Origin of the sequence: Brevundimonas sp. TWP3-1-2b1, assembly GCF_049896165.1 — a bacterium.
Classification (GTDB): Bacteria; Pseudomonadota; Alphaproteobacteria; order Caulobacterales; family Caulobacteraceae; genus Brevundimonas; species Brevundimonas subvibrioides_B.
Genome location: NZ_JAFCTT010000001.1, coordinates 283853 through 340390 on the forward strand (window position 1 = coordinate 283853; position 56538 = coordinate 340390).

The following is a 56538-nucleotide window of genomic DNA, read 5'->3' on the forward strand; positions in this document are numbered from 1 at the left end:
CTTCAGGACACCGTCGTCGCCATCGACAAGGGATTGCCCGCCTTCCCGAAGGACAAGGGCGAACAGGTCATGGCCATCCGCGCCGTCCTCGTCGCCTCCGGCCGCCCGATGGACGCCGCCGCCGTCTCCCGCGCCTTCAAGCGCGGCGGCAAGGGCATCGAACAGCGCGTCGTCCAGGCCCTCAACACCCTGGTCCGCTACGCCGAGATCACCCCCCTGCCCAACGGGACGTTCGCGGCGAAACGGGCGGCATAGTCCCCCTCTCCCACAGGGAGAGGGGCCTCATGCTACTCTGTGGGGGTGACAAGGAACCGGACGGCCGCGACGGCAAAGATTGATCACCTCATCCCTGAATAGCGGACGGACAGCGCCGACAGCGCCCTCGCCGCGCGGATCAGGACTTCCGCCTCCCCGGCTCGCCCTTCGGACAACAGCCAGGCCGCGCGGGCGCCGGCGCGTTCGATCGCTTCGCGAACCTTGACCGGTCGCTCGTTCGGCTCGAACGGCAGGTTCAGGGCGTCCGGCAAGGGGCCGATAGCCGGGCGCGGGCCGTCGGGGGCGCCGCGGATGGGCTTGAGGTCGTAGCGGCGCGCCATGGCGTGACGGGTCCAGCCTTCGCGGCTGGCCTTCTTGCGGATATTGGCCAGGCTCACGTCGAAACGACGGGCCACCGACGGGGCCGGTTCGCCCGCCAGATAGGCCTCCCGCACCATGGTCCAGGTCTCCGGGCCGCGATATTTGCGAAGTCTGAAGTGGTGCATGACGGCGGTCTTTGCACACCGCCACGTCAGTTTCGGCCGTATCTGCGTCCCGCCTGTCCCGCTGTTTGCAGGAATGGCGTCCCCGAATTCTCCCCGAGGTCCCGGTTCGGAGATTGAGGGTGCAAAGACGGCTTTCCCTCTCCCGGCGGGAGAGGGCTTGAGCGCCTGAGAGCCGTCAGGCGATCAGACTTGCGCAAAAGGGTGAGGGGTTGGCGGGTCCGTCGGCGTGAGCCGTCGCACGGACACGGCTAGCGCCGACTTCGACGTCGGCCCCTCACCCTTTCGGCTTCACGCATCGCTATCGCTCTGCGAGCCTCAAGCCCTCTCCCACCGGGAGAGGGAGAAGAAAAGGGCCGCCTCCTTGCGGAAGCGGCCCTCTGTCTTCGTCGGCGGTGTCCCGCCTCAGCTGTCGAGGAAGCTGCGCAGCTTCCGCGACCGGCTCGGGTGCTTCAGCTTCCTCAGCGCCTTGGCCTCGATCTGGCGGATGCGTTCGCGGGTGACCGAGAACTGCTGACCGACCTCTTCCAGGGTGTGGTCGGTGTTCATGCCGATGCCGAAGCGCATGCGCAGGACGCGCTCCTCGCGCGGCGTCAGGGACGCCAGCACGCGGGTCGTGGTTTCGCGCAGGTTCGACTGGATGGCCGCGTCGATGGGCAGGATGGCGTTCTTGTCCTCGATGAAGTCGCCCAGGTGGCTGTCTTCCTCGTCGCCGATCGGCGTTTCGAGGCTGATCGGCTCCTTGGCGATCTTCAGGACCTTGCGGACCTTCTCCAGCGGCATGGCCAGCTTCTCGGCCAGTTCCTCCGGGGTCGGCTCGCGGCCGATCTCGTGCAGCATCTGGCGGCTGGTGCGGACGATCTTGTTGATCGTCTCGATCATATGCACCGGGATGCGGATGGTCCGCGCCTGGTCGGCGATCGAGCGGGTGATGGCCTGACGGATCCACCAGGTGGCATAGGTGCTGAACTTGTAGCCGCGGCGGTACTCGAACTTGTCGACCGCCTTCATCAGGCCGATGTTGCCCTCCTGGATCAGGTCCAGGAACTGCAGGCCGCGGTTGGTGTACTTTTTCGCGATGGAGATGACGAGGCGCAGGTTCGCCTCGACCATTTCCTTCTTGGCCTGACGGGCCTCGCGCTCGCCCTTCTGGACCGTGTGGACGATGCGGCGATAGTCGTCGATCGGCAGGCCGGCCTCTGTCGCCACGGCGGCGACGTCGCCCCGGATGGTGGCGATCTGGGTCGACTGGTCGTCACTGAACTTGGTCCAGCGAACACCCATCGACTTGACCGTTTCCGACCAGTTGGGGTCGAGTTCGCGGGTGAAATAGGACTTGAGGAACTCGGGGCGCGAGATGCCGTAGCTGTCGGCCAGGCGCAGCAGCCGGCCTTCCAGACCGATCAGCCGCTTGTTGATCGCATAGAGCTGCTCGACCAGGGCCTCGATACGGTTGTTGTTCAGCTTCAGCGTCTTGAGTCGGCCCGAGATGGCCGCCGACAAGGTGTCATAGGCCTTGCGGTCCTTGACGCTGAGGTCCTCGCCCTTGAGCCGGGTGTCGACCAGCTTCTCCTGCAGTTTGCGGAAGGCGTCGAAGTCCGAGGCGATGGCGTCCAGGGTCTCCATGACGCCGTCGCGCAGCTCCGCCTCCAGCGCCGAGATCGACATCCCGCCGCCGTCGTCGAAGTCTTCGTCCTCCTCGTCCTGCTCGGCCTTCTCGGCCTCGGCAGCGGCGTCCGAGCCCGGTTCCAGCTCGGGCTTGGGCGGGACCGGCTGACCCGGGATCGGGGGCTGGGGCTGGTTGTGCGGCAGGGATGAGGGGTTGAGCACGCCATAGGTGGCGTCCAGGTCGATGACCTCGCGCAGCAGGATGCGGTTGTTGGCCAGTTCGTCGCGCCAGACCATGATGGCCTCGAACGTCAGGGCGCTCTCGCACAGGCCCGAGATCATGGCGTCGCGCCCGGCCTCGATCCGCTTGGCGATGGCGATCTCGCCCTCGCGCGACAGCAGCTCGACCGAGCCCATCTCGCGCAGATACATGCGGACAGGGTCATCAGTACGGTCATAGGTCGGCTTGGCATCGCCTTCGGTGACCGAAGTCTCGGCGCGCTCGGCGACTTCGCCGCCCGTCGCCTCGGCGGCGTCTTCCTCCGCCTCGACAACATTGACGCCCATCTCGGACAGCATCGCGAGCGTATCTTCAATGGCGTCCGGCGTGACTTCTTCCGACGGCAGGACCTTGTTCAGCTCCTCCATCGTCACATAGCCACGCGCCTTGGCCTGCTTGATGAACTTCTTGACGCCGGCATCCGTGAGATCGAGCAAAGGTCCGTCGGTGGATGTGGACTCAGGCGGTTCCTGCGTATCAGTCATTCAGTTCAATTCTCCGCGCCGTCAGGACCCCGCCGGCCCGTCGGCAAAAATGCAACATTCGCTCTGAAATAGAACGCATGCGGCCCGAGTTCGTTACGAACCAGCCTCATCGTCCCAGATCATTCCGGTCTTGATGGCTCGTCGCAATGCGTCGCGTTCCGCCTTCAGACGACTGAAGGCGGATGCGTCGAAAGCGTGATCCGCCCCCGACTTCGCTGACGCCAGCGCCGCGTCCAGTCCCGCAACGCGGGTCAGGGCGTCGAAGCCTTGCGACCACCGGACCCTTGCTTCGGCGAGGGGCGCATTTGCGGCCAGGAAAGGCGCGCCGGACTTTGCCGCCGCCTTCTCGACCTCGCGCACTAAAGCATCGTGTCCGGAGGTCGCGAGATGGCGACGCAAGGCCGCGCTGTCAAGCGTTTGGCCACCAAACCGCAGCCGGACAAGTTCCTGCGCTAGCCCATCCAGCGCCGGATCGCCGAAGCCATGCGAGGCGATCGCCTCCAGATGGTCGTCCATCCGCTCCGGATCCTCGATGGCGCCATGGGCGAGGGCCGCTGCGATCGGCTCGATCGATCGGGTCAGGGCGTGCATCGCCGAGGCGCCCTCCGCCGTCTGGCCGAGTTTCGGCGGCGCACCCGGCTTCCAGCGTCCACCCGGTTGTTGGGCGCGTGGCTGGGGCGCCGACCGACCGGGGAACAGGGCATCGAAGCGGTCGAACAGCTCGCGGCGATACTGTTCGGCCAGATCCTTGTCCTGGATCGCCGCCGCCGCCGTGCGCAGCCGCCCTTTCAGCCCGGCGCGGCGCTCGGGCGTATCCAGCGGTTCAGCCTCGGCCTCGCGGCGAAACAAGACCTCGGCGAAGGTCCGCGTCTCGGTCATGGCCTGACGCAGGGCCGGCGCGCCCTTGTCTCTCAGGATGTCGTCCGGGTCCTGCCCGCCTTCCAGCAGGGCGAAACGGAACGATCGACCCGGCTTCAGCAGCGGCAGGGCGCGTTCGATGGCGCGATAAGCGGCCCTCTGCCCCGCCCCGTCTCCGTCGAAACACAGGACCGGCTCCGACGACACCCTCCACAGCAGGGCCATCTGGTCCTCGGTCAGGGCCGTGCCCATCGGCGCCACGGCCGGCAGGCCCGCGCGCTGGCAGGCGATGACGTCCATATAACCCTCGACCACAATCACTGCCTGGGTCGATTTCGACTCCGCGCCGAGGATGCGCCGGGCCTCGGGGAGGCCGTACAGGGTCGCTCCCTTGTGGAAGAGCGGGCTCTCCGGCCCGTTCAGATATTTGGCCCGGTCGTCGGGGTTCATCGCCCGGCCGCCGAAGCTGACCAGACGTCCACGCGCGTCGAGGATGGGGAACATCAGCCGGTCGCGGAACCGGTCATAGGGATTGCCGCCGCCCTCCGGCGCGATCAGCATCCCCATCTCGACCAGATCGCCCGGCCTCGCCCCGCGCTGGACCAGCGCGGCCTTCAGCCCCTCGCGGTCGTTCGGCGCATAGCCGAGGCCGAACCGCTCCCACTGATCCTCCGGCAGGCCGCGCTTGTCGAGATAGTCCCGCGCCGCCTTGCCGGTCGACCGACGCAGGTTCGCCGCGAACCATTTCTGGGCCAGGTCCATCCAGTCGGACAGGCCCTGCTTCCTGGCCTCGCGCTCGGCGGCCTGCGGATCCTCGGCCGGCATCTGCATCCCGGCCTCGGCGGCCAGCCGCTCGACCGCTTCGGGGAAGCTCAGCCGCTCGGTCTCCTGCAGGAAGGAGATCACGTCGCCATGCTTGCCCGACGAGAAGTCGTGGAAGAAACCCTTGTCGTCGTTGACGAAGAACGACGGCGACTTCTCCTTGGAGAAGGGCGACAGCCCCACCCATTCGCGTCCCTGACGCTTGAGCTTCACCGACCGGCCGATCACGTCGGACGGGCGAAGGCGGGCCTTCAGTTCCTCAAGGAAGCGGTCATCGAAACGCACCGCTCCGTATACCGCGCTCTACGCCGCAGCGGAGGCATTAACCGGGCGTTAACTAACAAGGCTAAACCGAGACCATAGGCTTCTGTTTTTTCAGGACATTTTTTGGTCCGAATGCGGAACTATCCACAGAAGTCAGGGTTAATCCACTGTTCCCTCCGGCGCAGAAGCACCGACCTACTCTTCAAGCCAGAGCCGCTCCATGTTCATCGCCATCGCCCAACCGGCAGTCGAGCCCATCGGACCCGATCCTGTCGCCGTCCCCTATGCCCCTACGGTTCGCACCCTGAAACCGCGTGCGCTCCACGCCCTCCTGCTGGCCAATGCCGCCCAGCGACGTCTGAGGGGTCTGGAGCGGAAGCGGGCCGATCGGCCGGAAGACGCCGCCTACTGGCTGCACGCCGCCCCGGTCGCGGTGAAGAAGGCCTGCGCGCTCCGCGAAGAACGCAGCTTCGCGCCGCTTCCCTAGGGTCTATCTCCAGGCAGCGCCCGAGATCGCGCCCTGCCGCCCGATCTCATAGACCGCGCTCATGGACTCGAGGCTGAAGTCCAGGGCCGAGGCCTCGGAGTCGTCCGGCAGGGCAGCGTAGCGGAAGAACAGGTCGTTCCGGTCCGCGAAAGCGTGGTTGCCCGCCAGGGTCGTCACCAGCGAAGCGCGCAGCAGGATGTCGATGCTGCGGCCCAGCACGCCCTGGGGTGTGTCCTTGGTGATCCCGAAGCTGGGATTGGTTCGCCCGTTCACCACCACATAGAAGCGCGCGCCGCGCAGAGTGTCGGACGGCTCCTCGAACGACCACAGGGTCTCCGGCACCGCCAGGAAGGGCGCTGCCACCCCGCCGTCCACATGCATCTCCTCAAAACGAAGACCGGCGTTGTCTGACTGGATCAGAACGGGCGGAAAGGCGCCGGGAATGCTGGCTGAGGCCACCAGCACGCTGCGAAACAGCTCCAGCGCCTGGGGCGTGCCTTGCGTCGCAATGGCGCCCAGGTCCCAGCTGACGCCGCGTTGGGAGTCGAGGTCCGTGGTCGCAACCAGCAAGACCCGACCCTTGGCGTATTCCGCCGCGACTGCGCGCAGGACATCCTCGGTCACGAACCGCTCGACCAAGGATCGAAGAGGCGCCGATTTGTAGATGCCGGACCCGATCAGAGCGCCCAGTCCCCGGGATTGCAGCAGACCGGCCGCCGCTCCGCCGGTATAGGCTTCGGCCAGTTCGTCGTCGTAGTCGGGGCCGAGGAAGACGAAGGGCGCGGCCAGCGCCCCGGTCGAGACGCCGGTGACAACCTCAAAGTCCGGCCGCTCGCCCGTCTCGCTCCAGCCCTTCATCAGGCCTGCGGTGAATGCGCCGTTAGATCCGCCGCCCGACAGGGCGATGAAGTCCAGCCGCCCATCCGCTCCGACCGGCACCCCTTCGCGGAACGCCTGCTGGAAGATCGCCGCGCGGTCTTCGGCGTCGAGATAGACGCGGATCGGATGGTTCGGGGCCGAGATCAGCCCCATCGGCCGCGCGCCTGCGCGGTCCTGGAGGTCAAATGACGACCGGGCCCCGCTGGCGCAGGCGCCGAGCATCAGCATGAGGGCGAGGAGGGTCAGGCGAACCGGCATGGCCCTCAACCTATCACGTCAGCGCAGTTCGGGCAGACGCCGCATCAGGGAATCGCGCAGACGACGGCCGCGCTCGGCCACGCCCTTGGGGCGGACCCGCTCGCGCACCTCCAGCCCCCGGCCCCAGCGGCCGCGGGTCGCCTCGGCCAGATGGGGGTGGCGATCGTGCTGATGGACAATGGCGCTGACCGAACCATCGGGGTTGACCACCTCGCCGTTCGCAAACGTAAGGGTCTCGCCGGGCGTCAGGCCGATGGTGGCGACGCGGCCGAAGTTCTCGCGGACCTCGGCCTCCACCAGCCCCATATGCACCGCGATATTGCAGGCGGCCTGGTCCGTACCAAAGGCCCCGCCGATCTCCGAGCGCGGGATGGCCGCCAGCATCAGAACCATACGGCAGAACCGGGCAACCTCCCGGCGCGGCCCCATGACCGTGCCGACACAGATCGCGGGGGCCGACGCCAGATCCTGGGCCATCCGGTCTCCGGCCAGGGCTCGCAGATATTTCATGTTGAAGGCGTGATCGCCCAGCACGTCACCCTCGACGAAGACCTCCAGCCCCGTCGGCGCCGGCGCAAATGGCGGTCGCTGGAACAGGACGTCGCGCACGTCGGTCAGCAGGACGTTCCGCACCTCGGGCCTATCCGCCAGATAGCGATCGAAGGCCGCGAACCGGGCGATGACCGCGTGGGGCTCCCAGCCCTCGACCATGTCCGCCGGCAGGGCATGGACCCCGTGCTCTTCCAGCAGGGCGATCACATCGGATCGGTCGTCGACGACCAGGGCGACCTCGCCATCAAACACAGCGCGTAGCGAGCGCACGAACGGGGCGATGTCATGGGAGTCGTAGCCGGTCGCGTAGCCCAACACGAGATCACCCGGAGCCGCCGAGACGGTTCGGGATCCTCCCCTATCCTTGCCCAGCGCGACGGCGAGCCAGCCCAGATAGGCCGAGGTCGCCGCGTGAATGGCCATTCTAGGCCTTCATCAGGTCGTTGAACCGGTCGAACAGATACAGGCTGTCCGTCGGTCCCGGTGAGGCTTCCGGGTGGTGCTGGACGCTGAACACCGGACGGCCCTTCAGCTGGATGCCGCAGTTGGTGCCGTCGAACAGGCTGACGTGGGTCTCCTCGACTGCGTCTGGCAGGCTGTCGCGGTCGACGGTGAAGCCGTGGTTCATCGACACGATCTCGACCTTGCCGGTCGTCAGATCCTTCACCGGATGATTCGCGCCGTGGTGGCCCTGGTCCATCTTCACGGTCCTGGCGCCGAGCGCGAGGGCCAGCATCTGGTGACCGAGGCAAATGCCGAAGACCGGCTTGCCGCTCTCGACCAGCTTCCTGATCTCGGGCACGGCGTACTCGCCGGTCGCCGCCGGATCGCCCGGGCCGTTCGACAGGACGACGCCGTCCGGCGAGCGGGCCAGAATCTCCTCGGCCGTCGTCGTGGCGGGGACCACGGTGATTTTCGCGCCGGTCGAGGCCAGCGCCCGCAGGATGTTTCGCTTCACGCCGTAGTCGACGACGACGACGGTCTTGCGCCCCTCGGTCTTCGGGTGCCCGTCCGGCCATTCCCACAGGCCCTCGTCCCATTCGAACGCCTGAAGCGTCGAGGCGGGCCTGGCGAGGTCGAGGCCGACGAGGCCGGTCCAGGCCTTCGCCTGCGCCACGAGGGCGTCCAGATCGAATTGCCCGTCCGGATCGTGGGCGATCACCGCGTGGGGGGCGCCGTGGTCGCGGATGCGCTGGGTCAGGGCGCGGGTGTCGATACCCGCCAGGCCCACGACGCCGCGCCGCTTCATCCAGACATCGAAGCTCGAGTCCGAGCGCCAGTTGGCCGGATCGGTCGGCAGGTCGCGGAAGATCGCGCCTCGTGCCGAGGTGTCCGACCCGCCGCCCATCTGTTCGATGTCCTCCACGTTCGTGCCGGTGTTGCCGACGTGCGGGAAGGTGAAGGCCAGGATCTGGCTCATGTAGGACGGGTCGGTCAGGATCTCCTGATACCCGGTCATCGCCGTGTTGAAGACCACCTCGCCGAGCGCCGAGCCGGTCGCGCCGACCCCCACGCCCTGGAAGATCGTGCCGTCTGCGAGAGCGAGGACGCCAGTGGCGCCGGGGAGAAGCTTGTCGGTCATGCGCGCCTCATAGCACCGAATCCCGGCGCTCAAACGGCGGCGTGACTAAAGGGGCGGGGCGGGCGGGTCAATCGCCACCGGATGGCGGCGGCGCACCCACAACCAGCCGATGCTCACCAGGATGAAGAAGCCGATGGTGGGCTTCAGGTAGGGACCGGCTGCGGCGGCGACCGCGAACACCGAGAAGACCAGTGCGAAAACCGCCAGCAGCCTCCAACCCATCGACGGCGCGGCTCGGAACAGACCCACGGCGCAGACGGCGTAGATGCTCAGCGTCAGCACCGATGTCACCCCCACCAGCACCCCGAACTGTTCGCCCAGCGTCGGCTGGACCGTGATCAGGGCCAGAACGCTCATCACCCCGCCGTTGATGATCGGGTTGGACATCGGCAGGTTGCCGTCACCACCGAACCAGCGCGGCAGATAGCCCTTCTCGGCCGCGCGCCGGGCGGTCTCGCCGCCCATCATGGTCCAGCCGGCGACCGTGCCCGCCACCTTGATGATGGCGCAAATCGCGACGACGCCCGCCAGCGAAGCCCCCAGCACCCGCGCCGCAAGATCGGCGTAGGGGCTGGTCGATCCCGCCAGGTCGGCCGCCGGGATCACCCCGAACACAGCCAGGCAGGCAGCGACATAGACGATAAAGGCCAGCACTACCCCGGCCACGCTGGCGCGGCCGACATCGCGCGCCGGATCCTTGACAAGCCGCGACAGGGCCGCCGCGCTCTCGACGCCCAGAAAGGCCCAGAAGATCACCGCCAGCGACGCCGGTACGGTCGCGGTCAGCGGCCGGCCGTCGGGGCTCCACGATGCCGCAAAGACCGCCGGATCGAACGCCATCACCCCGGCCACGACCGCCAGCACGATCGGGACAAGGCCAATCATCAGCGCCAGGGCGCCGAACCGCGCCGCCGCCCTGGCGCCGACGATGTAGGCCAGCGTCGCCAGCCAGACGAAGCCGAGGTTGGCCAGGGCGCCCGGAACCGGCTGCTTGAGGACGGGGAAGAAGAAGGCCAGATAGCCGGTCCCCGCCACGGCCACCGCCACATTGCCGGCCACGCAGGCGGCCCAGTAGGCGAGCGCTGCCTGATAACCAAAGAACCGGCCCATGCCGCGTTCGGCCAGATCGCTCAAGCCATCTGCCGTCGGCTGGAACCGCCCTAGCCCCGAGAACATCCACGCCAGGGTCAGGGCCCCGATCCCGCAGACGACCCAGCCGATGATACTCGAGCTTCCGATCGGCGCGAGCGTGGCGGGCAGAAGATAAAGGCCCGACCCGATCATGTTCCCGGCTACTACCAGGGCGGCCAGGCCCCAGCCCAGCCTGCGCGTCTCGATCATCGATAGACCTCCCCGATGCGGCGCTGGAACCAGCCGACCGCTCCCTCATGCACCGCGCTCAACACACCGGTCTCATAGGCGCCTGCCGTCAGGTTCCTCTGCACGGCCTCGCAGATGGCCGCGTCCTCGGCGGTCAGCCGGTCCGATGCGACCAGCGCCTCGTCCAGCGCCCCCTCCCCGCCGTCGTTGAGGAACAGATAGTCCAGCCGCGTCCGACCCGGCCCGACCGGCGTCATCCGCTCGATCATCGCCCCGTCGCGATAGACATTGATCCCGAGGTTGGGCCACAGCCAGCCCCAGACCCCGGCCTGGGGTCCGTCGTTCACCCCGACCGCCTCCTGGATCACCAGATCGCCCTCGACCCGGACGCGGTATTCCGCCGGGCCCAGTTCGTCGGCGAGGACGGGATGGACCGAACCGATGTGATAGCCCTCCAGATAGTTCTCGGCATAGACCTTCCAGTCGCAGTCCAGGACATGGGTGCGGCGCGCGGCCGGGCGGGCGATGTCAAACCCCCGTGCCGCCAGCAACGTCTCGAGCGGCGCGACGGTCTGGCCCAGGGGCGCAACGTCGGGGTCCAGCGTCACGAACACCAGTCCGCGCCAGGTCTCCAGCCTCAGGCCCAACAGGCCGAATTCGCGGGGATCGAACCCCTCGGCGGCGCCGAACCCCGTCGCCGCCCTCAGCCGACCCTCAAGCGAGTAGCGCCAGCCGTGGTAGCCGCACACCAGTTCGCGCCCGCAATTCCCTGCGACGCCGCTGACCAACGGCCCGGCCCGGTGGCGGCAGACATTGTGGAAGGCCCGCAGCGCGCCGTCCGCTCCTCGCACCATCAGCAACCGATGCCCTGCGACGTCGGTGGCGATCCAGTCGCCGGCGTCCGGCGCCTCGGCCTCATGAGCGAGGAACAGCCACGTGTGTCCGAACAGGCCCGTGCGCTCGCGCAGCCACGCGTCGGGACATCCGTAAAGCCGTGCCGGAAGAGTGACCTGCATGGCCCGACAAGGCCCCGGCGACCCGCCGTCGTCAAGCGGCTCGACTGTCCGCAGGCTAGGCCGGGATTCGTGCACCGTCCCACGCGAAGACGCCGCCGCTGTCCGCAGGAGTCAGGCCGTCAAGGACGGCCAACAGATATCCCGCAGAGACAGCGGGGGTGAACAGTGCTTCCGGCGACACCCCTTTTTGGAACGGTTCGCTCAGCCCCGTACTCACCGTCCCGGGATGCAGCCCCGCCACAATCGCATGGGGATGAGAGCGCGCCATCTCGATCGCGAGGTTGCGAACGATCATGTTCAGCGCCGCCTTGGACGCACGATAGCTGTGCCAGCCGCCCAGACGATTGTCGCCGATCGATCCGACCCGTGCCGACAGGGCGGCGAACACAGCGCGCCGGTCGCGGGGCAGCAACGGCAGGAAATGCTTGGCGACGAGCGCCGGGCCGACGGTGTTGACGCGGTAGTCTCGCAGCAGGTGCTCCGCCGTCATCGCCCTGAAGGATCGTTCGGGCGCCTCGCCGTGGTGCAGGACGCCGGTGGCTACGAAAATCAGAACCGGAGCCGGTCCGTCTGCGATTCGCCCGGCGGCGGCGGCGATGCTGGCCTCGTCTTCCAGATCCAGTCCCGTGACCGAGCGGGACAGGCGGTGAATCGTGGCGAAACGTCCCGACGCCGCCAGCCCGTCGGCCACGGCCGCCCCGATGCCGCCCGATGCACCGACGACAACAGCGGAAGCGACGTCTGGACCGAGAGCCTGCATGGGTCCGATCAACGCCCTCCAGGGGAGAAGAACAAGCCGGCATCACGTCGCGGCCTTGCGCTCTCATATACTTTGTTATACAAAGTTCTTTGCTTATAGAGACCCAATGATGTCGCCCTCAATCCCATCCGCCTTGCTCGCCGCGCTGTTACTCACGTGTGGCAGCGCGGCCTCCGCCGTGGCCCAAACCCTGGCCACTGCAGCTGTAGCCACTGTCCCGCCGACCCAGGAGGTGCGCAGGGCGGATCTGGTCGCCGACTATTTCGCCGCCAGCCCTGCCACAGCCTCGCGCGGCGCCGTCATCGTACTGGGCGGCTCGGAAGGCGGGCTGGGCGGCTCAGGCCGGATGGCCCGCAGGCTTGCGGCCGACGGCTTCGACGCCGTCGCCGTCTCCTATTTCGGAGAGCCGGGTCAGACCGAGACCCTGGACCTGATCCCGATCGAGCCGGTCGATCGGGCGCTGGCCTGGCTGAACGCCCGTCCGGGCACACCCGAGCCGGTCGCCATCGTCGGCGTGTCCAAGGGGGGCGAGCTGGCCCTGCTGGTCGCCAGCCGGAACCCGGCCATCGCCGCAGTCGTCGCGGCCGTACCGTCGAACGTGGTCTGGGCCGGGATCGACCGGACCGGCGGCGCGGTGGGCTCGTCCTGGACCGCCGGGGGTCAGCCCTTGCCGCATGTCCCCTACGACTTCAGCAAGGGATTCACCGGCATTTTCAACCTTTATCGCGACAGCCTCCCCGCCGCATCACCGGAGGCCGAGATCCCGGTCGAACGGATCGCCGGGCCGATCCTTCTGGTCTCGGGCGAAGCCGACACACTGTGGCCCTCGACCGAGATGGCCAATCGCGTCGAAGCCCGGCTACGTTCGCATGGCTTCGCCCATCCCGTTGAGCACCTCGCCTATCCGGACGCGGGCCACGCCGTCTTCGGCGCGCCGGTCCGCGCCGATGCGCCAGGACTTCAGAACGTCACCGCCGTAGGCGGCACGGTGGAGGGTCTGATCGCGGCCCGCGCCGACGTCTGGCCGCGCACCCTGACCTTCCTGAAAACAGCCCTTGCGGAAGCGGAATAGCCGCCCGCGAACCGTCAGGCCGCGCGACTGCCTTCCGGCGGCTCGCCATGGGCATTGGCCTCCGGCTGACCCTTCTGCGCGTAGAAGACGATCAGAATGATGGTCCCGATCAAGGGAATCAGGCCCAACAGGACCCACCAGCCCGTCTTGCCGGTATCGTGCAGCCGCCGGATCGCCACCGCCAGCATCGGGATGAAGGAACCGAGCACGAAAATCCCCGTCAGGGGGCCGGAGGAGGAAAACTCGAACTCGCCATCGCCCATCACCGCTCGACCGGTTCCGAACAGCATGCCATCGGCGATCCCGAGGATCACGCAGGCGATGATGTAGAACAGGACGAAATACCAGAACTCCTTGCGGTCCGACCGACCGGTGAACTGGGCGTATTTCTTGTAAGGCTGGATGAAGTCGTTCATGCGTCTCTCCCCTCGCTGAAGGCTCTCGCATATCACGAATCGGCGAAATTGATATCGGCTCGACCATGACCATCACCACAGTCGGGCTCGATGCCGACGACACCCTCTGGCACAACGAGACCATCTTCCGCCTTACCCAGGCGCGGTTCCTCGATCTGCTGGGCGACCACGACAACGCGCTCATCGAGGCGCGCCTGGCCGAGGTGGAGCGCCGGAACCTGAGGCTCTACGGCTACGGCATCAAGGGCTTCACCCTGTCCATGATCGAGACGGCGATGGAGCTGTGCGAGGGTGAGCCTCCGCCGGGCGTCCTGCGCGAAATCCTCGCCGCCGGCCGCGAGATGATCGCCCATCCGGTCGAGACCCTGCCGGGCGTCGACGAGGCCCTGCACCGGCTGTCCGAACAGTATCGCCTTGTGCTGGTCACCAAGGGCGACCTGCTGGACCAGGAGCGCAAGCTGGCGGCGTCCGGCCTCGGCGATCTGTTCGCGGCCGTGGAGATCGTCTCGGAGAAGGATCGGGGCACCTATGACCGCGTATTTGCCCGCCATGGCACGGGCGCCCACGAGGCGGTCATGGCCGGCAATTCGGTCAAGTCGGACGTCATCCCGGCCATTGAGGCCGGGGCCTTCGCCGTCCACATCCCCTATCACGTCACCTGGGCGCACGAGATCGCCGAGCCGCCGGTCGATCACCCGCGCTTCGGCCTGCTGGATAGCATTAGCGAATTGCCAGGCTGGATTGCGTCTCAGCGCGTCCGAACGCAGCAGCGCTGAGTAAGTTCCATTCTCTCGGCACCAGAAGGAAGAAAAACACCATTGCGTTGAACTCTGTTAGTATAACAGCGAAATAGTGTCCTATTTTTTACGGTAACGCTTGACGCGGATACTGCCTGACGGTTTCTGACACGCTCAAAAGCGCACGCCCTTGGGGGCGAAAAGCGCGTGTTCAGTGAGAGTCTTCGATGTCCGTCTTGCGTTCCCGCCTTCTTGCCACCTCGATAATCTCCGGAGCACTCGCTCTGGCCGGCCCTGTTTTCGCCCAGTCCGCGCCTCCTTCCACCATACCGACCGCTGACGAGCGTCAAGACACCCTGGCGCCCGTCGATGTCACCGCCCGACAACAGGACGACTCTGCTCAGCTGGACGAAATCGTCGTCACGGGCTCACGCATTCGTCGTGATCCAGTCAATGCTCCAACTCCTCTGATCCAGGTGTCGCGCGAGCAGTTGCTGACCACGGGCCAGGCGACGGTCATCGACTTCCTGGCAACCATCCCGGCCCTGTCGAATTCGCAGGTCCCGTCCGACACCACGGGTGTGTTGGGCATCGGCGGCCTGTCGTTTGCAAACCTGCGCTCGCTTGGCGCGGGCCGCACCCTCACCTTGGTCGATGGCCGCCGTCACGTCGGCTCGGCCGGCGGCACCCTGTCGGTCGATGTCGACACCATCCCCCGTCTGTTGATACAGACCGTCGAGATCATCACCGGCGGCGCCTCCTCGGTGTATGGCGCCGACGCGGTCTCGGGCGTTCTGAACTTCGTACTGCGAAAAGACTTCGAAGGTCTGGAGATCGACGCGAACTATGGTCAGATCAACCAGGACGGCGAGGCATCCCAGCGCATCTCCGCCCTGTTGGGTCACAACTTCTTCGACGACCGCCTGAACGTCTACGCCTTCGCCGAGTACGAGCAACTGGACGCCGTCGACTCGCTGGACATCGACTGGTTACGCGACTCAACCGCCCTGCTCGGCGTCGATGCCGACCCGGCCGCATCCCGCTTCGACGGTCAACGCGATAACGAGTTGTTCCGTGGCTACGTGACCCTTCAGCGCCCGCGCTGGGGTCAGACGACCCTGGCCAACAATCAGCAGGCCTCGGCGCTTAACGATCCGGACGTGCCGTTCGCGAACTGCGCCGCCGCCACCAGCACCACCTGCTATTCGGTTCAGCCCGGCCTGACCTATGTGTTCGACGGCCCGGCGGCGCGCCTGGCCAACTTCGGCACACGCATCGGCAATACCGGGGCCAACCGTCCGAACAACATCGGCGGCGACGGCGACAACCCGGCGAGCTTCAGCACGATCACCCGGGTTCCGCAGTCCGAGTCCCAGCGTTACCAGGTCGGCGCCACCTTCGACGTGAGCAGCAGCATCACGGCGACCGCCGAAGCGAAATACATCACCGAGGATACCGAGTTCTCGTCACAGCCGGACTTCTACGACTTCATTCTGGGCGACGGCCTGCCGAACACCTTTTACGGCGGTCCGACGACGGCGAACCAGATCGGTTCGAACTACAACTTCTTCAATCTCCAAGGTCTGCGGATCGCGGACAACGCCTTCATCCCCGGCAACCTGCGTCAGGCGATCTACGCCAATCGCATTACGACCTACGCTCCGCCGACCGCCGACTCCGCCAGCGTGGCGACGGGCACAGTGGCGGCGCCTTACGCGCGCCACACCCTGTTCGGCGAGGACCGTGACCAGATCTCGACGCGTGAACTGCAACGTTACGTCATCGGGCTGGAGGGCAACTACGATCAGGTCAGCTTCGTCAAGAACCTGAACTGGACCCTGTCCTACACCTATGGTCAGGTTGAGGTCGAAGAGACCGAGACGGGCACTGACGCCCTGCGAGTCAACCTCGCGGCCGATGCAGTTCGCGACACCGCAGGCGTCCTCGGTACGCCCGGCGCCGTCGTCTGCCGCTCGCGTCTGTTGGATGCCCGCAGTCTACCGTTGGACGACTACTTCCTGCCCTTCAACGACCTGCACGACAGCCAGGTCGGTCGCGATGCCGTCGCTCAGTGCCAGCCGCTGAACATCTTCGGCGTCGGCAACCAGAGCCAGGCCGCCCGCGACTACATCAATGCCTCGGTCAACTACACCGAGCGCAACGAACAGGAAGACTTCATCGGCTCGGTCTCCGGCCAGCTTTGGGACTTCTGGGGCGCCGGCGCCATCGGCATCGCCTTGGGCTATGAGCATCGCCGCGAATACACCGAAGCCGTGGGCCGCGACGCCTCGGCGGCCGGCCGCGCCCTGTTCCTTAACGGCGGACCAGACTTTCCAGGGTCGGAATATCAGAGTGATGAGTACTTCGGAGAGCTGTCCCTGCCGTTGTTCCTCGACTCGTTCCTGGGTGAATATGCGGAGCTGAGCGGATCCTACCGGGCCTTTGACTACACCACCGCCGGCACAGGCGACGTCTACGGCGTCAACCTCGTCTATCGTCCGATCGCCGACGTCACCTTCAAGACCAGCTTCAACACCTCGTTCAGGGCACCCGATCTGAGCGAAAATTTTGGGCCATTGGGCGAGACCTTCGCCAACGGCTTCGTCGATCCCTGCGCCACAGCCAGCATCATCGTTCAGAACGCTGACATCCGGGCCAACCGCGTCGCCAACTGTACCGCCCTGGCCCAACAGCAAGGTCGGACCTTCGACTTCAACGGCGTCACGGCGACCAACACCGACGATTTCAACCCGATCTACTCCGGCGGGGTTTCGGGCCTCACGGGCGGCAACCCGCTCCTGACGCCCGAAGAATCTGAATCATTCACCTTCTCGGTCGCGCTCCAGCCCCGGTTCATCCCCAACTTCAGCCTGGTGCTCGACTACTATGAGATCGAGCTGGACCAGGTCATCGCCTTCGTGTCGGCCCAGACGGCGGCCAACAACTGCGTCAGCGGCCCCGGTCTGAACAGCACCGCCTGCGCCAGCATCTTCCGCAACAATCCTGACATCCCGTTCGGCCTGGGCGCCCCGGCCAACGACCCGATCGGCGGCTTCATCGAAGGGGCCGGCAACTACGCCGCCCTGACCACGCGTGGTCTCGATTTCACGGCCCGCTACGGCTACGACTTCGACGAGATGATGGGCCGCGCCTGGGGTCGCCTGGATTATTCGATCGCCGGCTCGTGGCTGCTGGAGCAGGAGAACTTCCTGGACCCGGCGGTGCCGACGAACTTCACGTCGGACCGGGGCAACCTGTTCTATCCTAACGTCCGCTTCACCTCGTCGCTGACCTACACGCCCAACGACATCTGGAGCGTGAACTGGACGGCCGACTGGCAGTCCGCGAACAACATCCAGCGCAACCGTGACTTCGTGCTGAATGCAGACAACCGCGACACTCAGTACAACGACACCGGCAACTTCGTGCGGAACGACTTCACCGTCCGCTACAAGGTGCGCGAGGACACGACGGTGCGCTTCGGCGTGGTCAACGCCTTCGACGAAGAGCAAAGCCCGGCTCTGGGCCAGACGCTCTATTCCAACTTCGACCCCTACGGCCGTCGCTTCTTCGTGGGCGTGAACTTCCGCCCGTTCTAAATCCATGAGCAGGCCAGACTGACAGGGCGGCCCCACAAGGGGCCGCCCTTTTTTCGTTGCCCCTCCGGCCCCCCGTCTTTAGACGGGCCGCTTAACCGACAACCCGAACGAAACCGGCCCGCCGAACAGCGCCGCCGGCCGTTCGCGCGCGAGCGAGAGACGACCCTGCACGACGACCTCATCAGCCACGAAGACCGGGATGCGATGATCCGCGCGTCCTTGATGACTCATGGCGATACCGGGATCACCCCTCGCCACACTTTGTTCTACTTCAACGGCGAAGGCGAACACGACGACCTGAACGAGGTCGCCCGTCGCGCCGGCTTCCTGACCCGGGGGCAGGGCGACTCGACCGTTCTCGAAACGACCATGGCGGTGGACGAAGCCAGCTTCGTCCCCGTCTCGTCGATGATGCAATCCTGGGCCGCAGCCTTCCAGCTCGACTACGACGGCTGGGAATGCGCGGTCGTGACGAACTAAGACCAGAGCGCCATGCCAAAACGTACAGACTTGAAATCCATATTGATTATTGGAGCAGGCCCGATTGTCATCGGGCAGGCGTGCGAGTTTGACTACTCGGGGGTGCAGGCGTGCAAGGCGCTGAAGGCCGAGGGATACAGGGTCATCCTGGTCAACTCGAACCCGGCGACGATCATGACCGACCCGGACATGGCGGACGCGACCTATATCGAGCCGATCACGCCGGAGTTCGTCGAGCGGATCATCGCCAGGGAACGGCCCGACGCCCTGTTGCCGACGATGGGGGGGCAGACGGCCCTGAACACGGCGCTGGCGCTGGACGCCAACGGGGTGCTGGAGAAGTACGGCGTCGAGATGATCGGGGCGAAAGCCGATGTCATTGACCGGGCCGAGGACCGCCAGAAATTCCGCAACGCCATGGACAAGCTGGGCCTGGAATCACCGAAGTCCAAGGCCGCCCACAACATGGAAGAGGCGCTGGAGGGGCTGGAGTTCGTCGGCCTGCCCGCCGTCATCCGCCCGTCCTTCACCCTCGCCGGCACCGGCGGCGGCATCGCCTTCAACCGCGAGGAGTTCGAGGAGATCGTCCTGCGCGGCCTCGACCTGTCGCCCACCACCGAGGTGCTGATCGAGGAGTCGGTGCTGGGCTGGAAGGAGTATGAGATGGAGGTGGTCCGCGACAAGGCGGACAACTGCATCATCATCTGCTCCATCGAGAACATCGACCCGATGGGCGTGCACACGGGCGACTCGATCACCGTCGCCCCTGCCCTGACGCTGACGGACAAGGAGTACCAGCGCATGCGCACGGGCTCGATCAATGTCCTGCGCGAGATCGGCGTCGAGACCGGCGGATCGAACGTGCAGTGGGCGATCAATCCGGCCGACGGCCGGATGGTGGTGATCGAGATGAACCCGCGCGTGTCGCGCTCCTCCGCTCTCGCCTCCAAGGCCACCGGCTTCCCCATCGCCAAGGTCGCCGCCCGTCTGGCCGTGGGGTACACGCTGGACGAACTGACCAACGACATCACCATGGTGACGCCGGCCTCGTTCGAGCCGTCGATCGACTATGTCGTGACCAAGATCCCGCGCTTCGCCTTCGAGAAATATCCGGGGTCGGAGCCCCTGCTGGGCACGTCGATGAAGTCGGTCGGCGAGGTCATGGCCATCGGCCGGACCTTCCAGGAATCCATGCAGAAGGCCCTGCGAGGCCTCGAGACCGGCCTCAGCGGCTTCGACGAGATCGAGATCGAAGGCGTTACTCCGACTCTTGGCGGCCCCGCCGACGACGCCTCCATCCGGGCTGCCGTGGTGCGGGCGCTGGGCATGCCCACGCCCGACCGCATCCTCGTCATCGCGCAAGCTTTCCGCCACGGCCTGTCGGTCGAGGAGGTCAACGCCGCCTGTTCGTACGAGCCGTGGTTCCTGCGCCAGATCGCCGACATCGTACGGGAAGAGGGACACATCAAAGTGCGCGGCCTTCCCGGCATGCCTTCCCCCTATTCCGTGCACCCCGGCGAAGGCCGGGGTCCAGAGGGAAGCCTCGAGGGTCAGGACAGTGTTCGCGATCTGGATCCCGGCCTTCGCCGGGATGCACGGAGTGAAAATGCTGTGCGGGAAGACGATGCAACCGCCTTCCGCCGCCTGAAGTCCAAGGGCTTCTCCGACGCCCGCCTGGCCCAGCTGACGGGCTCGACGGAACGCGAGGTTCGCCACCTGCGCCGGTCGCTGAACGTGCGTCCCGTGTTCAAGCGGATCGACACCTGCGCGGCCGAGTTCGCCTCGGCCACCGCCTATATGTATTCGACCTATGAGACCGGCGCCCTGGGCCAGATTCCGAAGTGCGAATCCGAGCCAACCGACAGAAAAAAGGCGATAATTCTGGGCGGCGGGCCGAACCGGATCGGGCAAGGAATTGAGTTCGATTACTGCTGCTGTCACGCGGCGTTCGCCTTCGCGGACCTCGGAGTCGAGAGCATCATGGTCAACTGCAACCCGGAGACGGTGTCGACCGACTACGACACCTCCGATCGGCTCTACTTCGAGCCCCTGACGGCCGAGGACGTTCTGGAGCTGATCGAGGTCGAGCGCTCCAACGGAAACCTGATCGGCGTCGTCGTCCAGTTCGGCGGCCAGACGCCGCTGAAACTGGCCCACGCCCTGCACGAGGACGGCATCCCGATCCTGGGCACGTCGCTGGACTCCATCGATCTGGCCGAGGACCGCGAGCGGTTCCAGGTCATGCTGAACGACATCGGCCTGATGCAGCCGCCCAACGGCCTGGCCCGCAGCGCCGAAGAGGCCGCGCAGAAGGCGGAAGAGGTCGGCTATCCGGTCGTCCTGCGCCCCTCCTATGTGCTGGGCGGCCGCGGCATGATGATCGTCCACGACCGCGAGCAGCTGGACCGTTATGTTGGCGAGGCCATGCGGGTGTCGGGCAACGACCCCGTCCTGATCGACCACTATCTGAACCGCGCCACCGAGGTGGACGTCGACGCCCTGTGCGACGACGAGACGGTCTTCGTGGCCGGGGTCCTGGAACACATCGAGGAAGCGGGCGTCCACTCGGGCGACAGCGCCTGTTCGATGCCGCCGTGGTCGCTGAAGCCCGAGACGGTCGCCGAGCTGAAGCGCCAGACCGAGGCCATGGCGCGCGCCCTCAAGGTGCGCGGCCTGATGAATGTGCAGTTCGCGATCGAGGAGCCGCACAGCGACAACCCGCGCATCTTCGTGCTGGAAGTGAACCCGCGCGCGTCGCGCACGGCGCCCTTCGTGGCCAAGACCATCGGCCTGCCCGTCGCCGCCATTGCCGCCAAGGTGATGGCCGGGGTGCCGCTGAAATCCTTCGGGCTGAAGGACGTCCCCTACGACCATATCGCGGTCAAGGAGGCGGTCTTCCCGTTCGCCCGCTTCGCCGGGGTCGACACCATCCTGGGCCCCGAAATGCGGTCGACCGGCGAGGTCATGGGCCTGGACTTCAAGCGTCCGGGCGAGACCGACATGGCCCCGGCCTTTGCACGCGCCTTCGCCAAGTCCCAGATCGGCGGCGGCACCATCCTGCCGACGGCCGGCTGCGCCTTCGTCTCGGTCAAGGACGACGACAAGCCGTTCATCGTCGAGGCGGTGAAACTGCTGCTGAGCCAGGGTTTCGAGGTCATCGCCACCGGCGGCACCCATACCTATCTGGAGGCCCTGGGCCTGAAGGTCGGCTATGTGAAGAAGGTGCTGGAAGGCCGTCCGAACATCGTTGACGCGATCAAGAACGGCGACGTCCAGCTGGTCATCAACACCACCGAGGGCAAGCAGTCGCTGCAGGACAGCTTCAGCCTGCGTCGGTCGGCCCTGATGACCAAGGTGCCCTACTATACGACCTCGGCGGGGGCCCTGGCGGCGGCCCAGGCGATCGGCGCGATCCAGGCGGACACGCTGGATGTACGGCCGATCCAGGACTACGCGCACTGATGTCGCTGAGCCGGGTCGACCTGTTTCTGGTCCTTCTGGCGCTCGGCAATCTGCATGCGTTCGCCCGGTTCTGGCTGGACAAGCGGGCGGCCGGAGCGGGAGCCCGGCGAACGCCCGAACGCGTCCTGCTGGGCGCCGCCTTGTTTGGCGGTTTTGGCGCATGGCTCGGCCAGCATGTGCTGCGTCACAAGACCCGCAAGGAACCGTTCAGAACGCAGCTCGGCCTGACAATTCTCCTGCATCTGGCGGGGGTTGCCGGGGTGGTCTGGTGGTTGCTCGGCGTGGGAACGCCGTCCTGGCCGACAGGCGGATTGCCGTGACTGCGGCCCGCGACCAGTTCCCGACGATTTCGAACAGTCATTGACCGCAGAAACCGGCCAGTTCGACCAGACTGGCTATGCCATTTTCCTGCACATTGCGCCGACTGCGCAATCGAAGGACGGGCTACAGGGCGCGGGCCTGGAGCCGGGCCTTCCAAAGCGCGGCGCGCCGTTTCAGCTCCCCGTCGCGCTCCAGACTGGAGAGGTCGGTCGAAAGCCGATCGAGCTCCTCGAACCTGAAGCCGTCCTCGCCATGCACGCGCCACGCCGACTGAAGCCCGGGGTCGGGATAGCCGCCGACCCTGAGCGAGAACCACAGCCCGTTCCGGTGCGTCTCGACATGAAGACTGCGCCCCACCCAGACTTCGCCTGTGGCGCTGCATATGACGGCGAACACGCCCGCGACGGTCTTGCGCTCCTTGTAGGCCGCGATCAGGGCGTTGCGATCCGATTGGGTCATGACGACCTCCTTTTCTACCCGGGTATATATACGCCGATTATTTTACCCGGGTAAATAAGAATTGATACTGGGCTTGCCTGCGACCGTTTTCGACGCAGGCGCATGCCAGGCTGTGCGGATGGAACACCATCGTCTGCGCAAATATCGCGGGCCGGAGACCTGGGCGCGGGTCCGGCAGGCCTATATCGCCGGGGAGTCGGCGCCGTCGCTGGCCCGTCGGTTCGACGTCGGCCTGGCCAACCTGCGGCGGCGGGCGATGGCCGAGGGCTGGACGCGAAAGACCTATGCCCGTCAGATCGACCTGCAGCCGATCCGGGGCGGGGCGGATGAGCCGGATGGAGGTCTGGAGAGGCTGGTCGAGGCCGGGGAGATCCCACCCGTCGATGCCCACGTCGCCCTTGCCGAGGCGGTGCGCCGCGCGGCCTGGCTGCTGAGCCGGGGCAAGACCGCAGAAGCGACCGCCCTACTCCGCGCGGCGACCGTCCTCGACAAGCTGCGCTGGCGGGCGGACTACGGCAAGACGGGCAATGGTACGCGCGACTAGATTCCCGCCGCCGCCTCCGGATCCGCTGCGGCGTCCCGCCCCTCGACGATCCGCGCGGCCGCCAGGTCGGCCGTCACATTGCCGACGGTGCGGAAGATGTCGGGCACGACCTCGACCGCCGGCAGCAGGGGCAGGACCTCCAGCGGCACGTCCATGGCCAGGCAGATCGGGGCGATGGAGGCGAAGAAGCTGACCTGTCCGGGCAGGCCGACCGTGCCGATGCTGACGGCCAGGGCGGCGAGGCCTCCAGCCAGCATGGTGGCGGTGGTGATCTCCGTCCCCGTCAGCTTCGCGACATAGATGACGACGGCCAGGTTCGCGACCGGGCTGGTGATGCGGAAAACGGCCACCGCCAGCGGCAGGACCAGACCCGCGGTCGCCGTCGAGACGCCGAGGCGGTCAATGGCGCGCTCGACCATGATCGGCAGGCAGGCGAGCGACGACTGGGTCGAGAAGGCCACCACCTGGGCCGGCGCGGCGCCTTGCGCAAAGCGGCCGAGACCGATCCGGCCGACGACCACGGCCACGACATAGGTCAGGAGGATCAGGCCGATCAGGCTGAGACAGACCAGGGCGATATAGTGGCCCAGCACCCCGGCGGCGCCGAGGCCGGCGCGCAGCCCCACGCCGAGGGCCAGGGCGAAGACGCCCAGCGGCGCCACGGCCAGCACCCACTGGACGATGACGATCATGGTCTGGGCGACCGCCTCGAAGAACAGGGCGACGGGCTGGCGCAGACGGGCGTCGAGCCGGGTGGTGGCGAAGCCGAAGGCGATGGCGAAGACCACGATGGCCAGGATGGCGTCGTCGGCCGCGGCCCGGATCGGGTTGGCGGGGGCGAGACTGGTCAGGAAGGCGCCGAAGCCGCCGCCTCCGACGTTCTCGGCGACCTCGCGCGCGGCCTCGGGCGGGGCGCCGGCGAGGAGGGCGGCGGCCCCGTCCGCGCCGATGGGCCACAGGGCATGCAGTCCCAGCGACGAGGCGAAGGCATAGACCGTGGCCCCGAGCAGCAGCAGGGCGAAGACGATCACCGCCTTGAGCGCCAGCCGGCCGGTCGCCGCCGCGTCGGCGATGGAGGCGATGCCGGTCACCAGCAGGCTGAAGACCAGGGGGACGATCGTCATCCTCAGGGCGTTGAGCCACAGCTGGCCCAGGGCGTCGATCACCGCCACCGTCCCGGTCCCGCCGGGGATGCCCCAGGCCTGGGCTGCGGCGCCCGCCGCCAGGCCTCCGACCAGTGCGACCATCACCCAGAGGCTGAGGGAGGTGAAGATAGCAGCCGTACGGGATCGGGTCATGACAGGGAGGCTAGCACCGGCGTCACGGGACGCCAGCGCGAACCTTCACCGGGGTGTGCTAGGGTTCGTCATGCCTCCCCGCATCGTCCTCGCCACCGCCGGATCACTCGGCGACCTGCATCCGTTCATCGCCCTCGGGCTGGCGTTGAAGGCGCGGGGGTTCGAGCCGGAGATCGCTTCCTCGCCACAGCATGGCGACAAGATCCGGGCCGAGGGCCTGACCTTCCACGCCATCGGCCCGAGCATCGCCGAGCTCGAGGTCATGATGGGGATGACGGAGGTGGAGATCACCGAGGCGGTGACGCGATCCAGCGGCTTCCTGTTCGAGAAGATGCTGCTGCCGCATCTGGAGCGCGGGGCCCGGCAGTTGCTGGCCGTGGCTCAAGGCGCGGTCGCGATTGTCGGATCGACCTTCGCCGCCGGGGCGGCCATGGCGGCGGATGTTCTCGGCGTCCCCTTCGTTCCGGTCGCGTTGCAGCCGGCCATCGTCTTCTCGGCCTTTGACCCGCCCGCCCTGCCGAACGCGCCGTGGCTGGCGCCGGTCTCAGGCGGGTGGCGGCTGGCGCTGAACCGGCTGACTCTCGCGGGCGCGCGGGCCAGGGGGGCGGCCTGGACCGGGCCCGCGGATCGGGTTCGGCAGAGGATGGGTCTGGAGCCGCAGCGGGCCAGTCTGTTGCTCGACGGACTGAAGAACCGGCCGCTGGCGCTGGGGCTTTATTCACCGCTGCTGGGCCTGCCGCAGGCCGACGCGCCGCCTGCGTTCACCGTGACCGGCCATGCCAGCTACGACAGCGAGACCGGCGGGCCGACGCCCTTGTCGCCGGCGCTGGAGACCTTCCTCGCCGCCGGGCCGGAGCCCATTGTCTTCACCCTGGGGAGCGCGGCGGTGATCATCCCCGGACGCTTCTATGTCGAGAGCCTGAAGGCGGCCCGGATTCTGGGGCGGCGGGCTGTGCTGCTGGTGGGGCCAAAAGGCGATGTCGGCGTCGCCGACGGGCCGGACGCGATCGCTGTGGCCTATGCGCCGTTCTCGAAACTGTTCCCTCGCGCCGCGGCCATCGTGCACCAGGGCGGGGTCGGGACGACACAGCAGGCCCTGCGCGCGGGTCGACCGCAGCTGGTCGTGCCGTTCCTCGGGGACCAGTTCGACAATGCGGCGCGGGTGGTGCGGCTCGGGTGCGGGGCGACACTGGGGCGCAAGCGCTATACGGCGGAGCGGGTCGCGGGGACGCTGGACCGGTTGCTGGCGGATCCGACGGGGGTGGAGACGGCGAGGCGGCTGGGGGTTCTGGCGTCGCGCGAGGATGGGGCGGCGGTGGCGGCGGAGCGGATTGTGGAAATGCTCTCCCTCTCCCGGAGGGAGAGGGCTTGAGCGCCCGAGAGCGCAGCGATCGGACTTGCGCGAAAGGGTGAGGGTCGTGCCTCACCGGTTTGCACCCGCCCCCTCACCCTTCCGGCTGGCGCATCGCTGCGCTCTGCGAGCCTCAAGCCCTCTCCCGCCTGGAGAGGGTCTCCGTAATTTGGTCCGCCGCGCGGTCGAGGTCGGCGTCCAGCACCTCGGTCATCTCCACCCGCCCGATCACGGGCCGGTCGCGCCGCGCGGACATGCGGCGGTAGGCGGGGTCGTAGTGTTCCTCGACCAGGGCGGCGGCGAGTTCGACCGTGCGGCCCTCCCGCGCCATCGCCTTCCAGTCCGCGATCGTCTCCTTCGAATGATGGGGCGGGAGGCGGCCGAGGGCGGTCTCCAGGGCGGCGGCGTCGGCGGCGATATCGGCATAGATCCGTGCGGAGAATCTGGCGCGCGCCTCGACGGGCGCGGTCAGTTCGATCACCGGGGCGCGGCCCATGGCCGACCACAGGGCGGGCGGGATTGTGCGGGCGCCGATGCGGCTGGACTCGGCCTCGACGACCACCGGGCGCGTCGGGTCGAGGGTCCCCAGCGCCTCGAACAGACGGCTCTCGAACAGCTTCTGCGACGGCTGGGGACGGCCGGTCGCGCCGAACAGGGAGCCGCGATGCTCCGCCAGGCCCTCCAGGTCGATCGCCTGCACGCCGCGTTCGGCGAGGCGTGGCAGCAGAGCGGTCTTGCCGGAGCCGGTGCCGCCGTCGAGCAGGATGACGGACCATGCGGCCTCGCCATACAGGACCGCCTGGACCGTGCGCCGCCAGGTCATGTAGCCACCGTCGAGCACGGTCACCGGCCAGCCGATCTGGTCCATCACGGCGACCATGGCCCCCGACCTCTGGCCCCCGCGCCAGCAGTGGATCAGGGGGCGGAAGCTCCCGTCGCGATGCTTCAGCGCCCCGTCGAGATGGGCGGCGATGTTGCGGGCGACCTTCGCCGCGCCGATCCGGCGGGCGAGGAATTTGGACTGCTGGACATAGATGGTCCCGACCTCGGCCCGTTCGGCGTCATCGAGGACCGGCAGGTTGATGGCGCCGGGGATGTGGTCCTCGGCGAACTCGGCGGGGCTGCGCACGTCGATAATCGCGTCGAACCCGGCCCGGGCCCCGGGCGACAGATCGGTGGTGCGGCGGATCAAACGACCCGCACCCCGGCGCCCTCGACGACGCGGCCGACGACGGCGGCCTGGTCGAATCCGGCCGCGCGGATCGTCGCCAGCGTGGTCCCGGCCGCCTCGGCCGCGACGGCGACGAGAAGCCCGCCCGAGGTCTGGGGATCGGTGAGCAGGTCGCGGCGCCAGTCGTCGAACCCGGACGGCAGGGCGATCGCCTCGGCGCAGGACGCCCAGTTGCGGCCCGAGGCGCCGGTGCGGACGCCATCGCGGGCGAGCGCCTCGACACCCTCCAGCAGGGGCGCGGCGCCCGCATCCAGCTCGATGCCCAGCCCCGAGCCGCGCGCTATCTCCAGCGCATGGCCCAGCAGGCCGAAGCCGGTCACGTCGGTCATGGCGTGGACGCCGTCGGTCCCGGCCAGATCGGCGCCGACGCTGTTCAGCCTCGTGGTCGAGGCGATGAGCGCTGCATACCCGGCCGCGTCCAGCCGCTCCTGCTTGAGCGCGGCCGACAGCACGCCGACGCCGAGCCCCTTGGTCAGGATCAGGACGTCCCCTGCCCGCGCCCCGCGATTGGTCAGGACCCTGTCGGGATGGACGAGGCCCAGCGCCACCAGTCCGTAGATCGGCTCCACGCTGTCGATCGAATGGCCGCCGGCGACGGGAATGCCCGCCTCGGCGCAGACGCTGGCGCCGCCCGCCAGGATTCGGCCGATGGTCCCGGTCGACAGGACATTCACCGGCATCCCGACCAGGGCCAGGGCGAAGATGGGCCGCCCGCCCATGGCATAGACATCCGACAGGGCGTTGGTCGCCGCGATCCGCCCGAAATCGAACGGGTCGTCGACCACCGGCATGAAGAAGTCCGTCGTCGCCACCAGGGCCTGCTGATCGTTCAGCCGCCAGACGGCCGCGTCGTCGGAGGTCTCGGTCCCGACCATCAGGTTGGCGAAGGCGGCGGCCTGCGGCGTCTTCGACAGGATGTCGCGCAGCACGGCGGGCGAGAGCTTGCAGCCGCAGCCTCCGCCATGGGCCAGGGAGGTCAGGCGGGGTTCGGGCGTAGTCATGGGTCCGGTGTGGGCGAAAGCACGCAGGGTTTCAATCGCGGTGAACCTGGGCCGTGCGCAGCCGTTGTGTTCGCGTATCAAAGGAGACGCCCCATGGCCCTGTCCCGTATCGCCACCGTCATCGGCGGCCTTCTGCTGTCGAAGAGCGGACGCGGGTTCGCCGGTCGGCATGCCGGAAAGCTGGCTCTGGCCACCCTGGCCTATGAGCTGTGGCAAAGCCGGCGCACGGGCGTGGCGCCGAACCCAAAACGCGGGGCGCGCCAGTCGCAAGCTCAAGCCCATCCCCGCCGCCGCTGGAGCGGGCGCGCCTGACAGGAAATCCCGACATTACAAGAATATAACCTTTCCCGGCGCATCTATGGGACGACCGGCCAGCCTCTTGTCGATACGACGATCTCGTCGAAGAGGGGTTTCCATGATCAGGAGTTCGATTCTCGCAGGTGTGGCCGCGGCCGTGATGTTCTGCGCGTCGTCGGCGATGGCGCAGATGCCGCCACAGTTGCCCGCCGAGGCGCTCATCGACCACGCCGATCCGGCCAAGGTCGAGTGGTTGCGGGCCAATGTCGTGGCCGACGGACCAGTGACGGGCGGCCTGTCGTTCGACTTCCCGGCCGAATTCTATCAGCAGAAACTGATCCTGCTGGGCGAGAGCCATGGGGTCGCGGCCCCCCAGGTGCTGGACCTTGAGCTGCTGAGCCTTCTCAACGCCCGTGCCGGCCTGACCGACTATCTGGCCGAGGTGGATCCGGTTCAGGGTGCGATGCTGAACCGATATCTTGAGACCGGCGACGAGGCCGTGCTGGACCGGGTGTTCGACTACTGGTCCGAGAGCGGCGCCCAGTGGGGCAATACCGCCTTCGAGGCCAAGCTGCGCGGCATCCGGGCGCTGAACCTGACTCTGCCGGCCGAACGGCGGGTGCGGATTCTGGGCATTGACGCGATCCAGGACTGGCCGCTGTTCGCACAGTGGATCGGCGAACAGGGCGGGACGGTCGACGCCGCCGCACTGACGGCCGCCGCAGAAGACCGCGCCAATCCCGAGCCGCTGGCCGATATGGCCCTGGCGGCCGTCGCCTCCCTGGCCACGCAGACGCCAGAGACCGCGCGCCTGTCCGGCGTGCTCGGCGACCTGCGCGCCAAGGCTGGACGCGAGGCGACCATCTTCAACACCTACAGCCGAGCGGTAACCTCGGGCGAGCTCGGCGACCGGCCCGCCTATGGGCTGTGGGGCCTGTTCCATGTCATGCAATCGGGCGTGAATGGCGCCCGGTCGTTCGCCGCGCGGGTGAAGGCCTCAGACCTGCCCGCCGCCCGGGCGATGAGCAGCATCATCGTCCTGTCGCTGGACAGCTGGGTGCAGATCCCCGCGCCGACGCCGCAGGGCGTGCAACGGATGCGGCTCAACATGCTCAACATCGACGGCCCCTATGTGATGGTCCAGGGCGCCGCGACCCTGAAGGCGGCCAGTGAACCGGGGCAGATCACCCTGTTCAACCCGCGCGCCGCCGGCTCTCCGCTGGCCGGCGGCGACTTCATGACCATCCAGTCGTCGGTCCAGCGGTTCGCGCTGGATGAGCCCAGCGCCCCGATCGACTCCTACGTCCAGTACGTCGGCGTGTTCCGGGGATCGGACTGGGCAGCCCCGCGCGAGTAGATGCACGCGTTGACGCCGGGCTTGCCCTCCCCGGCGTCAACATCGCTAAGGTGATCGAAATCCCGGGGAAAGCCGCGCCATGATCGTCGTCCACCACCTGAACAACTCCCGTTCCCAGCGCGTGCTGTGGCTGCTGGAGGAGATGGGTCTCGACTATGAGGTGAAGCGCTACGAGCGGAACGCCGACACCATGCTGGCCCCGCCCGAGCTGCGCGCCATCCATCCGCTGGGCAAGTCGCCGGTGATCCAGGACGGGGATGTCATCGTCGCCGAGACCGGGGCGATCATCGAATATCTGCTGGCGACCTATCCGGGGCACGGGTTGAGGCCGACGGCCGGGACGGCGGCCGGGCGGCGTTTCACCTACTGGCTGCACTATGCCGAGGGGTCAGCGATGACGCCGCTGTTGCTGAAACTGGTGTTCGGCGCCCTGCCGACGCGGTCTCCCGGCCTGGTACGGCCGCTGGTCAAGGCGATCTCGAACAAGGCGCAGTCCAGCTTCATCGACCCCCAGATCGCAGCCCACACCGCCTATTGGGAGGGCGAGTTGTCGAAATCGCCCTGGTTCGCCGGCGAGGCCTTCTCGGCCGCCGACATCATGATGAGCTTCCCGCTGGAGGCCGGGGCCAGCCGCGCGCCTTACGGCCCGGACAAGCCGAAGCTGAAGGCCTTCCTGCAGACCATCCATGCCCGGCCGGCCTATCAGAGGGCGCTGGAGCGCGGCGGACCCTATGCCTACGCCTGAACCCGTTGCGGGACCCGCAACCCGCAACAGACGGGCGCGTTATGCGATCATGCGCTTGAAAACCCTACAGATCGCGGCCGGCCTCGGCGCGGCCATCGCCTTTCTTCTCGCCTTCATGGCCGCAGGCGCCATGCTGGCCTCGCTTCTGTTCGCGGTCATCGGCGCCGCCCTGGTCGCCTGGATCGCCTACGGGGTGGCGAAAACCCTGCTGGATCGGCGTCTGTCGCAGGATCGTCACCGCGCCCTGCCACCATCGGCGAGCTGATCCAGCCGACCGCTTCCCGGCTGGACCTTGAGTTTCCGCCCTAGGCGCCCTAGCTTCTTCGGCCGGTCGCGCGCGCCCAGCGACCAGCGTATTCGCCAGAGTTTCTCTTAAGTCCCCTCTCCGGTTTACCGGGCGACAAGTCAGAAAATCACGACCACATGGAAAAAGTGCCGATGACGGCCGAGGGTTACCGCTCCCTCGACGATCAGCTTAAGCAATTGAAGTCGGTGGAACGTCCCAGCGTTATCGCGGCGATTTCGGAGGCCCGCGAACACGGCGATCTCTCGGAAAACGCCGAGTATCACGCGGCCAAGGAACGCCAGGGCTGGATCGAAGGCTCGATCGCGGACATCGAGGACAAGATCAGCCGGGCCCAGGTCATCGACGTGACCAAGCTGTCGGGCGACCAGGTCAAGTTCGGCGCCACGGTCACCGTGGTCGACGAGGACACCGAGGAAGAAGGCCGCTACCAGATCGTCGGCGAGCACGAGGCCGATGTGAAGGCGGGCAAGATCTCCATCTCCTCGCCCATCGCCCGCGCCATGATCTCCAAGGCCGTCGGCGACACCGTCGAGGTGAACACCCCCGGCGGCGTGAAGGCCTACGAAATCCTCAAGGTCGAGTGGAAGTAGGGCCAAAGCCCCTTCGTATCGCGGTCGTCTCGGACGGCCGCGCCGGCATGGAAAATCAGGCGCTCGGCCTCGCCGAGGCGGTCGCGCGTCTGACTCCGGCACACATCGACGTGAAACAGGTGCGCTGGCGATCCGCCTTCGACTGGCTGCCGGTCGCGCTGAAGGCGCCGTGGATGCTGGCGTCCGCCGCGCCCTTCCCGGCCGAAGGCGAGGCCTGGCCGGACCTGTGGATCGCGACGGGCCGGGCGACCCTGCCCCTGTCGCTGGCCGTGCGGCGCTTGAGCGGCGGCAAGACCTTCGTCGTCCAGACCCAGGATCCGCGCCTCGACCCGGCGCTGTTCGATCTGGTCGTGGCGCCGGCGCACGACAGCCTGACCGGGGCCAGGGTCATATCGATCACCGGCTCGCCCCACCGCATCACGCCCGAGACCCTGGCCGAGGCCGCCCCGGCCTTCGCCGGGTGGCTGGACATCCTGCCCCGCCCGCGGGTCGCCATCCTGATCGGGGGCAGGTCCAGGGCCTTCGACCTGACGCCGGACCATGCCGCGACGCTGGCGGACCGGATCGCGGCGGCCGTGAGAGCCTCGGGCGGATCGCTGATGCTGACCTTCTCCCGCAGAACGCCCGAGGCGGCGAAGGCGGTCATGACCGGGCGGCTGAGCGACCTGCCGGGCTGGATCTGGGATGGTGAGGGCGCGAACCCGCTGTTCGCCTTCCTGCACGCCGCCGACCACATCCTCGTTACCGAGGACAGCGCCAACATGGCCGCCGAGGCCGCCTCGACGGGCAAGCCGGTTCACGTCCTGGCTATGGTGGCGCTCAAGGCCCCGGGCAAGTTCGCGCGCCTGCATGCCGACCTGGAAGACAGGGGGGCGGCACGGCCGTTCGACGGATCGCTGGAGACATGGTCCTATGCGCCGCTGGACGAGACCGATCGGGCCGCGCGGGAATTACTGAAGGCGATGGGGCGCTAGACGTCCCCTCCCCGTCCGTAGGATGGGGAGGAGGCTCGGAGCGAAGCGGAGAGACGGAGGGGTTCTTGCTGCGTACACGAAGACCCCCTCCGTCGGCTCGCGAAGGGCTCGCCGCCACCTCCCCATTCGCCAAGCGGCGAACAGGGAGGAGACGGTCATTCGCCGCCGCGCCTCTTCTTGTCCCGAGCGTCCAGAAGCCCGCCGATGGCGACGCCCAGGGCCACGCCGACCGCGATGCCGATCACCAGATTGCCCATCGCGACCCCGATGGCGGCGCCGACGCCGACGCCGATGGCGAGCCCGACCCCGATGAAGCTTCGTTGCGGCTGAACGTCCATCTGTCGTCTCTCCACGGTTTTCCGTCGCCCGGGACATCGCATGGGGCGGAATCAGAGACTAGATAGCACTCATGAGCACTCCGAGAACGATCCGCGTCGCCGTCATCGGCTCCGGCCCCGCCGGCTGGACAGCCGCCATCTATGCGGCCCGCGCCAACCTGAACCCGGCCGTCATCGCCGGCATCCAGCCGGGCGGCCAGCTGACCATCACCACCGACGTCGAAAACTATCCCGGTTTCGCCGAGGCCATCCAAGGTCCCTGGCTGATGGAGCAGATGAAGGCCCAGGCCCTGCACGTCGGCACGGAGGTCATCGAGGACATCGTCGTCTCCTGCGACCTGTCGCAGCGGCCGTTCCGGCTGAAGCTGGACTCAGGGACCGAGCTGCTGGCCGAGACGGTCATCATCTCCACCGGCGCCCAGGCGAAATGGCTGGGGCTGGAGAGCGAGCAGAAATACCAGGGCTTCGGCGTCTCGGCCTGCGCGACCTGCGACGGCTTCTTCTATCGCGGCAAGAACGTCATCGTGGTCGGCGGCGGCAATACGGCCGTCGAGGAGGCGCTGTTCCTGACCAACTTCGCCGCCAAGGTGACCGTCGTGCACCGCAAGGACGAGTTCCGGGCCGAGAAGATTCTGCAGGACCGGCTGTTCGCCAATCCCAAGGTCGAGGTGATCTGGAACCATGCGGTCGACGAAATCCTGGGACAGTCGGACGGAATCGCCTCGAACGTCACGGGGGTGCGACTGAAGCACGCCCTGACTGGCGCGACGCAGGAGGTCCAGGCCGACGGCGTCTTCATCGCCATCGGCCACTCGCCGTCGTCGGAGCTGTTCCAGGGCCAGCTGGAGACCAAACAGGGCGGCTATCTGGTGGTGACGCCCGGCACGACGGCGACCAATGTCGAGGGCTGCTACGCCGCTGGCGACGTCACCGACGACGTCTATCGCCAGGCCGTGACCGCCGCCGGCATGGGGTGCATGGCGGCCCTGGAGGCGGTGCGCTTCCTCGCCGAGGAAGACCACGCGAAAGCGAACCACCCGATCAGCCACCACGAGGCGGAGAAGATCGGGGTCTGGTGACCCCGATCCAATGGGTCAGGCGTCGCTCGCTGTGGTCAGATCCGCCAGGTCCGTGTCCGACAGCGTCAGCGTGGCGGCCTTCAGCGTGTCGTTCAGCTGATCCAGCGATGTCGCGCTGACGATGGGAGCGGTGACGCCCGGGCGGCTCAGCAGCCAGGCCAATGCGACCTGGGCGGGCGTCGCCTCGTTGCGCTGGGCGACGGCGTCGAGCACCGCCAGGATGCGGACGCCGCGTTCGTTGAAGTGATCCTTCAACATGCCGCCGCCTCGCTTCGAGGCGTCGGCGTCGGCGACCGTCTTGTATTTCCCGCTGAGGAAGCCGCTCTCGAGGCTGAAATAGGTGATGACGCCAAGACCCTCGGCGACGGCCAGGTCCTGTTGTTCACCCTCGAAGGTCGAGCGGTTGTAGAGGTTGTAGTGGGGCTGCACCGTCTCGTAGCGCGGCAGGCCTTTGTCGGCGGCCACATCCAGCGCCTCGCGCATCCTGACAGCGTCGTGGTTGGAGGCGCCGATAGCCCTCACCTTGCCGGTCTGGATCAGCCGCTCATAGGCGCGCAAGGTTTCTTCGGTCGGGGTTGTCCTGTCCATCCAGTGGGACTGGTAGAGGTCGATCACATCCGTCTGGAGCCGACGCAAACTGTCCTCGACCGCGCGCTCGATCCAGCCGGGCGACAGGTCGTTGCGGGTGTCATCGCCGTTCTGACCCATGGTCGATCCGACCTTGGTCAGGATCAGGACATCGTCGCGACGCCTGCGCGCCTTCAGCCATTCGCCGATGATGGTTTCACTCTCGCCGCCGGAGTTGCCGGGAACCCAGCGCGAATAGACATCGGCGGTGTCGATGGCGTTGAAGCCGGCGCCGACGAATGCGTCGAGAATCTCGAACGACTTCGCCTTGTCGATGGTCCAGCCGAAGACATTGCCTCCGAACACGAGGGGGGCGGTCTCCAGACCGCTCTTGCCGAGGGCGCGTTTCTTCGGATCGGACATGCAAAAGGGCTCCGTTTCGGGGGAGCCCTTCAGGTGGTCCGCCGAGCCGCGACCCGCAACCGTCGTCAGCCGAACAACTGCAATTCCGGCGGTGCATATTCGACCGGCCGACCGGTGCGACGACCCAGCGCATAGTCGACCGCCGTCTGGACCGCGCGCTCGTCGGTCGGCTTGGACAGGACGCCGATGGTCCCGGCCACGCCCTCGCGAACCATTCCGGGATTGGCGGTCATGAAGAGCACGGTCACCCCCCGCTCCTGACCGAGCTCGCGGCCAAGGTCGATGCCGGTCGGACCGTCGGACAGGTGGATATCGACCAGGGCCAGATCGATGTCGTTCTCGGCCGCGATCGAACGTGCGCTCTTCGCATCGGCGACGGTGGCGACGACCTCGTGACCCAGGTCGTCCAGCACGAAGCGGAGTTCCATCGCCACCAGGGCTTCGTCTTCGATGATCAGGATACGCGCGGTCATGGCCTTGTTGTGTCGGTTGTCAGGCTCTCGAAACGCTGAGATGCCCGTCCGGTTCACTTCTTTCCTAATGCGGCGCGGCGCCGGGATAGCGCCGTTGCGGGGATGTCCGCCTCGAGGATCAAACCCCCTGGCTCCCACCTTCGTTCCAACGTTCCGCCCAGCTGCCCTGTGACCAAAAGCGACGCCAGGGCCGAGCCAAACCCCTGCCGGACCGGCTTTTCGAGGATGGGAGGGCCGCCACGCTCCGTCCAGGTCAGGATGAATCGATCTCCGTCGTTGCGCGTACGCAACAGGACAGTTCCTCCCGCCGCGGACAGGGCGCCGTATTTCGCGGCGTTGGTCGCCAGCTCGTGGAACAGCAGGGCGACCGAGGTCGCGGCCTGATCGTCGAAGGTCGCGTCCTCGCCCTCGATCGCCACGCTGCACCGCCCGCTGGCATCGACGTAGGGCTTGAACAGGGCGCCCAGGAAGGTGTGGAGTGTCGTGTCGCCGATCAGCGGCTGGGACACCTCGGAGTGCGGCCGGACGAACTCATGGGCGCGGGCCAGGGCGTTGACCCGGTCGCGCACCGAGCCGGCGAAGGCCCTGGCCTCCGGATGCTCCCGCGCCGACAGGGCGATCAGGGACGAGACCACGGCGAAGATGTTCTTGATCCGGTGGCTCAGTTCCTGGCTGAGCAGGTCCTTGCCCGCTTCCGATCGCTTGAGATCCTCGATGTCGGTGCAGGTACCGAACCAGCGGGTGATCTCGCCCGCCTCATTGCGGATCGGCGTCGCTCGTCCAAGCGTCCAGCGATAGACGCCGTCGGCGCGCCGCAGCCGGTATTCGATCTCGTAAAGGTCGCCCGTCTCGAGCGAGTGGCCCCAGGCCTCCCAGGCGCGCGCCCGGTCGTCCGGATGGAACATGCCGTTCCAGGCCTCGCCGTCGGTCGAGCCGGCCGGCACGCCGGTGAACTCGTACCAGCGGGCGTTGTAGTAGTCGTGGAAGCCGTCGGGTTGGGCCGACCAGACCATCTGGGGCATGGACTCGGCGATGGCCCGGAATTTGGCCTCGCTCTCTGCCAGGGCGATGACGCCCTCCTGCCGCTCGCTGATTGCGCGACGTAATTCCAGCTGGGCCATGACCTGACGGGCCAGAACGTCCAGCGTCTCGGCCTGCAGCGGCGTCAGGCCCTCGGAACGGGCCTGGGTGTCCAGGACGCAGAGGGTGCCGAGTGCGTGGCCGTCGGCGCTCTTCAGGAGTCGCCCGGCGTAGAAGCGTAAGCCAGCCTCCCCCGTCACCAGTGGATTGCCTTCGAACCGGGCATCCCGGGTCGCGTCGGGAATGACCATCCCGTCCTCCTGCAGCAGCGCATGGGCGCAGAAGGAGGTGTCGAGCGGCGTTTCGCGGACGCCGAGGCCCGTCTCGGCCTTGAACCATTGACGGCCCTGGTCGATCAGATTGACCACCGCGATGGGCGCGTCGCAGATCCGTGCCGCCAGCCTGACGATGTCATCGAACGCCTGCTCGGGCTCCGTGTCGAGAATCCCATAAGCCTGCAGCGCGATGAGCCTTTCGGCTTCGTTCCAGGGCAGGGCTGCGGCGGTCAAGGCGTCTCCAGGCTCGGCTGTATAATCCTGTGGGAAGTCTGAATGCCTGATGAGCCGCAACGTTGCACGCCCGGTGGGCCGCCACGTCAGTTGGCGGGTCGACCGACCTCTTCGACGTCCATGGTGACCACCCCGGGCGGAGGGGGCGCGGCGGCCGGCGCCGCGATCGGGGGAGCCTCGAAGGCCTGAAGGCGGGCGTTGATGGCCGCGATGTCGGCCGCGGTCGCCTGGCGACGTCCGCCCAGGCTGGCCAAGCCCACGACGCGCGTCTGGCCGTCGATCTCGACGGTCCGAAGGTTCATCCCGCCTTGAGCCAGGACCGTCGCATCGTCGGAACCGGCCGCGCCCGTGGCTGCGGAGGCGGTGATCAGACGGGGCCGCGAGAAGCGCGCCTCGTCGATAATGGGCTCATGCCCGGCATAGGTCTGTTTGAACGAGACGGTCTCACCGGCCAGTCCCTTCCAGCGATAGAAGATGTGCGCGCCGATCTGGGTGATCTTGGCCAGCGTCGGCGACCACCAGGGGTGGACGTAGTCGGCGTGGTAATGGGTCGCAGTGCCGACCTTGATCGCCACATAGCCGGACAGGGCGCGCTCGGCCACGGTCCGCGCGCGGTTCCAGGCCCAGCCGACCGGCGCCTGCGACAGGGCGCCGTCGCAGGTGAAGCTGAACTGGCAGCCCGTAGTCCGCTCGGCGCCCTCGAAGACGACGCCGCAGACGGTGTTCGGATAGTTGGGATCGCGCACCCGGTTCAGGATGACCTGGGCCACGGCCTCCTGGCCCTCGGTGCTTTCCAGCGCCGCCTCGTAGTAGACGCCCTGGGTCAGGCAGCGCAGGGCGCGCGACCGGTCGGCGGAGGTGGCCGTCTGCAGCACGAAAGGACGCGCCGAACGCAGGGCGTCGATCGCGGCGGGCATGGCGGCGTTGCGCTTCTGGGCGTCCAGACCGTTGACGCCCAGCTCCAGCGTCGGCCGCCCGGCGAGCGTCAGACTTTCCCAGCCCTGCGTCAGCCCCAGCAAGGCCGGGCGCTGTTCATTGGGATCGAAGCGGATCGCCAGGGCCAGCTGGGCCGGATCCATCCGCGCGCTGAGGGCCGCAAGGCCGCGCGCCGACAGATCGCCTTCGGTGACCCGCGCCACGGCCTCGGCCGTGCGATCGCCGATGGGACGCGCCGTCGAGCTCGCCGCCATCGCCACGCCGAGCGCCGCCAGCGCTGCGGGGGCCGCGGCGGCGTAGCGACGTCCCAGGGTCTTCACCCTGTGCCAGTCGAGGGACTTGATGGCCGAAAGCGACATAGGTTTCTGAAGCTGCGGCGCCTGGACGCCGTTAAGCGGGTTCTATGGTCCCCCAACACGGCGCTTTTCAGGCCACGGATTGCGGTTCTGTGAGCCGGCCTAGCGCCCTCCCAAGGTCGAACGCAGCATCCAGGCGAACTTCTCGTGCGCGGCCAGCCGCTGGGTCAGCAGGTCCACCGAGACATCGTCGCTGTCGTCGTCGGCGACCGTCAGGGCTGCGCGGCAGGTGGCGATCAGGGTCTCATGGTCCTTCATCAGCTCCTTCAGCATGGCCGGAGCGTCCTTGTCGGGGTCGCCGTCCTTGATGGAGGTCAGGTTGGCGAAGGTCGACTGTGCCTGGGGCGCGAACTCGCCCAACGCCCGGATCCGCTCAGCGATCTCGTCCAGCGCCGCCCAGATCTCGCGGTACTGCTGCTCCAGCAGGGTATGCAGGGTGAAGAACTCGGGACCCCGCACGTTCCAGTGGTAGCCGTGGGTCTTCAGATAGACGGCGAAGCTGTCGGCCAGCACCTTGCTCAGCTCCTGCGCCACATCGGTGCGCTCGGCCTTCGTCAGGCCCGTGTCGATCGTTGCGGTCATGCTTGCTCCTTTGGCGACAGTCGCTAATCGTGGGGCAGGTAAGCGTTCCGGCGTCCTGCACCAAGATCTGAAGCCCCGTGCGGATGAGGCTTCTTCGCGGAGCGGAACGCGAAGAACCGGAAAGCGTTGCCGTTTTTCGCGCGAGCGCGAACCGGGGGTCGGATTGGGTTTCAGCGCTTTGTTCGGTCGGATGCTGGAGCCGGACATCGTCCTGGCCCTGCTGGCGCGCGAGCCCAGGCGAGCGTGGTGGCGAAACGTCCTGACCGGTCTGGCGTTCGCCGCGGTCGGGCTGCTCGTACGCTGGGCGGGTCAGGCCTTTTTCGGCGAGGTTTCCGGGTTCATCATCCTGTTGCCGGCTGTGACCCTGGCGGCCCTTACCGGCGGACGGGTCGCCGGCCTTGTCGCGACGGCGGCGTGCCTTCTCGGCGGCTCGGCGATCGCCGGTTCTGGAGCGGTGGGGTTCGGCATCGCGACCCCCGCAGGGCGGGGCGCCGCCACCAATTTCATCATCGTCGGCCTCTTCTCCACCCTTGTGGCCGCCTCCCTGCGCAAGAGCCTGGCCCGCCTCGGCGAGACGGTCTCGGCGCTCGAGAAATCCCGGGACGCGCTGAGGCGCAACGAGGCGGAACTGACCGCCATGGTCGATCAGGCGGCAGCCGGTATCGCCAGCGTCGGCATGGATGGTCGCGTGGTCAGCGCGAACGCCCGGTTCGCCGCGCTTCTGGGCCATACCCAGGAGTCGATCATCGGCCTGACGACGGCTCAGGCCAGCCACCCCGACGACGTGCAGCCGACGCTCGATCTGCTGACCAGCATCCTCGCAGGGGGAGAGGGCGGTCAGCTGGAGAAGCGATACATCCGGCCCGACGGCACGGTTGTCTGGGCCCTGACCAGCCTGCGGGCCCTGTGCGACGAGGATGGCGCCCAGTCAGGCTATATCGCCGTTACGGTCGACATTTCCGACGCCAAGGCGGCGGAGGCCGCGTTGCGCGAGAGCGAGACTCGGTTCCGCCTGATGGCCGACACCGCGCCCTCCCCAGTCTGGCTGACCAATGCCGCGGGCGAGGTGGAGTTCGTCAACGCGGCCCTGGTCGAGTTCTACGGCAAACCCGGCGAGACCTTCATGGGCCACGCCTGGAAGGCCTCGATCCACCCCGACGACGTGGCCGAGGTCAACGCCACCCAGGCCGAAGCCCGCGCCCGCTTCCTGCCCTACGCTTTCGAGTGCCGCTTCCTGCGTCACGACGGCGCATGGCGGTGGATGCGGGTGTCGGTGAACCCGCGTTTCGACGGCGAGGAGGTGTTCCAGGGTTATGTCGGCCTGTCATTCGACGTCACGACGACGCGGGAGGCCCTGGACGCCCTTGCCCAGCAGGAACGCCGCCAACGCTTCCTGCTGGAGTTGTCCGACGGCGTGCGCGACCTGAACGATCCCGAGGCCATCATGGATCACGTGCATAGCGTCCTGGGGAGGATGCTGTCCGTCTCGCGCGTGGGCTACGGCGAGCTCCGAACCTCGCCCGGGCAGTTCGAGATGAACCGGGACTGGACCGAGGGCCTACCCAGCCTGGCCGGCTGGCACGATATCGCCCAGTTCGGCGGCGAGGTGAACCGCCAGTTGGCCGAAGGGTTGACGATCGTCGTCCACGATGTCGCTGAAGACACGCGCACCGCCCGTGCCGTCGAGGCCTTCGCGACCCGCCAGGTCGCCGCCTTCATCACGGCCCCCGTCGTCCGATCCGGCCTGCTTTGTGCCTTCCTGCATGTGAACACGACCGGCCCTCGCCTCTGGACGGCGGCAGAGATCAGTCTGATCGAGGACGTCGCCGACCGGGCCTGGTCCGAGGTCGAACGCACCCGCGCCCAGGCCGAGGTTCTGGAAAGCGAGGCCCGTTTCCGCGACATCGCCGACACCGCCCCGGTCCTGATCTGGGTGACGAACCAGGATCGGAGCCGCGCCTTCGTCAACCAGGCCTATGTCGAATACATGGGGGGCGACTACGAGAGCGTCCGCAACGCCGACTGGCGCACCTACATCCACCCCGACGACCAGGACATGCTGGTCCGCGAGTCGCTTGCCGGAGAGGCCACGGAACTGCCCTTCGCGCTTGAAGCGCGCTACCGCCACAGCTCGGGGGAGTACCGCTGGCTGAAGTCCTTCTCGCGTCCGCGCTTCGGTCCGGGCGGCGAGGTCATCGGCTTCGTCGGCGTGGCTTTCGACGTGACCGACGCGCGCCGGGTCGAGCACGACCTCAAGCGGATCAACGAACTGCTTGAAGAGCGCGTCGGCCACGCCCTGGCCGAGAAAGCGAAGGCCGAGGCGGATCTGATGCACGCCCAGCGCATGGAGGCGGTCGGCCGCCTGACGGGCGGCGTGGCGCACGACTTCAACAACCTGCTGACCGTCGTCATCGGCGCACTGGACCTGATCCTGAAGTCCCCCGACGACTCCGCGCGCCGCCAGAAGCTGGGCGAGGCCGCCCTGTCGGCCGCACGCCGCGGGGAGCGGCTGACGCATCAACTGCTGGCCTTCTCGCGTCGCCAGGCCCTGCGGCCCGAGGCGATCGACATCAACGCCCTGATCCGCGAGAGCGACCCCCTGCTGCGCCGCGCGGTCGGGGAGGCGGTCGGCTACAAGCTGAAGCTCCGTCGCGGCGGCGCCCGCGTCATCGTCGATCCGGCCCAGTTCGAGGCTGCCCTGCTGAACCTCATCGTCAACGCCCGCGACGCCGTGGCCGAGCGGGGCCAGCCGGACGGTGCGACGGTCACCGTCCAGACCCAGGCTTGCCGGATCGACGCGGGCGAGGTCATCGAGCTCGCCCCCGGCGACTACGTCTGCGTCACCGTCTCCGACACAGGCGCGGGCATGAGCGCGGAGACCATGCTTCGGGTGTTTGAGCCCTTCTTCACCACCAAGGCGGTCGGCAAGGGCACGGGCCTCGGCCTCAGCCAGGTGTATGGCTTTGCGCGCCAGAGCGGGGGCGGGGTGAAGATCACCTCCACGGTCGGCGAAGGGACGGAAATCCGCGTCTACCTGCCGCCAGCGCCGGCCGAGGAGGCGACGCCAGACGCTCCCCGGCGCGTGCTGGGCGCGGTGAAGCCGGGCCAGACCCTTCTGCTGGTCGAGGATGACCTGGGCGTCGCCGCGATCGCCATAGACCTGCTGCGCGGCATGGGGCTGGAGGTTGAGACGGCGGAAGCGGGGGCCGAGGCCATTGCCGTGCTGGAGCAACGCCGCTTCGACGTCATGCTGACCGACATCGTCATGCCGGGCGGCATGACCGGCGTGGAGCTGGCCCGGACCTGCGCAGAACGCTGGCCGGCCATGTCGATCATGCTGACCTCGGGCTATGCAGGCGACGACGTCGACCTGGCCCTGACCGACGCGCCCTGGCCGTTCCTGAGGAAGCCCTACTCCGGCGAACAGCTGCGCGAGGCGCTGGGCGACCTGCTGATCACCAACGAGGCGCCCCGCCAAACCTGAGGCTCCACAACGACTTCGGCCCGCCGCGGGATCGCGACGGGCCGAACAGTCTCACAGAAAGCGCGAGCGCCTGGCGGCTACTTGCGCGCCTTGCGGGCGGCGTATTTGGCGTCGCGGGCGGCCTTCTGCTCTTCCTTGGAGAGTTGCTTGCGCTCCTTGCGATTTGCGCGCTTCTCGGCCTCGACGGCTTCCTCGGATTCACGTTCGGCGGCCAGACGCTCGGCGTCACGGTCGGCCTTGAGGCGACGCTCTTCGGCTTTTGCAGCCTCGTGCTGGAGACGCAGGGCCTCCTTCTCGGCCGCGCGCTTCTCAGCCAGCTTGTCGAACTCGGGATCGGGCGCGGCGGCCTTGGGCTTGAACTTGGCCAGCAGAGCCTTCTTGGCCTCCTGCTGGGTGCTGATACGGTCGTTGAAGCCGGTCTGTTTCAGATCTCTCATGCGGTCGGTCGGTCGTCCTTCGAGGGGTGGGCCCGTCGCCGGAGGGGCGCGGGCGGGGATCGCCACGGCGTCCGGGCGTCGGCAAAGCCGAAATGGAGCCGTAAATCAAGCGCGCACGTCTCTTAATCGACGAACGGAGCCGTTCTTCGGCCGACCGTCATCGCCGGGACGCACCCGCGGGGCGATCCCCCAGATAGGCGTCGGGGGCCCCGACGCCAAGTCCAGTCGCTCAATCCGGGCGAGCGGCGCCGGCCGCGCCGCCGACAGCCGCGCCGACCGGACCGGCCACGACGGCCCCCGCAATGGCTCCGGTGGCGGCGCGCTGTTCAGTGGTGTGGCCACAGGCCGAAAGGGCGGTCGCGCCGAGGGCGAGGACGGCCAGGGTCGCGGCGCTAACAAGGGAAGATCGCATGGGACGGGTCCTGCATCCTGGTGAAGATCACGCTTGAACGCCCCCCCGCCGACGCCGTTCCCTGAACAACCATGGCGACAGGTGAGCGCCCATTTCCCGAGAACGCGAATACAATAGAAATGGGGCGCGAAAGCACGCTCGGCCACATTAACCCCGCCAGCAAGTCTGAACTATGCAAACCGATACGGTATTCATGACGAAACCCGCTTCGCTGTGCCGGTCAAGGATTACACCAGTCTTGAGGAAACCTGCAGAGCCGTCACAATTGCTGCGCTGCAGCGACAACTTGCGAATCAAACACATTGAGGCCATAAACGGGTGGCTTAAGGCCCATCCTTCGGCGGTCACCTGTTCATCGACCGTCGATTCGCAAACCGGAACGCGATTCACCATATCGCCCGGCTCTGCAGACGACCCGGGGGCGACTTTTCCGCCCTGTTGAATAGGACGACGCCTTTGTTCCATCCCTCGCAGCAGCGTGCGACTTCGCGCGCCGACCGTGCGGCCAGGATTCGGCCCGTACAGGCGGCAGCGGTGTTCGGCGCCCTCGTGGGTCTTGGAATCGGCTGCGCCTATCTGGGAGGGACCGTCGCGCGTGCGACGACCGTCCGCGCCCAGGCTGAACGTCTGGAAGGCGCCACCGCCGCCGGCTTCACCGAGGAAGCGCTCGCCGCCGCCGCCGGGGGCCTGGACGCCAGCGCCCTGACCATCGCCCGCCGCCACGATCCCTATACCGTCGCCGGCGGCGCGCAGCGCGACCGCCAGGCCGAACTGCTGACCGCGCGTCTGGAACAGCTTCGTCCCGACAGCACCCGCAGCGACCTGCGCCGCGCCAGCCTGACCGACATTTCCGCCGCCGCTCGTCCGTTCCGCATCGACAATGCGCTGGACGCCTCGCGCGATCTCGAATGCCTGACCCAGGCCGCCTACTACGAGGCGCGCGGCGAGGGCTCCGACGGCATGCGCGCCGTGGTCCAGGTCGTCCTGAACCGCGCCCGCCACCCCGCCTTCCCGCGCAGCGTCTGCGGCGTGGTGTTCCAGGGTTCCGGCCGTCGCGTCGGTTGCCAGTTCAGCTTCACCTGCGACGGGTCGATGCGCGCGCCGGTCAACCGCGCCGCCTGGAACCGGGCCCGCACCGTCGCCTCCGCCGCCCTGTCGGGCGCCGTCTATGCCGGCGTCGGCAACGCCACCTTCTTCCATACCACGGGCGTCTCGCCGTCCTGGCGCAACAGCTTCCTGCGCGTCGGCCAGGTCGGCAGCCATATCTTCTATCGTTTCGGCGGCCGCGCCGGCTCGTCCAACGCCTTCAGCTACGCCGCTCGCGGCTCGACCGGCGCGGACGTCCAGCGCGCCGTCTATGCCGGCATCGATCCGGGCGAGACGGTCCGTCAGGCGGGCCAGGCGATCGCCTACACCGCCTTGCTGGCCCAGGAAAACATGACGTCCGGCAACGAGACGACGGCGGCTGCGACCGAGACGCCCGCCCCGGCCCTCACGCCCGCGCCTCTGGCGACGCCCGTCTCCGGTTCGGCCCAGCCGACCGCCGTGGACTCCGCCGTCAGCAGCGCACCTCAGGTCTGATCGACCGCCTGGCGTTCCTGAACCTGCCAGTGAATGGTCAGGTTCTGCTTCAGATTTCCGTAGCGACCCTGCCGGCGCGGATCGATGTCAGCGTCGCCCGGGTCGGCCGACGGCACGCCGGTCTCGCGCTCGCGACGATCCGAAATTCCGGCGTCCTCGAGGGAGGCCGCGCCGTGGTCGGCGAAGTTGCGTTGTTCCTTGGGACTCTTCGGGGCCGGGGCGATGGGACTCTCCTTCTGATCTGAAGCAGAAAACCCTTCCGCGACCGGCCTGTTCCTCAGAAAGCGTCCAAGCCGATGTCGAGAACGGGCGCCGAATGGGTCAGGGCGCCCACGGAAATCACGTCGACGCCGGTCTCGGCGATGCCGCGCACGGTGGTCAGATTGACCCCGCCCGAGGCCTCCAGAACTACCTGATGTCCGCCCTCGCGGCGACGCTTCACTGCCTCCGTCAGTTCGGCGTTGTCGAAGTTGTCGAGCATGATCACGTCCGGTCCCTGCCCCTGCGCCACCAGCGCCAGGGCCTGATCGAACTGGGCCAGGCCGTCGACCTCCAGCTCGATCTTCATCAGATGACCGGCCTGCGCGCGGGCGGCCTTCACCGCCTCGACCACCCCGCCGCAGACGACGACGTGATTGTCCTTGATCAGGATGGCGTCATCCAGTCCGAAGCGATGGTTGACCCCGCCGCCGCAACGAACCGCTTGCTTCTCCAGGGCGCGCAGACCCGGCGTGGTCTTGCGCGTATCCGCGATCCGCGCGCTGGTTCCGGCGACCGCCTCGACATAGGTCCGGGTCAGGGTGGCGATGCCGCACATCCGGCCCAGCAGGTTCAGCGCCGTCCGTTCCGCCGACAGGAAGGCGCGGGCGTCGGCCTCGACCTCAGCCAGGATCGCGCCCGCCTCGAAGGCGTCGCCGTCTTTCAGGCGGAGGTCGATGGAGGCCTTTGGATCCATCTCCAGAACCGCCAGCCGCACGCAGTCGATGCCCGCCAGCACGCCCGGCTTTCGCGCCGCGAACCGTGCCCGCATTCGCGCGCCCTCGGGGATGCAGGCGGCCGCCGTCACGTCGCCAGCGCGGCCGAGGTCCTCTGCCAGAGCCATGCGGATGACGGGCAGGATCAATGTGTCCGGAAGCCCGCTCATGCCGCCACCGTCTGCAGGATGTCGCGCCGAAGGCGGGTATGCACCGGTGTCGGCGCCGTCTCGGGATAGTCCGAACGATAGTGGCCGCCCCGGCTCTCACGCCGGGCCAGGGCCGCCTCGGCGATCAGCCGCGCCGCGACCAGGGCCGGCGGTGCGCCGTGGGCCGCCTCCAGCCGGTCGATCAGGGCGATCAGCCGCGTCAGGCCGATCGCATCCCGCACCACGCCCGCGTCCGCGCTCATCGCCGCGCGCAGTTCGGCATGGGCCGCTTCGGGCAGGTCACTGACCACAGTGCCGACGACGACCGGTCCCTTGACTGCAGCCTGTCTGGCCGCCTCGCGCCCCGTCCGCCGACCGAAGGCTGCAGCCTCCAGTAAGGAGTTGGACGCCAGCCGGTTGGCGCCGTGAACCCCGGTCGCCGCGCATTCGCCGACGGCATAGAGGCCTTCGAGCGAGGTCCTGCCGTCCGGATCGGCCGCGATCCCGCCCATGTGATAGTGGGCCGCTGCCGCCACCGGGATCGGGGTCACGCGCGGGTCCAGACCGGCCCGCATGCAGGCCGCAAACACGGCCGGAAACTCAGTGGGGAAATGCTCGCCGATCGCCGTGCGCGCATCGAGGAAGGCTCCGCGCCCGGCCGCCCGCGCGGCGTGCACCGCCCGCGCCACCACGTCCCTCGCCTTGAGGTCCGCACCGTCGGCGTCGCCCAGAAGGAACCGCCCGTCCCGGTCGATCAGCCGGGCGCCCTCGCCCCGCAGGGCCTCGGTCGCCAGCGGCATGGGGTCGAGGCCGACGTCGATGGCCGTAGGGTGGAACTGCACGAACTCCGGGTCGAGGATTTCCGCCCCCGCCGCCCAGGCCAGGGCCATGCCCTCGCCCTTCAGCGCCACCGGCGTGGTCGTCGCGCCGAACAGGCCGCCCGCCCCGCCGGTTGCCAGCACCACGGCGGGCGCCAGGACTTCGACGATACGGCCGCTCGGATGTTCGATCACTGCGCCGCGCACGCGACCGGTCCCGTCCTGGATCAGGGCACGCAGCCGCGCGTCCTCCCACACCGTGATGTGCGGTGCCGCCCGCACCGAAGCCACCAGCGCCGACAGGATCGCCCGCCCCGCGCCGTCGCCGCCGACGCGCGCCACCCGCGCCATCGAATGGGCCGCCTCGAGACTGACCGAGAACTCGCCGGCGGCGTCCCGGTCGAACGGCGCGCCCAGCGACGCCAGCCATTCCACCGTGCCCTTGCCCTCGTCGGTCAGGACCTCGGCCGCATGGTGGTCGACCAGACCAGCCCCCGCCGCCTCGGTGTCCTTCAGGTGCAGGGCCGGGTTGTCGGTCTTCGACAGGGCCGCCGCCACGCCGCCCTGGGCCCAGGCGCTGGACGCGGCCTGAAGCAGGGGCGCGGGGCTGACGACGATGACAGGCGCGGGGGCTGCCGAAAGCGCGGCCGACAATCCGGCCAGGCCGCCGCCGATGATCAGCGGGCCGTCGTGATGGGTGCGGCTCACCGGTCGAAGCCGATGAAGCGGGCGGCGATCTCGAATGCGCCCTGAGGCGAGCCCTCGGACAAGGGCAACAGGACGCCGATCGCGGCGGCCCCGCACAGGGCGCCCGTCAGCAGGAACAGGACCAGAGACTTGCCGGCCTCGGGCCAGGTCAGCTTCTTCTCGCCCGGCCGCCATGCGCCGCGACGCAGGGATCCCAGGATCGCGATGGCCAGAAAAACTGCGAGGATGTAGCGCCCTGTCGAGACGCCCCACCAGACCGCCAGCGCCCCGATGGCGATCAGGGCGGCCTTCTCGACCATCGGATCGATGCGGGCCAGCACAGGCCCGAGCGCCTTGGAGCCGTCCAGCGGCGGCGCGGGCGCCAGGTTCACCAGATTGATCATGGCGATGAAGAAGGCGCCCAGCATCCACTCCTGATCGCCGGTCGCAAACCACAGGCCGACGGCGGGCAGGACGGCGAGCAGGCCGAAGGCCGGTCCTGCCAGCGACACCAGCACCCCGTGCCATTCGCTCTCGGGATTGCGCTGACCTCGCGCCAGCCCGCCGAGGAAGGGAATGATGTAGATCTTTGCCGGCCCCATCCCGAGCCGGTTCATCGCCAGAACATGACCGTATTCGTGCACCAACAGGCCGAAGATCGCCGCGACCGCGACGACCCAGCTGCCGCTCATCAACCAGATGAACCCGCCGAGCAGCAGGGTCGAACCGATCGCCCACGGCAGGCTCTGGCCCTTGTCGATAACCGGCGCGCCGGGGCTGGACGACGGAACTGCGGTCGTTGGTTGCGCGATCGGCTTCGGCGTGGAACCGTCGCGCGATCCCCAGGGGCCATCCGTCATATCAGCTCCACCGCGACATGGTGCTTCGCCTTGACCATGTCGTAGCGCGCCGGGATCGCGGGCGGCGGCAGGTCGATCATTCGCTGCACGGCGAGCGCGGCTTTCGCGATCATCTCTTCTGGCACCGTGACCTCGAACTTCATGTCGCGCAGGCAGTCGCGGATGTTCTCCAGCGTGATCCGTTTCATGTAGGGGCACATGTTGCACGGGCCGATGAAGTTCACTTCCGGCACGTCGCCCTTGATGTTGGCGGCCATCGAGCATTCGGTGATCAGCACCACCTGCTTCGGCTTTCTGGACATCACATAGTCGGTCATCGCCGCCGTTGATCCGGCGAAGTCGGCGGCCGCCAGCACGTCCTCAGGACATTCGGGGTGGGCGAGAATCTGGGCGCCCGGATAGGCCTCGCGCATCTCGGCGATGTCGGCGACGGTGAACCGCTCATGCACGATGCAGCGGCCTTTCCAGGCGATGATGCCGATGTTGGTCTGGGCCGCGACGTTGCGGGCCAGGAACTCGTCGGGGATCAGGATGACGCGATCGACGCCCCATTCCCTGGCCGCCCATTCCACCACCTGAACGGCGTTGGCCGAGGTGCAGCAGATGTCGGTCTCGGCCTTCACGTCGGCCGTGGTGTTCACATAGGTGACGACCGGCAGCCCCGGATATTTCTGCTTGATCAGGCGCACGTCGGCGCCGGTGATCGCTTCGGCCAGCGAACAGCCCGCCTTCAGATCCGGGATCAGGACGGTCTTCTCGGGGCTCAGGATTTTCGAGGTCTCGGCCATGAAGTGCACGCCCGCCTGGACGATCACCTTCGCGTTCGACCGCGCGGCCTCCTTCGCCAGCCCCAGGCTGTCGCCGACATAGTCGCCGACGCCGTGGAAGATGTCGGGCGTCATATAGTTGTGGGCCAGGATGACGGCGTCCCGCTGCTTCTTCAGCAGGTTGATCTCGTGGATCAGCTGGGCCTGGACCGGCCATTCCATCGGGGTGACGAACGCCTTGACCTTCTCCCAGACAGGGGCGGTCTCGGCAGCCAGTTCCGGCGACATTCCCAAGGTCTGGGCTGCGTGCGCCATCGACGTCATCTCCCTGGGCGACACCGCCCGAATGACTTATGCTCAACATTAGCATAAGTGCGGTTAAGATAGGCCTGTCGGCCCGGGATGCAAGAGGCTGACACGATCTCCGTCATCGCGAACCGAGCCGTGCGGCGTGACGGAATCGCGCAGGCTTCCAGTCTGTGCCGCGCGCGCCATCGTTCGCTGATGCGAAGTGGGCTGCGACGGTTTTGGGGCGACATCTGCCGCGATCCGGCTATGACGGAGAAATATCCTCCGCGAAATCGCCTCCAAGCCCGTCCATCATGCAAGAAACTCTCCGCCGCATCCTCACCGCCAGAGTCTATGACGTGGCGATCGAGACGCCGCTCGACCCGCTGCCGCGCCTCGCCGCGCGGCTCGGCCGGCCAGTGCTGCAGAAGCGCGAGGACCTGCAGCCGATCTTCTCGTTCAAGATCCGCGGCGCCTACAACAAGATCGCCACCCTGAGCCCGGACCAGCTGGCGCGCGGCGTCATCTGCGCGTCGGCCGGCAACCATGCCCAGGGAGTCGCCTTCGCGGCCCGTCGGCGCGGCGCGGTCTCGACCATCGTCATGCCGGTCACCACCCCGCCCATCAAGGTCGCCGCCGTGCGCGCGCTGGGCGGCAATGTCATCCTCCACGGCGACGCCTTCGACGAGGCCTTTGCCGAGGCGAGCCGCCGCGCGGCCGAGACCGGCGCGGTCTTCATCCACCCCTTCGACGACCCCGACGTCATCGCCGGCCAGGGCACGGTCGGGCTGGAGATCACCCGACAACACTCCGAGCCCATCGCCGCCATCTTCGTCCCCATCGGCGGCGGAGGCCTGGCCGCCGGCGTCGCGGCCATCGTGAAGTTCCTGCGACCCGAGACGAAGGTCATCGGCGTCGAGCCGGTCGACGCCGCCTCGATGAAGGCCGCCATTGAGGCGGGCGAGGTCGTGACCCTGGATCAGGTCGGCCTGTTCTGCGACGGTGTCGCCGTGCGCCGCGCCGGAGCCGAGACCTTCCGCCTGTGCCGGGACCTGCTGGACGAGATCGTCACCGTCGACAACGACGCCATCTGCGCCGCCATCAAGGACATCTTCGACGACAGCCGCGCCGTCGCCGAACCCTCCGGGGCGCTCGCCCTCGCGGGCCTCAAGGCCTGGGCCGCCGTCCATCCGGAGACGGCCGCAGACGGCGCCCTGATCGCCATCAACTCGGGCGCGAACGTCAACTTCGACCGCCTGCGCCACATCGCAGAGCGGGCCGAGATCGGCGAGGGGACGGAGGCGCTTCTGGCCGTCGCCATGGACGACGACCGCGCCGTCTACAGCCGCTTCCTCTCGGCGCTCGATGGCCGGTCGGTGACCGAGTTCAACTATCGCTGGTCTGGCGAGGGCCGCGCCCACATCTTCGTCGGCGTCGCCATCAAACAGGGTCCGCACGAGAAGGACGACCTGATCGCCGCCTTGCGCGTCGACGGCTATGCGGTCGAGGACATGAGCGACAACGAAACGGCGAAGCTGCATGTGCGTCACATGGTCGGCGGCCGCGCCACCGGCCTGCCGCACGAGCGTATCCTGAGGTTCGAATTCCCCGAACGTCCCGGCGCCTTCCTGCGCTTCCTCAACAGCCTGAAGCCGGCCTGGGCCCTGACCCTGTTCCACTATCGCAACCATGGCGACGATGTCGGCCGGGTGCTGGCCGGCATCTCGGTGCCGCCCGCCGAACAGCCGGCCTTGAACGTTGCGCTCGCCACGCTCGGCTATCCTTACGTCGACGAGACCGACAATCCGGCCAGCCGGCTGTTCCTCGACGGTACGTGAGGACCCTATCCCCGGCGCTAAAGCTTGCGAAACACCTTTGGGCCAGGTTGAGGCGTGCTCCTCCGTTGCGTACCCTTGTTGTTCAAAGCCCTGCTGCTCGGTCTCGCCGTGCTGGTGGCCGCGCCGACCCTGGTCCTCGCCAAGAACCCGGCCCCTCGCGATCCATTGGCCCTGGCCGCTGCTGTCGAGCGCCGGGCCGGCGCCACGACCTTCGCCCAGCTCGAAGCCTTCGGTCAGACGGCCCTGCGCACGCCCGGTCGGGAGGGGTTGAACCGGCTCTACCACGTCGTCTGGACCAACCTGAACCAGGGTGATTTCGAGGGCGCGACGCGGTGGAACCTGCAGCTCGCCGCCGCTGCAGGCCTGCAGGGCGACGCGCGCTATACGAAGATCGCCTATCTCAACGCCCTGACCATCCGCTACGACACGGGCGAGGACGCCGCCGCCGTCGAGATGGAGAAGATCGCCAGGACGGAATCCGACTGGTTCGTCCGCGCCCACGCCACCCGAATCCATGCCCTCGCCCTGATGGACCAGGACCGCCTCGGCGAAGGGCTGAACCTGCTCAACGAGGCCATGAGCCTGATCCCCGAGAATGAGGCCTTCGCCGACACGGCGCGCGCGGGTCTGTGGGAGGTGACCGGGATCGGCCTGATGAAGCTGAACGACATCCGCGGCGCCACCGACGCCTTCGGTCGGTTCGAGCTGGACTACAGCAATCCCGCCTATCCCCGGCCCGACTTCGACGCCGTCTACAACCTGGTCAGTATGGAGGTTCAGGTCGGCGACCAGCCCCTGGCCGAGCGGTTGTTCGCGGTCCACCACCGCTTGGCGACGCGCGCAGGGGTGGAGAGTCTGACCGTCTATGACGCCAACCTGTGCGCCATGGTGGCGCAGGGCGCCGACGATCCGTCCCGACTGCTGCGCTGCCTCGCGCCCTATGGCGAAAGCCTGGGCGCGGCCGAGTTCCTGGCCCCCCACATCCTGCCGCTCCGCGCCATGGCTCGCGCCCGCACCGGCGACGTGAACGGGGCGCGGCGCGACGTCGCCGAGATCCATCGTCGCCAGGCCGCGGGCGAGTTTCGCGACGAAGGCCTGTCACAGGTTCTGCATGCCGAGGCCGAAGTCCTCCAGGCCCAGGGCCGCTCGCGCGAAGCCTTCGACCTGCTTCGCCGCCATTCGGAAGAAGAATCCCTTCAGCAGACGCGCCGCTTCAGCGACGGCATCGGCCAGGTCACTTCGGAGATGCGGAACCAGTTGCGGGAGCGCCGCCATCAGCTGGAGACCGCCCGCGCCAACACCGCGCTCCAGGCCGACGTCATTGATAGCCAGCGCTGGATCGTCGGCATCGGCGTGGTCTTCCTCCTCAGCGCCGCCGCCCTGCTGTTCCGTCAGTGGCGCCTGACCGGCCATCTGCGCTTCGCCCGCCGCCGCGCCGAGGATGCCAACCGGGCCAAGTCCGAGTTCCTGGCCAATATGAGCCACGAGATCCGCACGCCTCTGAACGGGGTCGTGGCCATGGCCGACGCCCTGTCGCGTCGCGCCCTCGACGACGCCGAGCACGAGATGGTCGAGATCATCCGCTCGTCAGGCGTGACCCTGGAACGGCTGCTCTCCGACATCCTCGACAGCGCCAAGATCGAGGCCGGTCAGGTGACCATCGAGACCGCGCCCTTCGCACTCGGCCAAGCGGTCAAAGACATCGCCGCCCTGTGGAGCTTCAAGGTTGAGGGCAGCCCGGTCGCCCTGGTTGTCGAGCTCGACCCGACGCTGGAGCGGACGGTCGTCGGCGACGTCGTCCGCGTGCGCCAGATCCTCGCCAACCTCGTGTCCAACGCCCTGAAATTCACCAGCGCCGGCGCCGTGACCCTGCGCGTCGAGCCGGTCGGCGACGATCGTGTCCGCTTCTCCGTCACCGACACCGGCGTCGGCTTCGACGCGGAGCAGAGGGCGCGAATCTTCACCCGCTTCCAGCAGGCCGACGGCTCGATCACCCGGCGCTTCGGCGGCACCGGCCTGGGCCTCGCCATCTCCCGTGACCTCGCCGTGCTGATGGGTGGCGAACTGGACTGCGAGTCGACCCCAGGCGAGGGCTCGCGTTTCTGGTTCGAACTGCCCCTGCCCGCCGCCGTGGTCGAGGAGGCGGTCGCCGGCGCGATGGACGACGCCGCGCCGGAGGGCTTGCGCATCCTGCTGGCCGACGATCATCCGGCCAACCGCAAGGTTATCGATGTGCTGCTGGCCCCGACCGGAGCGACCCTGATCGCCGTCGAGAATGGTCAGGAGGCGCTCGACGCCTTCGCCGGAGGCGGCTTCGACCTGATCCTGATGGACATGCAGATGCCCGTCATGGACGGCCTGACCGCCACCGCCGCCATCCGCGCCCTCGAGGGCGAGCGCGGCCTCGCCCGCACCCCGCTCCTGATGCTGACCGCCAACGCCATGGCCGAGCATGTCGAAGCCGGTCGTCTCGCCGGCGCCGACGGCCACCTCGCCAAACCCGTCACCACCCAGACCCTGTTCGCCGCCATCGCCGCCGCCCTCGACGCCGTGGAACCGGACATGGCGGAAGAGGTCAGCGCGGCCTGACCTCTCAGAGGGTCGCGCCTTCGTGGGCCAGCAGCCAGCGTTTGCGCTCGAGCCCGCCAGCATAGCCCGTCAGGGTCCCGTTCGCCCCGATCACCCGGTGGCAGGGCACGATGACCGCGATGGGGTTCTGGCCGTTCGCCAGCCCCGCCGCCCGGACCGCTTTCGGCGATCCGATGGCCACCGCCAGCTGACCGTAGCTGCGCGTCTCGCCGGCCGGGATGGCCCTGAGCGCGGCCCATACGGCGCGCTGGAAGACCGTGCCACCCGTCCGGACCTTCAGCCCGTCCAGCGCCCGCGCGTCCCCGGCGAAATAGGCCTCGACCGCGCCGCGCACCGCCCCCGGCGCTCGACCCGCGACAAGCTCCGCGTCCGGCGCATGGCGACCCAGCAACCGCATCATGCGCGGCTCGTAGTCGGCGAAGTCCAGCGCCCGCACAGCGCCGTCCGTATCTGTGACCAGCAGCACCTCGCCGACCGGCGTCGCGATACGGTCCAGGGTCAGGGTCTCAGGCTGCGCGCCAGAGTCGCGAGTTGTCATCGTCGTTCTCCATCGGTTTTTCTCTCCTCCCCGTCGCCGAAGGGCGATGGGGAGGTGGCTCATCGCGATCAGCGATGAGACGGAGGGGGCGACTCCGTCGTGCCGATTGAACGCTGTCGTCCCTCACCTCGACCGCCGTGTCGCCCCCTCCGTCACGCCGCCTGACGGCACCGCGCCACCTCCGCATCCGCTTCGCGGACAGGGAGGAGACCGTTCAACTTGAGGTGCAGCGCGCCATAGGCCCGCCACGGCCGCCACAGCTCCGCCCGGTCCGCCAGCGTCGCGTCGTTTAATCGATCACTCGGGGCGTCCTCGCCCGCGTCAATCCAGTCGCCCGGCAGCCGCAGTCCCGGCCGCGCCTCGACCAGAGGCTTCAGCATCGGATCGACCGACAGGTCGCGCGCAATGGCTTCGGGGTCGGCGGACAGGTCGAACACCCGGCGCACCCGCGCTAGGATGCCCGGCAGGGCCTTCAGGTCGCTGGCCTCGACGCAGACCTCCAGCCGACCGGGCTTGCCCAGCGTCGCCGAGACGAAGCCGTCGGCGCCGTCGACATCCCGGATCAGATCGCGCGACCAGGTCCGGCCCTCGCCCCTGTCGCCCCGCGCCTTCAGGGCGGCGAACATCGCGTCCTGGTCATAGGGTGGGCGCCAGGACAGACCCAGCTTCACCCCCTCGCCCGGCGGCCGCTCGGCCCGACGACGCAGTTCCGAGGGTGCGCGGCGATACAGGGCCTGGAAGGTCTCGTTGAACCGCCGCACCGAACCGAAGCCCGACGCATGCGCCACCTGCGCCATCGACAGGTCGGTCTCGTGGATCAGGGCCTTGGCCAGCAGCACGCGCCGCGTCTGGGCCACGCTGACCGGGGCCGCGCCGAGGTGCTGTTTGAACAGCCGCCGCAGCTGGCGCTCGCCGACCCCCAGCCGTCCGGCCAGGGCGTCGACGTCGGCCTCGTCCAGCGCCCCCGCCTCGATCAGGGCCAGGGCCCGGCTGACGGTGTTCGACGTGCCCCGCCACGCCCCCATGTCGGGCGCCGTCTCTGGCCTGCAACGCAGGCAGGCGCGGAAACCGGCTTCCTCAGCCGCCGCCGCCGTGACCACGAAGACCATGTTCTCGCGCTTCGGCGTCCGGGCGGGACAGACCGGACGGCAGTAGATGCCCGTCGTCTTCACGCAGCCGAAGAACCGGCCGTCGAACCGGACGTCGCGCGTCAGAACGGCCCGGTAGCAGGCCTCCTGATCCAGGGTCTCGGCGCGCGTTTCCATGCCGCGAAGATGGCCCTTCCCCGATGGGAAGTCTCGCGGTTTTCGGACATTGCCGTACATTCCTCCCCCATCGGGGGAGGGGGACCACGAAGTGGTGGAGGGGGCTCACCCCAGACACCGAGTGCGTAGCTGGCCCCCTCCGTCACGTCGCGAAGATACGCCGCGCCACCTCCCCCGATGGGGGAGGATTAAGCCCGCACGGCCCGCCAGGCGTTGGCGACGATCGTATAGACGAGGCTGACCGCGCTGATCGCCAGGGCCCAGGTCAGGATCAGCGACAGGGTCGAGGCCACGCCGGTCAGGTCCCGTTCGCTCTCGCGAAGCTCGCGCAGCCGGTCGAAGTCCAGCAGCACCCCGTCCCCCGCGATCCGCGCCTGTTCCGCGCCGACGCTGAGGGTGAACCAGTGACCCGCCTCGGAGATGTTCCAGGTCAGCCACAGGCCGGCGGCGGCGACCAGGATCGCCAGCACCGCCCGCATCCGCGCCGCCTGCGGCCGGATCAGGGTGAACAGGTCGATCCCCATCTGGCCCAGGGCGTAGAGCAGCACCGGGACGAACAGCACGGCCCAGATCGGCGCCGGCGAGACCGAGACCAGGTCGCCGTCGATCCGCATGACGCTCAGGCCGGGGAAGTGAACCAGCCCCACCCACCACAGGACGAACAGCCCGACCGCGAGGAAGGAGAAGGCCGCCTCGGCCCCGAAATCCCGAGTGCCCCGCATCGCCCGGGTGCGCCACATCGGCCGCAGGCCCGACCCGGATCCCGCGCCCATCCTGTCACTCGCGCTCTTCACGCTCGCGCCCCACCAGGACGGGTCGGACAGGCCGAAGGCCGACAGGTCCTGGACCCGCCAGTCGGTGAGCCATTTCGGCCGGATGGCGTAGTGCTCCATGATCGCCCCGGCCAGGGTCAGGGCCCCGATCAGGGTCAGACCGGAACCGAAGAAGCCGTGGAACGACTGGGCGATGTCCTGACCCGCGTCCGCCGTGCCGCTGATCAGCCGGATGAACAGGCCGATGCCCGAGACGACCAGCAGGATCAGAAGCCCCGCCTTCACCCCGTACAGCCAGTAGGGAAACAGCTCCGGTCCGATCAGCGAATCCGGCCCCTTGCGATAGCGCGCGGCCACGACCAGCGGATGGCCGATCTCCTTCAGGATCACCTCGCGCTCGTCGTCGGCCAACGACCGGCCCAGCGTCTCTTCCCTGGCCTCGACGCGGCTCAGGATCAGATCGCGCAGCTCGGCGACGATGTCGTCGCGTTCCTCCACCGACAACTGGGCCGCGACAGCCTCCAGATAGCGTTCCACCATGTCCATGGCCTTGCCCCTCAGTCCT

General features: G+C 68.0%; 51 protein-coding genes (1 of these 51 running past the window's edge). 21 read left to right on the forward strand and 30 right to left on the reverse strand.

From position 1 onward, the window contains the following. Positions 1-255 carry the end of a hypothetical protein gene (locus ACP7AB_RS01375; RefSeq protein WP_425988126.1) on the forward strand. 1542 nt of this gene lie to the left of the window's left edge, so the window shows 255 of its 1797 coding nt (coding positions 1543-1797); the start codon falls outside the window, past its left edge; its stop codon occupies positions 253-255. A gap of 83 nt (positions 256-338) precedes the next feature. Here the strand turns inward: ACP7AB_RS01375 and ACP7AB_RS01380 are convergent, their stop codons facing one another. The 3 genes from ACP7AB_RS01380 to dnaG form a co-directional block, all read right to left on the reverse strand. Continuing rightward, positions 339-761: a hypothetical protein gene (locus ACP7AB_RS01380; protein WP_425988127.1), complete on the reverse strand. Its 423-nt coding sequence runs from the start codon at positions 759-761 to the stop codon at positions 339-341. A gap of 402 nt (positions 762-1163) precedes the next feature. Beyond that, positions 1164-3131 (reverse strand): RNA polymerase sigma factor RpoD, encoded by a 1968-nt coding sequence (rpoD, locus tag ACP7AB_RS01385; RefSeq protein ID WP_425988129.1) that lies wholly within the window; start codon positions 3129-3131, stop codon positions 1164-1166. Between the two features lie 93 nt (positions 3132-3224). Beyond that, positions 3225-5096: a DNA primase gene (gene dnaG / locus ACP7AB_RS01390; protein ID WP_425988131.1), complete on the reverse strand. Its 1872-nt coding sequence runs from the start codon at positions 5094-5096 to the stop codon at positions 3225-3227. 199 nt (positions 5097-5295) lie between these two features. Between dnaG and ACP7AB_RS01395 the strand changes: the two genes are divergently transcribed. After that, positions 5296-5562, forward strand: a complete 267-nt coding sequence (locus tag ACP7AB_RS01395; protein ID WP_425988133.1) for a hypothetical protein — start codon at positions 5296-5298, stop codon at positions 5560-5562. 3 nt (positions 5563-5565) lie between these two features. Here the strand turns inward: ACP7AB_RS01395 and ACP7AB_RS01400 are convergent, their stop codons facing one another. The 6 genes from ACP7AB_RS01400 to ACP7AB_RS01425 are packed head-to-tail and all read right to left on the reverse strand — an operon-like array spanning position 5566 to position 11929. Beyond that, on the reverse strand, positions 5566-6699 hold the full coding sequence (locus ACP7AB_RS01400) for a patatin-like phospholipase family protein (protein WP_425988135.1): 1134 nt from the start codon (positions 6697-6699) through the stop codon (positions 5566-5568). 18 nt (positions 6700-6717) lie between these two features. After that, on the reverse strand, positions 6718-7674 hold the full coding sequence (locus ACP7AB_RS01405; protein ID WP_425988138.1) for a hypothetical protein: 957 nt from the start codon (positions 7672-7674) through the stop codon (positions 6718-6720). Position 7675: 1 nt separating this feature from the next. Next, positions 7676-8833 (reverse strand): glutamine-hydrolyzing carbamoyl-phosphate synthase small subunit, encoded by a 1158-nt coding sequence (gene carA, locus ACP7AB_RS01410; protein WP_425988140.1) that lies wholly within the window; start codon positions 8831-8833, stop codon positions 7676-7678. Between the two features lie 45 nt (positions 8834-8878). Further along, a complete protein-coding gene (locus tag ACP7AB_RS01415; RefSeq protein WP_425988142.1) occupies positions 8879-10174 on the reverse strand; it encodes an amino acid permease in 1296 nt (431 codons plus the stop codon). Beyond that, positions 10171-11169 (reverse strand): aromatic ring-hydroxylating oxygenase subunit alpha, encoded by a 999-nt coding sequence (locus ACP7AB_RS01420; protein WP_425988144.1) that lies wholly within the window; start codon positions 11167-11169, stop codon positions 10171-10173. Before ACP7AB_RS01420 ends, ACP7AB_RS01415 begins: the two co-directional genes overlap by 4 nt. 55 nt (positions 11170-11224) lie before the next feature. Then, entirely contained in the window at positions 11225-11929 is a 705-nt protein-coding gene (locus ACP7AB_RS01425) for an SDR family NAD(P)-dependent oxidoreductase (RefSeq protein WP_425988145.1), read from the reverse strand. A 178-nt stretch (positions 11930-12107) separates the two neighbouring features. Between ACP7AB_RS01425 and ACP7AB_RS01430 the strand changes: the two genes are divergently transcribed. Then, on the forward strand, positions 12108-13001 hold the full coding sequence (locus ACP7AB_RS01430) for an acyl-CoA thioester hydrolase/BAAT C-terminal domain-containing protein (protein ID WP_425988147.1): 894 nt from the start codon (positions 12108-12110) through the stop codon (positions 12999-13001). Positions 13002-13015: 14 nt separating this feature from the next. On the opposite strand, the gene ACP7AB_RS01435 is transcribed toward ACP7AB_RS01430, so the two are convergent. After that, positions 13016-13417 (reverse strand): DUF805 domain-containing protein, encoded by a 402-nt coding sequence (locus ACP7AB_RS01435; protein ID WP_303696462.1) that lies wholly within the window; start codon positions 13415-13417, stop codon positions 13016-13018. A 65-nt stretch (positions 13418-13482) separates the two neighbouring features. Between ACP7AB_RS01435 and ACP7AB_RS01440 the strand changes: the two genes are divergently transcribed. From ACP7AB_RS01440 to ACP7AB_RS01460, 5 genes are all read left to right on the forward strand, one after another. Continuing rightward, positions 13483-14193 (forward strand): HAD family hydrolase, encoded by a 711-nt coding sequence (locus ACP7AB_RS01440; protein WP_425988150.1) that lies wholly within the window; start codon positions 13483-13485, stop codon positions 14191-14193. A 188-nt stretch (positions 14194-14381) separates the two neighbouring features. Beyond that, complete coding sequence (locus ACP7AB_RS01445; RefSeq protein WP_425988152.1) at positions 14382-17753, forward strand: TonB-dependent receptor domain-containing protein; 3372 nt, start codon at positions 14382-14384, stop codon at positions 17751-17753. Between the two features lie 204 nt (positions 17754-17957). Then, positions 17958-18233 (forward strand): hypothetical protein, encoded by a 276-nt coding sequence (locus tag ACP7AB_RS01450; RefSeq protein ID WP_425988154.1) that lies wholly within the window; start codon positions 17958-17960, stop codon positions 18231-18233. A gap of 12 nt (positions 18234-18245) precedes the next feature. Further along, a complete protein-coding gene (carB, locus tag ACP7AB_RS01455; RefSeq protein WP_425988156.1) occupies positions 18246-21695 on the forward strand; it encodes a carbamoyl-phosphate synthase large subunit in 3450 nt (1149 codons plus the stop codon). Beyond that, positions 21695-22015, forward strand: a complete 321-nt coding sequence (locus tag ACP7AB_RS01460; protein ID WP_425988158.1) for a DUF1294 domain-containing protein — start codon at positions 21695-21697, stop codon at positions 22013-22015. Before carB ends, ACP7AB_RS01460 begins: the two co-directional genes overlap by 1 nt. A 124-nt stretch (positions 22016-22139) precedes the next feature. Here ACP7AB_RS01460 and ACP7AB_RS01465 read toward each other — a convergent pair whose 3' ends face one another. After that, positions 22140-22475: a GIY-YIG nuclease family protein gene (locus tag ACP7AB_RS01465; protein ID WP_425988160.1), complete on the reverse strand. Its 336-nt coding sequence runs from the start codon at positions 22473-22475 to the stop codon at positions 22140-22142. Positions 22476-22593: 118 nt separating this feature from the next. Here ACP7AB_RS01465 and ACP7AB_RS01470 point away from each other — a divergent pair, with 118 nt between their 5' ends. Continuing rightward, entirely contained in the window at positions 22594-23019 is a 426-nt protein-coding gene (locus ACP7AB_RS01470) for a hypothetical protein (RefSeq protein ID WP_425988162.1), read from the forward strand. On the opposite strand, the gene ACP7AB_RS01475 is transcribed toward ACP7AB_RS01470, so the two are convergent. Then, positions 23016-24317, reverse strand: a complete 1302-nt coding sequence (locus tag ACP7AB_RS01475) for a dicarboxylate/amino acid:cation symporter (protein ID WP_426046078.1) — start codon at positions 24315-24317, stop codon at positions 23016-23018. The genes ACP7AB_RS01470 and ACP7AB_RS01475 overlap by 4 nt on opposite strands. Positions 24318-24387: 70 nt before the next feature. On the opposite strand from ACP7AB_RS01475, the gene ACP7AB_RS01480 reads away from it, so the two are divergent. After that, positions 24388-25689 (forward strand): glycosyltransferase, encoded by a 1302-nt coding sequence (locus ACP7AB_RS01480; RefSeq protein WP_425988167.1) that lies wholly within the window; start codon positions 24388-24390, stop codon positions 25687-25689. Between the two features lie 112 nt (positions 25690-25801). Here ACP7AB_RS01480 and mnmH read toward each other — a convergent pair whose 3' ends face one another. Continuing rightward, the gene (gene mnmH / locus ACP7AB_RS01485; RefSeq protein WP_425988169.1) at positions 25802-26860 is read right to left on the reverse strand and encodes a tRNA 2-selenouridine(34) synthase MnmH; all 1059 of its coding nucleotides are present in this window, start codon (positions 26858-26860) and stop codon (positions 25802-25804) included. Next, on the reverse strand, positions 26857-27900 hold the full coding sequence (selD, locus tag ACP7AB_RS01490; protein WP_426046079.1) for a selenide, water dikinase SelD: 1044 nt from the start codon (positions 27898-27900) through the stop codon (positions 26857-26859). The genes mnmH and selD overlap by 4 nt, the downstream gene beginning before the upstream one ends. A 93-nt stretch (positions 27901-27993) precedes the next feature. Here selD and ACP7AB_RS01495 point away from each other — a divergent pair, with 93 nt between their 5' ends. From ACP7AB_RS01495 to ACP7AB_RS01520, 6 genes are all read left to right on the forward strand, one after another. After that, complete coding sequence (locus ACP7AB_RS01495; protein ID WP_425988174.1) at positions 27994-28212, forward strand: cysteine protease; 219 nt, start codon at positions 27994-27996, stop codon at positions 28210-28212. A 103-nt stretch (positions 28213-28315) separates the two neighbouring features. After that, on the forward strand, positions 28316-29554 hold the full coding sequence (locus ACP7AB_RS01500; RefSeq protein WP_425988176.1) for a hypothetical protein: 1239 nt from the start codon (positions 28316-28318) through the stop codon (positions 29552-29554). A gap of 79 nt (positions 29555-29633) precedes the next feature. Continuing rightward, positions 29634-30299, forward strand: coding sequence for a glutathione S-transferase family protein (locus ACP7AB_RS01505; RefSeq protein WP_425988179.1), 666 nt, complete (start codon positions 29634-29636; stop codon positions 30297-30299). 49 nt (positions 30300-30348) lie between these two features. Further along, positions 30349-30564, forward strand: coding sequence for a hypothetical protein (locus ACP7AB_RS01510; RefSeq protein WP_425988182.1), 216 nt, complete (start codon positions 30349-30351; stop codon positions 30562-30564). Positions 30565-30722: 158 nt separating this feature from the next. Next, entirely contained in the window at positions 30723-31196 is a 474-nt protein-coding gene (gene greA / locus ACP7AB_RS01515) for a transcription elongation factor GreA (protein ID WP_303696479.1), read from the forward strand. After that, on the forward strand, positions 31187-32170 hold the full coding sequence (locus ACP7AB_RS01520) for a mitochondrial fission ELM1 family protein (protein WP_425988184.1): 984 nt from the start codon (positions 31187-31189) through the stop codon (positions 32168-32170). Before greA ends, ACP7AB_RS01520 begins: the two co-directional genes overlap by 10 nt. Positions 32171-32325: 155 nt before the next feature. On the opposite strand, the gene ACP7AB_RS01525 is transcribed toward ACP7AB_RS01520, so the two are convergent. Next, positions 32326-32508, reverse strand: coding sequence for a hypothetical protein (locus tag ACP7AB_RS01525; protein ID WP_425988187.1), 183 nt, complete (start codon positions 32506-32508; stop codon positions 32326-32328). A gap of 71 nt (positions 32509-32579) precedes the next feature. On the opposite strand from ACP7AB_RS01525, the gene trxB reads away from it, so the two are divergent. Then, positions 32580-33587 carry a thioredoxin-disulfide reductase gene (trxB, locus tag ACP7AB_RS01530; RefSeq protein WP_425988189.1) on the forward strand — a complete coding sequence of 336 codons (1008 nt, stop codon included), beginning with the start codon at positions 32580-32582 and terminating at the stop codon, positions 33585-33587. A 15-nt stretch (positions 33588-33602) separates the two neighbouring features. Here the strand turns inward: trxB and ACP7AB_RS01535 are convergent, their stop codons facing one another. The 5 genes from ACP7AB_RS01535 to ACP7AB_RS01555 form a co-directional block, all read right to left on the reverse strand. Next, entirely contained in the window at positions 33603-34577 is a 975-nt protein-coding gene (locus ACP7AB_RS01535; RefSeq protein WP_425988191.1) for an aldo/keto reductase, read from the reverse strand. A gap of 65 nt (positions 34578-34642) precedes the next feature. Beyond that, positions 34643-35050, reverse strand: a complete 408-nt coding sequence (locus ACP7AB_RS01540) for a response regulator (RefSeq protein ID WP_425988193.1) — start codon at positions 35048-35050, stop codon at positions 34643-34645. 53 nt (positions 35051-35103) lie between these two features. Then, positions 35104-36639: a sensor histidine kinase gene (locus tag ACP7AB_RS01545; RefSeq protein ID WP_425988195.1), complete on the reverse strand. Its 1536-nt coding sequence runs from the start codon at positions 36637-36639 to the stop codon at positions 35104-35106. A gap of 86 nt (positions 36640-36725) precedes the next feature. Continuing rightward, complete coding sequence (locus ACP7AB_RS01550) at positions 36726-37934, reverse strand: cell wall hydrolase (protein WP_425988197.1); 1209 nt, start codon at positions 37932-37934, stop codon at positions 36726-36728. Positions 37935-38033: 99 nt separating this feature from the next. Further along, the gene (locus ACP7AB_RS01555; protein WP_425988199.1) at positions 38034-38513 is read right to left on the reverse strand and encodes a Dps family protein; all 480 of its coding nucleotides are present in this window, start codon (positions 38511-38513) and stop codon (positions 38034-38036) included. Between the two features lie 163 nt (positions 38514-38676). Here ACP7AB_RS01555 and ACP7AB_RS01560 point away from each other — a divergent pair, with 163 nt between their 5' ends. Further along, on the forward strand, positions 38677-41997 hold the full coding sequence (locus ACP7AB_RS01560) for a PAS domain S-box protein (protein ID WP_425988202.1): 3321 nt from the start codon (positions 38677-38679) through the stop codon (positions 41995-41997). A gap of 77 nt (positions 41998-42074) precedes the next feature. Here ACP7AB_RS01560 and ACP7AB_RS01565 read toward each other — a convergent pair whose 3' ends face one another. Next, complete coding sequence (locus tag ACP7AB_RS01565) at positions 42075-42434, reverse strand: DUF6481 family protein (protein ID WP_425988205.1); 360 nt, start codon at positions 42432-42434, stop codon at positions 42075-42077. A 229-nt stretch (positions 42435-42663) separates the two neighbouring features. Further along, entirely contained in the window at positions 42664-42846 is a 183-nt protein-coding gene (locus tag ACP7AB_RS01570; protein ID WP_425988207.1) for a hypothetical protein, read from the reverse strand. A 456-nt stretch (positions 42847-43302) separates the two neighbouring features. On the opposite strand from ACP7AB_RS01570, the gene ACP7AB_RS01575 reads away from it, so the two are divergent. Further along, the gene (locus ACP7AB_RS01575; RefSeq protein ID WP_425988209.1) at positions 43303-44427 is read left to right on the forward strand and encodes a cell wall hydrolase; all 1125 of its coding nucleotides are present in this window, start codon (positions 43303-43305) and stop codon (positions 44425-44427) included. On the opposite strand, the gene ACP7AB_RS01580 is transcribed toward ACP7AB_RS01575, so the two are convergent. The 5 genes from ACP7AB_RS01580 to nadA all read right to left on the reverse strand — a co-directional run bounded on the left by ACP7AB_RS01580 (position 44418) and on the right by nadA (position 49006). Further along, positions 44418-44543 (reverse strand): hypothetical protein, encoded by a 126-nt coding sequence (locus tag ACP7AB_RS01580; RefSeq protein WP_425988211.1) that lies wholly within the window; start codon positions 44541-44543, stop codon positions 44418-44420. The two genes, ACP7AB_RS01575 and ACP7AB_RS01580, sit on opposite strands and share 10 nt — an antisense overlap. Positions 44544-44704: 161 nt before the next feature. Next, a complete protein-coding gene (gene nadC, locus ACP7AB_RS01585) occupies positions 44705-45571 on the reverse strand; it encodes a carboxylating nicotinate-nucleotide diphosphorylase (protein WP_425988213.1) in 867 nt (288 codons plus the stop codon). Then, complete coding sequence (locus ACP7AB_RS01590; RefSeq protein WP_425988216.1) at positions 45568-47076, reverse strand: L-aspartate oxidase; 1509 nt, start codon at positions 47074-47076, stop codon at positions 45568-45570. Before ACP7AB_RS01590 ends, nadC begins: the two co-directional genes overlap by 4 nt. Continuing rightward, positions 47073-47915 (reverse strand): metalloprotease, encoded by an 843-nt coding sequence (locus ACP7AB_RS01595; RefSeq protein WP_425988218.1) that lies wholly within the window; start codon positions 47913-47915, stop codon positions 47073-47075. The genes ACP7AB_RS01590 and ACP7AB_RS01595 overlap by 4 nt, the downstream gene beginning before the upstream one ends. Further along, entirely contained in the window at positions 47912-49006 is a 1095-nt protein-coding gene (gene nadA, locus ACP7AB_RS01600; RefSeq protein WP_425988221.1) for a quinolinate synthase NadA, read from the reverse strand. The genes ACP7AB_RS01595 and nadA overlap by 4 nt, the downstream gene beginning before the upstream one ends. A gap of 278 nt (positions 49007-49284) precedes the next feature. Here nadA and ilvA point away from each other — a divergent pair, with 278 nt between their 5' ends. Both ilvA and ACP7AB_RS01610 read left to right on the forward strand, forming a co-directional pair. After that, positions 49285-50808: a threonine ammonia-lyase, biosynthetic gene (gene ilvA, locus ACP7AB_RS01605; RefSeq protein WP_425988223.1), complete on the forward strand. Its 1524-nt coding sequence runs from the start codon at positions 49285-49287 to the stop codon at positions 50806-50808. A gap of 75 nt (positions 50809-50883) precedes the next feature. Then, complete coding sequence (locus ACP7AB_RS01610) at positions 50884-53397, forward strand: ATP-binding protein (protein ID WP_425988226.1); 2514 nt, start codon at positions 50884-50886, stop codon at positions 53395-53397. A gap of 4 nt (positions 53398-53401) precedes the next feature. Here ACP7AB_RS01610 and ACP7AB_RS01615 read toward each other — a convergent pair whose 3' ends face one another. The 3 genes from ACP7AB_RS01615 to ACP7AB_RS01625 form a co-directional block, all read right to left on the reverse strand. Beyond that, the gene (locus ACP7AB_RS01615) at positions 53402-53935 is read right to left on the reverse strand and encodes a methylated-DNA--[protein]-cysteine S-methyltransferase (RefSeq protein WP_425988228.1); all 534 of its coding nucleotides are present in this window, start codon (positions 53933-53935) and stop codon (positions 53402-53404) included. 152 nt (positions 53936-54087) lie between these two features. Continuing rightward, a complete protein-coding gene (locus ACP7AB_RS01620; protein WP_425988231.1) occupies positions 54088-55200 on the reverse strand; it encodes a bifunctional transcriptional activator/DNA repair enzyme AdaA in 1113 nt (370 codons plus the stop codon). A gap of 188 nt (positions 55201-55388) precedes the next feature. Then, entirely contained in the window at positions 55389-56519 is a 1131-nt protein-coding gene (locus ACP7AB_RS01625) for a hypothetical protein (RefSeq protein WP_425988233.1), read from the reverse strand. Between the last annotated feature and the right edge of the window lie 19 nt (positions 56520-56538).

Coding starts and splice junctions, on each gene's coding strand:
- ACP7AB_RS01380 (WP_425988127.1), bottom strand. CDS start 761: ATGCACCACTTCAGACTTCGCAAATATCGCGGCCCGGAGACCTGGACC.
- rpoD (WP_425988129.1), bottom strand. CDS start 3,131: ATGACTGATACGCAGGAACCGCCTGAGTCCACATCCACCGACGGACCT.
- ACP7AB_RS01395 (WP_425988133.1), top strand. CDS start 5,296: ATGTTCATCGCCATCGCCCAACCGGCAGTCGAGCCCATCGGACCCGAT.
- ACP7AB_RS01400 (WP_425988135.1), bottom strand. CDS start 6,699: ATGCCGGTTCGCCTGACCCTCCTCGCCCTCATGCTGATGCTCGGCGCC.
- ACP7AB_RS01405 (WP_425988138.1), bottom strand. CDS start 7,674: ATGGCCATTCACGCGGCGACCTCGGCCTATCTGGGCTGGCTCGCCGTC.
- carA (WP_425988140.1), bottom strand. CDS start 8,833: ATGACCGACAAGCTTCTCCCCGGCGCCACTGGCGTCCTCGCTCTCGCA.
- ACP7AB_RS01415 (WP_425988142.1), bottom strand. CDS start 10,174: ATGATCGAGACGCGCAGGCTGGGCTGGGGCCTGGCCGCCCTGGTAGTA.
- ACP7AB_RS01420 (WP_425988144.1), bottom strand. CDS start 11,169: ATGCAGGTCACTCTTCCGGCACGGCTTTACGGATGTCCCGACGCGTGG.
- ACP7AB_RS01425 (WP_425988145.1), bottom strand. CDS start 11,929: ATGCAGGCTCTCGGTCCAGACGTCGCTTCCGCTGTTGTCGTCGGTGCA.
- ACP7AB_RS01435 (WP_303696462.1), bottom strand. CDS start 13,417: ATGAACGACTTCATCCAGCCTTACAAGAAATACGCCCAGTTCACCGGT.
- ACP7AB_RS01440 (WP_425988150.1), top strand. CDS start 13,483: ATGACCATCACCACAGTCGGGCTCGATGCCGACGACACCCTCTGGCAC.
- ACP7AB_RS01445 (WP_425988152.1), top strand. CDS start 14,382: ATGTCCGTCTTGCGTTCCCGCCTTCTTGCCACCTCGATAATCTCCGGA.
- ACP7AB_RS01450 (WP_425988154.1), top strand. CDS start 17,958: ATGATCCGCGCGTCCTTGATGACTCATGGCGATACCGGGATCACCCCT.
- carB (WP_425988156.1), top strand. CDS start 18,246: ATGCCAAAACGTACAGACTTGAAATCCATATTGATTATTGGAGCAGGC.
- ACP7AB_RS01460 (WP_425988158.1), top strand. CDS start 21,695: ATGTCGCTGAGCCGGGTCGACCTGTTTCTGGTCCTTCTGGCGCTCGGC.
- ACP7AB_RS01465 (WP_425988160.1), bottom strand. CDS start 22,475: ATGACCCAATCGGATCGCAACGCCCTGATCGCGGCCTACAAGGAGCGC.
- ACP7AB_RS01470 (WP_425988162.1), top strand. CDS start 22,594: ATGGAACACCATCGTCTGCGCAAATATCGCGGGCCGGAGACCTGGGCG.
- ACP7AB_RS01475 (WP_426046078.1), bottom strand. CDS start 24,317: ATGACCCGATCCCGTACGGCTGCTATCTTCACCTCCCTCAGCCTCTGG.
- ACP7AB_RS01480 (WP_425988167.1), top strand. CDS start 24,388: ATGCCTCCCCGCATCGTCCTCGCCACCGCCGGATCACTCGGCGACCTG.
- selD (WP_426046079.1), bottom strand. CDS start 27,900: ATGACTACGCCCGAACCCCGCCTGACCTCCCTGGCCCATGGCGGAGGC.
- ACP7AB_RS01495 (WP_425988174.1), top strand. CDS start 27,994: ATGGCCCTGTCCCGTATCGCCACCGTCATCGGCGGCCTTCTGCTGTCG.
- ACP7AB_RS01500 (WP_425988176.1), top strand. CDS start 28,316: ATGATCAGGAGTTCGATTCTCGCAGGTGTGGCCGCGGCCGTGATGTTC.
- ACP7AB_RS01505 (WP_425988179.1), top strand. CDS start 29,634: ATGATCGTCGTCCACCACCTGAACAACTCCCGTTCCCAGCGCGTGCTG.
- ACP7AB_RS01510 (WP_425988182.1), top strand. CDS start 30,349: ATGCGCTTGAAAACCCTACAGATCGCGGCCGGCCTCGGCGCGGCCATC.
- greA (WP_303696479.1), top strand. CDS start 30,723: ATGGAAAAAGTGCCGATGACGGCCGAGGGTTACCGCTCCCTCGACGAT.
- ACP7AB_RS01525 (WP_425988187.1), bottom strand. CDS start 32,508: ATGGACGTTCAGCCGCAACGAAGCTTCATCGGGGTCGGGCTCGCCATC.
- trxB (WP_425988189.1), top strand. CDS start 32,580: ATGAGCACTCCGAGAACGATCCGCGTCGCCGTCATCGGCTCCGGCCCC.
- ACP7AB_RS01535 (WP_425988191.1), bottom strand. CDS start 34,577: ATGTCCGATCCGAAGAAACGCGCCCTCGGCAAGAGCGGTCTGGAGACC.
- ACP7AB_RS01540 (WP_425988193.1), bottom strand. CDS start 35,050: ATGACCGCGCGTATCCTGATCATCGAAGACGAAGCCCTGGTGGCGATG.
- ACP7AB_RS01550 (WP_425988197.1), bottom strand. CDS start 37,934: ATGTCGCTTTCGGCCATCAAGTCCCTCGACTGGCACAGGGTGAAGACC.
- ACP7AB_RS01555 (WP_425988199.1), bottom strand. CDS start 38,513: ATGACCGCAACGATCGACACGGGCCTGACGAAGGCCGAGCGCACCGAT.
- ACP7AB_RS01565 (WP_425988205.1), bottom strand. CDS start 42,434: ATGAGAGATCTGAAACAGACCGGCTTCAACGACCGTATCAGCACCCAG.
- ACP7AB_RS01570 (WP_425988207.1), bottom strand. CDS start 42,846: ATGCGATCTTCCCTTGTTAGCGCCGCGACCCTGGCCGTCCTCGCCCTC.
- nadC (WP_425988213.1), bottom strand. CDS start 45,571: ATGAGCGGGCTTCCGGACACATTGATCCTGCCCGTCATCCGCATGGCT.
- ACP7AB_RS01595 (WP_425988218.1), bottom strand. CDS start 47,915: ATGACGGATGGCCCCTGGGGATCGCGCGACGGTTCCACGCCGAAGCCG.
- nadA (WP_425988221.1), bottom strand. CDS start 49,006: ATGACGTCGATGGCGCACGCAGCCCAGACCTTGGGAATGTCGCCGGAA.
- ilvA (WP_425988223.1), top strand. CDS start 49,285: ATGCAAGAAACTCTCCGCCGCATCCTCACCGCCAGAGTCTATGACGTG.
- ACP7AB_RS01615 (WP_425988228.1), bottom strand. CDS start 53,935: ATGACAACTCGCGACTCTGGCGCGCAGCCTGAGACCCTGACCCTGGAC.
- ACP7AB_RS01620 (WP_425988231.1), bottom strand. CDS start 55,200: ATGGAAACGCGCGCCGAGACCCTGGATCAGGAGGCCTGCTACCGGGCC.
- ACP7AB_RS01625 (WP_425988233.1), bottom strand. CDS start 56,519: ATGGACATGGTGGAACGCTATCTGGAGGCTGTCGCGGCCCAGTTGTCG.